Here is a 57,393-nt window from a genome sequence, read left to right as displayed (position 1 = left end):
AGACCAAGCGCTTTGCCGGCGAGCCCACCCCCTTTGTGATGGAGCTGCCCGACTACCACATGCCCGCCATCAAGAGCTGGGCACTCCACGTGTGGGAGCGCGTCTCGGCCTACGTCAAGAAGGCGGGCACGATCATCTTTGCGGCCGCCGTGGGCATCTGGGCGCTTTCCAACTTTGGCCTGGCCGGCTGGGAGGGTGGCGACGGCTCCTTCGGCTTCCTGCAGGCCATGGACGGCGCGCCCGAGACCTACATGGACTACTCGATTCTCGCCGGTGTGGGCGGCACCCTGAGCTTCATCTTCGCTCCGCTTGGCTTTGGCAACTGGCAGGCCACCGCGTCCACCATCTCGGCCCTCATCGCCAAGGAGAACCTGGTCTCCACCTTTGGCGTCCTGTACGGGCTCGGTGACGCTACCGAGAACTCTGTCTCTATGTGGCAGGGCTTCGCCAACATGTTCACCATCGCCGGCACGCTCCACGTTGGTGCCATGTGCGCCTTTGTCGCCTTCAACATGCTCTGCGCGCCGTGCTTCGCCGCCATGGGCACCATCCGCCGCCAGATGGACGACCCCAAGTGGTTCTGGTTCGCCATTGGCTACGAGTGCGGCTTTGGCTGGGTCGTTGGCCTTCTCATCAACCAGCTCTACGAGCTCTTTGTCTTTGGGAATTTTGGGGTCTGGACCGTGGTCGCCTTCGCCCTGCTCGCCCTTATGCTGTTCCAGCTCTTCCGTCCCATGCCCAAGTGGGACGAGAAGGACGAGCGCATCCTCGACAACCTGGCCGAGGAGCCAGTCGCCTAGTCGCGAGGAACCACTCACGTAGGCGACGTTCCGGACGGCCCTTTCCCACCAAACCGTGGGGGAGGGTCGTCGTTCTGTTACCTCTACTCGGCCCCCGCAGCCTTACGAAGACGCTCCTGGCATGCGGGGCACACGCCGGTGAGGATGGTGCTGGTAGAGACGCTGGCGTAGCCGGTGGAGCGCTCAATCTGGCGGCAGAAGTCGTCCTGCTTGGGCATGGGGACGTCAATCACGGTGCCGCACTCCGAGCACACCAGGTGGGCGTGGTGGTCCATGCGGCGGTCAAAGCGCTCACCGCCGGGGGTCTTCACCGAAAGAATTTCTCCGGTGTCAGCGAGCAGGTGCAGGTTGCGATAGACGGTTCCACGACTGATGTGGTCGTCCTGCTCGCGGACACGAAGGTATATCTCGTCGGCGGTGGGGTGGTCGCACAGCTCCTGCACCGCCTCAAGCACCAGCTGCCGCTGGCGCGTGTTTCTTCTCTCCATGACTGCTCCTGCTCTCCGTGTATGACCTGGGCTTCTCGCCCAGCGCTCACTGCGTTACACGTTGATGATACCCAATCAATATTAGGACTATATCCCATTTAGTGCGACTACGCGAGAGCTGCGTGTCGTCGCGCCCGGAGCCCCTACCTTGCCCATCCCACTGGTCTTTAGCGGTTTTTCGAATCGAAGGCATGTTTCCGCAGGTCGCAAAAAACTCAATTCTCAAACACCAGGCCAGAACGGGGGCGATCTCTCAGCGCCGTGCCTTTTGCGAGGCTCGATTACGCACGCATCGAGCTTCATGGGGATTTCCCTGCCCAAAAATTGCGGCTGCCGGCCACTTTTTCGAGAATCGCCGAGTACGAAAACCCTAACTTTTTGCGGAGCCGCAGGTAGGGAAATGGTACCTACGGGGTGATACTAAGTGGAACCTCGGATTTGGGCCGGCAACCGCAAATTTTGGGTAGCGCCTTCCCGCATCCCCCCCCCCCAGCCCCAAGCCCCCACAATCCTCCCCATTCCCGTTGCTAGCGGTATCTAAGAATCGCGCGCCGCATTTCCCCAGTTGGCGGGAAACACGATTCCCAAATACCGATAAATAACGGGAGAGGAGTGGCAACTACCTCCCAAAAAGTCGAAATTCTCGCTTGCAATCCCAGATTCATTGTTGATAATAAGTCTCAGTACCAATAACGGTACAACACAACCAACAAGACAGAAAAGGAGCGTCACATGTCCCTCATCAACAAAGAGATCGGCGATTTTACCGTCCAGGCCTTCCAGAACGGCGAGTTCAAGACCGTTACCAAGGCAGACGTCCTGGGCAAGTGGGCCCTGTTCTTCTTCTATCCCGCCGACTTCACCTTTGTGTGCCCCACCGAGCTCGAGGAGCTGGCAGAGAACTATGACGCCTTCAAGGCCGAGGGTTGCGAGGTCTACTCCGTGTCTTGCGACACCCACTTTGTCCACAAGGCCTGGCATGACGAGTCGGAGCGCATCTCCAAGGTGACCTATCCCATGCTCGCGGACCCCGCCCACGTTCTGGCCGAGGACTTCGAGGTCCTGATCCCCGCCGACGGCCTTGCCGAGCGCGGCGCCTTCATCGTTGACCCCGACGGCAAGATCCAGGTCTACGAGGTCACCGCCGGCGGCATTGGCCGCAACGCCAAGGAGCTCCTGCGCCTGGTGCAGGCCGCGAAGTTTGTGCGCGAGCACGGCGACCAGGTGTGCCCCGCCAAGTGGCAGCCGGGTGCCGAGACCCTCAAGCCCTCGCTTGACCTCGTCGGCCAGCTTTAGGCACACCGCGCGAACAAAGCGCAACCGTAGATTCTGGAGCCCGCCGTACTGGCTCGGCGGGCTCCATCCATGATTCGCCGCGCGCGGCGGGGGAGGTTAGGCACATGAGCGAGAACAATAGCGACAACGTATACGACGCGGTGGTGATTGGCGGCGGCCCGGCCGGGCTCACGGCCGCGCTTTACCTGGCCCGCGCGCGCTACCGTGTGCTGGTGGTCGAGCGCGAGCACTTTGGTGGCCAGATCACCATCACCTCCGAGGTCGTGAACTACCCGGGCGTGCTCACCGCAAGCGGCGAGCAGCTCACGGATACCATGCGCCGTCAAGCGGAGGCCTTTGGCGCCGAGATGCTGCTGGCAAGCGTGGAGTCGCTCGACCTTGCGGCAGACGTCAAGGTGGTGCACACCTCGCGCGGTGACATCCGCTGCCTGGCGGTCCTTCTTGCCACAGGCGCCTCGCCGAGAAGCGCCGGCTTTGCGGGCGAGGAAGACTTCCGCGGCCACGGCGTGGCGTACTGCGCCACCTGCGACGGCGAGTTCTTCACCGGCCGCGAGGTCTTCGTGGTGGGCGGCGGCTTTGCTGCGGCGGAGGAGGCGGTGTTTCTCACTACGTACGCCTCGCACGTGACCATCCTGGTCTACACGGATGACTTCACCTGCGCAAAGGCCACGGCCGACGCGGCCTATGCCAACGAGAAGATCACCGTGCGGACAAACGCGCAGCTTCTTGCCGTGGAGGGCGACTCCGTGGTGCGGGGCGTCCGCTGGCTTGACCGCGCCACGGGCGAGGAGCACGAGTTCTCCTCGGCAGACGGCGGTCCGGTGGGCGTCTTTGTCTTTGTGGGCTACGCGCCGGCAACCTCGCTGGTGGCGGGCGTGGCCGAGCTTGATCCGCAGGGCTACGTGATCACGGACGATCGCCAGATGACGAGCGTCGACGGCCTCTTTGCCGCGGGCGACGTGTGCCAGAAGCGCCTGCGCCAGGTTGCCACCGCCGTGGGGGAGGGCGCGGCCACGGCAACCGAGATGGAGCGTTACCTCAAGGCTGCCCGCGAGCGCACTGGCATCGTGCCCAAGCAACCTGCCAGCAGGACGCGTGACGTGGCCGAGAGGCCCGCGTCTACGGCCGTCGCCGCACCCGCCTCGACGCCCGGCTCTCCCATCGACGACGCGATGGCGGCCCAGCTCCAGGCGGTCTTCTCCCGCATGCAGAACCCGCTGGTGCTGCGCCTGCACGTTGACGGCGGTGACGTCTCGGCCGAGCTGCGCTCCTACATGGACGCGCTGGCCGCGCAGACGGAGCTGCTGCGTGTGGAGGAGGCAGACGCCTCTGCCGATGACCCCGCCGAGCTGCCCTTTGTTGAGGTCGTGCGGGCCGATGGCACGCCTTCGGGCCTTGCCTTCCACGGCGTTCCCGGCGGCCACGAGTTCACGTCCTTTGTACTGGGGCTCTATAACGCCGCTGGTCCCGGCCAGCCCATCGCGGACGCCGACCGTCAGGGCATCGCAGACATTGCGCGCCCAGTGAGTCTGCGCGTGCTCGTGGGGCTCTCGTGCACCATGTGCCCGGACGTGGTGGTGGCGTGCCAGCGCATGGCGGCGGATAACCCGCTGGTCACGGCCAACGTCTACGACGTCAACCGCTTCCCGGCGCTGCGCGAGCGCTACGACGTGATGAGCGTGCCGTGCCTCGTGATTGATGACGGTACAGGCGAGCGCGTGAGCTTTGGCAAGAAGGGACTTTCCGAGATCCTCGCGCTCGTGGGGTAGCAAGCAGCGTGTGGTCTGCGAAGCAGCCGCTGACAACGGCAGGGATGCGGGGCTCTTATCGGCGCGGCTTTTTCCGCCGGAAGAGCCCTGCCTTGCTGTTCTGCCAAGGGTTTTTTCCACAATCTTCAGGTCATGCGGTCTGAAAATCACATAGTAATGTCCCAATAGCTCGAATGTCAAACTTCGAGCATGCCCCGCAGATAAACGCAGCTAAGACATCGAGGCAAAGGACTTCTCATGAGTGCAAAGGCTAATCATCAAGATTGGCGTCGGCCGCTGGAGGCGCTGGCGGTTGCCGTGCTTGCAGTGGCGCTGTCTCTCTCGTACCTGAGGATCGTGGCCAGGGCGGACGACGCCAGCGCGAGTGACACGGTCACGATTGACTACGACTCGAATACGGACATCCACTCTGTTACGGATTCCGACGGGACGAAGATCGTCCTGTACTGCATGAACAGCCAACTCCACTGGCCGCACTCCACGTCATCGACTCCGAATGTCCCAAACTACACGCTTGGCTAACTCACACCCGGCATGTTTCAGTCGCAGGAGAAGTACGAGGAGTGCATGGAGAAGCTTCTCGCCATCCTGTACGCGGGCTATCCCTACAATGGCCTGCACCTGTATGAGGTGACGGACCAGGGCAAGCAGATCACCGAGGCTGAGTTCAACCAGATGCTCGATGCGCCCGAGGTGCTTCGCCAGGACTTCCCCGACTCTCTGGGGGACACTACCTTCGCCTATGCCGACTACACCAGCGCTAACAAGGTGAACCTTGACAAGCTCAAGGCGTTTCTGACAAAGGTCTTTGCACTCTTCCCCAACGGCAAGAGCGCCTCTGGCCTTACCTACCAGGAGATTCTTGCCACCAACTTCTACAACGCAGCATTTGCCATGGTCTACGGTCCGCTGGAAGGCAGCTCTACGCCACTTGCCTACTGGAATTCTCAGTATGCTGACGACACTCTGGTGACGGAGTCGCAAGCTTACAATGCCACCCAAGCCGCTATCTGGGTTCTTCTCCAGGAGTACGGCGTGCCGAGCAACAACCTTACGCGTAAGGCTTCCTACGCCATCCACAACCCCCTCTCGCTCCGCCTGCTTGACGGAGCCAACGCCAACGAGGTGCTGCGCACCGAGCCGCAGGCGAGCGCCCTGGGCTTCTCGGGCGACACCAAGTTTGCCTATGATCCGGCAACCAAGACCTGGCGCACAGGCCTTCTCACCATCACCGAGGGCGAGAAGTACAACGGCCTCTACAAGCTCACGCTTCCCGAGGGCATGACCGCCGTCGACGAGGAAGGCAACGACATTTCTGGTACCACGATTCGTGCCGGCAGGGGCTTCTACCTGGTTTCCAGCACGAAGCCCACCCAGACGGCCACGGTTTCGGCCTCGTCGACCCTCACCTGGCTTAAGGAGACGCGCCAGTACTCTCCCGTTAACTCCACCGAGTTCCAGCACATGATTGGTGCCCTCATCTACACCAAGGACGTCTCGACCAGCGTTACGACCCAGCCTGCGACGGAGGGATCGCTCTCTGTGACCAAGAACGTTGAGGGCGAGGAGAACTCGACCACCGCCTTTAAGTTCACCGTCACCCTGAGTGACACCTCGATCAATGGCACGTACGGGGTTATGGACTTCACCAACGGCGTGGCGACGTTCGAGCTGCACAACGGCGAGGCCACTGTGGCGGAGCACCTTCCGGCAGGCGTCACCTACACGGTTGCCGAGGAGGCAAGCGACGCCTTTACAACAACGTGGGATGACCAGGCAGGCAGAATAGTTGCCGAGAAGACCGTGGCCGCGACCTGCACCAACACGCTTAAGCCAGAGTCGCCGGAGACGAAGGAACCCATTACGCCCAACACCACCGATGAAACAAACGAAGAGACAAAGCCCGCGCCCGACGTCCCCGACTCCAAGCCCGCGCCCGACGTCCCCGACTCCAAGCCCGCGCCCAAGCAGCCCGCGGCTGTGCCGGATACGAGCGACAGCACCAACTACGCTTCGATCGTTGGCTTTGCCGTTGCCGGCGTGGCTGTGCTCTCGATTGCCTTCATCTGGGGCTGCCGTTCTCGCAGACGCCACGGTGACCACCTGCGGTAACGATTAGGCTTATCGGCCGTGCGCTGTCGCACATAGCTTTGATGCCTCGAGGGCTCCGCTTTGGCGGGGCCCTCGTTTACGATGCCGCGAAAGATCGTTCTCGCGTGTCCAATTGGACCTGTGATCGTGTCGCGCGACCAGTTGAGCCTATGGACGCACAAAAATGCTCTAACGAACGGCAAATGCCGAGTGACTGCATAAAATGGCTCTTTCGGACGGCCCCTATCGACACCACAAATTGGCCAACGAATATTTAGTGCATAATATCAACGATTAACAGGATATAGATTCGTAATGTTGCATACTCATGCACTTAAGCGAACACGGTCTCCCTCAGGTACCGTTCGATAGGGCACTTTTGTGCAAGGTCGGCGAGAAATCCGTTCGATAGAGCGTTTTTATGCGGCAGAAGGTAAGTGACCAGGCGAGGAAGAATCAGGATGGCAGCTCAAACGGCTGTCGCGGCTCGCACCAAATGGCAGGGCGTTCCTCCGGACGCTTCCCTACGCGCTAGGCGCAACCATCGCGTTGAAACCGCTTGCTACCAGGTAGATTACCAGCAGCGCAATGGTGAGCCTAGTGTAGAACGCTCGGCGCAGCGAGACGTACGCCACCCACTCGCGCACCAGCGCGTTGAGCGAGAAGTACAGGCGTACGTGCGAGCCAACGCCATCTGCGGGAATGCCCAGCTTGCGGGTGATGAGCAGTGCCCGAAAGACGTGGTAGTTGTCGGTCACAACAAGGATGCGACCAGCGTTGTCTCCGTCCTTCTCGGCAAGCAGCCGAGCGCAATGCTTCAGGTTTTCCTGCGTGTTCGTGGACTTGTCCTCAACTAGAATCGCCTCTGCCGGTACGCCGAGCGATTCGGCGTACGCACGCATGGCGTAGGACTCCGGCTGTGCTTCGTCCGCACCTTGGCCACCGGACATAAGCAGCACGGAACCCGGATTCCTGCGCCACATCTCCATGCCGCGCTCAACGCGGTGGGCCAAAAGCGGGGTTACCGAGCCGTCTGGCATAAGCCCTGAGCCAAGCACAACAATCCGCTGGTAGCGTCGGTGTCGGTGGGGGATTTGCGCTACCAGGCCGCTCACGGTGTAGAGTGTGAACGCCACGCCGGCGATGCCTAGGAGTATCGCCGCAAAGCCAAAGACCAGGTCGAGCACGCGACCGAGCATGGGCACGCTGGTAAGGGCGCTGCGTACCTGCGGCCAGACGATTACGTAGGCAACCATGAGGACGCCTAGCCCAAGCGAGAGCATGTTACGCGGGTTTGCGCCCTCGCGTCGAACGAGCCGTATGCCCGAGGCAACGAGCGTCACCACCAGAGCAACGGGAAACGCAAGGAGTGCCACTGCCATGACTCCAATGACCACAAGGTTAACCTGCTCGGCAATGGGATGGCTCTCGAGTGAGAATGCCTGCAGGAGGATTACCTCGATGTCCATGACGGCCGTGCCCACGGCAACGAGGAACGAAAGCCCGTACCAAAGGCTGCGCTGCTCGTGCGTGTGGAGGTGCCAGAACCAGAGCTGCCCCACAGCGGCAAGACAGGAGGCGACAAGGGTAAAGGCTTCCACGGTGGCTCCTATCCCGCGAGGGAAATAACGTTTATTGCAGTCACCACGATACCCGTTGCAAGCAGCAATGCGTTTGTGAGGCGCGAGTTGGCGTAGCGGCCCATGACGCGCTTCGAGCCCGTGAGGCGGATTTGCGTGAAGATCGTGATTGGCAGCTGCAGCGAGAGCAGCGCTTGCGAGAGCACCAAGCCCTGGAAGGTGTTCTCCACCAGCAGGCACGCCAGCGTGGCAATGCCCATGCACAGCGCCACACCCACGGAGGAGTGGCGGTCATGGATGTCGTACTCCTCGCCAAACATGCCCGCGCTGATGGTGCCTGCCGCCATGCCTGCCGTCACGGAGGAAGAGAGGCCAGCCAGGAGCAGGGCTACGGCAAAGATGATCGTCGCAGCAGAGCCCAGGATAGGGGAGAGCGTCGCCGCCGCGGTCGCGAGGTCGTCCACAACCACGCCGCGCGTGAAGAACGTCGTGGCCGCAAGAATCACCATGGCGGAGTTTATCGCCCAGCCAACGCCCATCGAGAAGAGCGTGTCGAAGAGCTCGTAGCGCAGGCGCTCACGGATGACCTTCTCGCCCTGCTGCTCGTAGTGGACGCTCTGGATCACCTCGGAGTGCAGGAACAGGTTGTGCGGCATGACCACGGCACCTAGCACACTCATCACGATGGCTGCGGAGCCGGCGGGGAAGCTTGGACTGACCCACGAGACCGCTGCCTGCGGCCAGTCAACGTTCACCAGCGCAAGCTCGGCAAGGAAGGCCAGGCCAATGAGCGAGACAAACGCTATGATCCAGCGCTCGATTCGCCTGTACGAGTTGGTTGCCAACATGGCCACGGAGAAGGCGCCCACAATGACGCTGCCCACGCGGACAGGGAGTCCAAAGAGCATCTGGAGCGCGATGGCGCCGCCAAGGACCTCGGCCAGCGCGGTTGCAACGGTCGCGGCGTACGCGGTGGCGAGAATAGCGGTGCCCAGCCAGCGCGGGAAGTGCTTGCGTGTTGCCTCGGCCAGACATTCGCCCGTGGCAATACCCAGGTGGGCGGCGTTGTGCTGCAGCAGGATGAGCATCAGGGTCGAAAGCGTCACCACCCACAGCAGACCATAGCCAAACTGCGAGCCCGCCGCCATGTTCGAGGCCCAGTTGCCTGGGTCGATGAAGCCTACCGTTACTAGCAGGCCTGGGCCAATGTGCTTGAGAATCTCGAGGCCTCCGTGGCCGCCGGTCTTCTCAGCGCCAAATTGCCTGGTCATCTCCTCACGAATGTCCATAATTTCCTCCACGTGCGCCGAGATGCGTCGAAGTGCAAGATGCGATGTTCTTTATTAGTATCATGTATCATTATGCGCCCAAATGCGGCGAGGTAGTCAAGCACTGGGAGTTTTTTTGGGGGGCAGTTATTTCGGGCTGGGGGGATGCGGCGGCTCCGGATGCATCGAAATGCCCTTGGTTACAGGGATTTTGGGATTATTGCGCCAAAGTGGCCTTCGTTACACTGGCTTTTGGAGGGGACATAAGTAGTAGTTCCCATATATTGGCATGTGACTCTAAGTAACCACCACATATTGTATGTATTGGCAGCCTACTACTAGCAGGGTGCGCAAAACCACGTGTAACGAAGGCCAGTTCGGCGCAAAAAATCGAAAAATTGTGTAAGGAACGGGGTTTCGATGCACAAGACGGTCACGTGCAGGGGCCAAACAATGCCCTAACAACATCTGTCGGTGCGACTAACGGTTGCTTCCGCCCGCAATATCTCCGCCGGCTACCCTTGTTCTCGAACAACACGACCCAATTGCCCCCTCCTCGTGCGGGCCCAGCCAAGTGGCGTAGTCCCCGGCTGGGCCCGTTCCCCATTCTCGGTAATATTTGTGCCTGCTCCGTGGCTCAATCGCTTGGAAACGTGTGCTCTTTTCGCCAAGGGATTACCGTGCCCACTCGTGCTGCGTCCGTCAGGTAACATCGCTCGACGTGCGCCGCGCCAGCAAGCGCCGCCCAGGGGAGGGGAGCACCGCCATGACACTGCAGCAGCTTCGCTATGTGGTCGGGGTTGCCACGGCCGGATCGATTACCGCCGCGTCTCAGCGGCTTTTCATCGCCCAACCGTCGCTTTCCAAGGCCATCTCCGAGCTCGAATCCGAGATGGGCATCGCCATCTTCGAGCGCTCCAGCAAGGGCGTCGTGCCCACGGAGGACGGCACGCGGTTCCTCTCGTACGCGCGGCAGGTGGTCGAGCAAGCCGACCTCCTTGAGGCCCAGTACAAGCACGGTACGCCGCCGCGCCGCGTCTTTGGCGTCTCAAGCCAGCACTACGCCTTTGTGGTCAACGCCTTTGCCGAGCTGGTGCGCGAGCACGGCGAGAGCCGCTACGAGTTCAGCCTGCGCGAGGGAACCACCTTTGGCACCATCGAGGACGTGCGCCTGCAGCGCTCCGAGCTGGGAGTCCTCTACCGCAACGACTTCAACCGAGAGGTGCTCACCAGCGCCATTCGCGACGCAGAGCTGCGCTTCGAGCCGCTCTTCGAGGCCCGCGAGCACGTCTTTGTGAGCAGGACAAACCCACTGGCCTCGTGCGACTCCGTGACGCTTGAGGACCTTGCGCCGTACCCGCGCCTCTCCTACGACCAGGGCTCGCGCAACTCGTTCTACTTTGCCGAGGAGCCCCACATCACCGAGCAGGTGGACAAGGCCGTGGTGGTCACGGATCGCGCGACGCTGTTCAATCTGCTCATTGGGCTCGACGGCTACACAATCTCCTCCGGCATCCTGAGTGTGGACTTGAACGGCGAGAACATCGTGGCTGTTCCGCTCAAGGATGGGGGCACGATGGAGCTGGGCTACATCCACCAGCCGCGTCGTCCCCTCTCGCCCATGGCGGAGCGCTACCTCGAGCACCTGAGCACCTACGTTGCGAAGTACATAGCCTCTGGCTATGGCAAGCGATAGCGCATCGATAGTTCCTTTGGGTTCTCGCGTGGGGCACCATGGCTCTTGTCAACGACAAGAGAAAGGCAACCCCATGAGCATCGCATATGACAAGAAGACCCCGCACCGCTTTGACGTAGTTGGCAGCTTCCTGCGGCCCGCCCGCCTAAAGCAGGCGCGCATCGACTGGAAGGCCGGGCGCATCTCGGCCGAGGCGCTTGCCGCCGTCGAGGACGAGTGCATCCGCGACCTGGTGGCAAAGGAGAAGGCCGCTGGCCTGGGCGTGATCACCGACGGCGAGTTTCGCCGCGAGACCTGGCATCTCGACTTTATGTGGGCGTTCGACGGCGTAGCGCACAAGCCCACCGAGACCGGCCTGCCCTTCCACGACGAGGCCGCAAAGATCGACGACACCTACCTCACCGGCAAGATCGCCTACCGCGGTGGCCACCCGTTCATCGAGCACTTCCGCTTTGTCCAGGACCTCGAGGACGAGAAGTGCGTGGCCAAGCTCACCATCCCGGCACCGGCGCAGTTCTTCGAGCAGTTCGCGATGCCCTTCAACCTGAAGGCAACGCGCCGCTACTACAAGACTGACGAGGAGCTGGCGAACGACATCGTTGTCGCGTACCGTGCGTTCATCGCCGACGTCTACGCTGCGGGCTGCCGCAATCTGCAGTTTGACGACTGCTCTTGGGGCATGGTCGTGGACCCGCACGCCGAGCAGTTCTTTGGGGTTGACGCTGCCGGCCTGGAGCGCGTGAAGGAGGAACTGCTCAACGTCAACAACCGCGCGCTGGAGGGCCGCCCCGCCGACCTCACGGTGAACACGCATGTGTGCCGCGGCAACTTCCACTCCACGTGGGCCTGCGAGGGCGGCTACGACGACGTAGCGGACTTCCTTCTGGCGCGCGAGAATGTCGACGCCTTCTTCCTGGAGTTTGACGACGCGCGCTCGGGTGGCTTTGAGCCCCTGGCAAAGGTTCCGGCGGGCAAGAAGGTCGTGCTGGGTCTGGTGACCACCAAGTCTGCAGCGCTGGAGGATCCCGCGGCTGTGGTCGTGCGCATCCACGAGGCCGAGAAGTACGTGCCGCTTGAGAACCTGTGCCTCTCGCCACAGTGCGGGTTTGCGTCGTGCGAGATTGGCAACAAGCTTACCGAGGACGAGCAGTGGGCGAAGGTTCGCCTGGTGCGCGAGGTGGCCGAGCAGGTCTGGGGGTAGGGGAGCGCGCGGGCGCTTGGCGTTGACGGCGGGGGTAGGCGGCGTGGCCTTCGCAGAGAAAAAAAGTCGAGTATTTATCAAATTCCCGATCACAACAAGTTAACCATGTTGTACTCTTCTCTTAGAGTTAAGTAAGGCTAACACCTGCGACACCGACTGCAGCGCAGGAGCACGAGCCGTTGACTCCCGCCGTAGCGCCCGGACCCTCTCCCCGGACCATCGGCACAACAGGCGCCGCCGACGTTCCCCTTTCTTGCGTCGGCGGCGCGTTCTTCTCGGCACAGTGTTCTATTCACAACATTATTTTTCGCTGCATCCGCAATTCTGGTATGGGGGCGGGGCGCTGCGGGTATATACACGTAAGTAAGAGAAAGGTAACTTCTACTTCGTACTTCACTAAGCAATACCTGCGGCAGTCAAACCGCCACAGGCAACCACACGAAAGGTGGCACAACATGAGCGCAATCGAGAAGGTCCACGCACGCGAGGTCCTGGACTCCCGCGGCAACCCCACGGTCGAGGCAGAGGTCACGCTCGCCGACGGCAGCTTTGGCAGGGCGATCGTCCCCTCTGGCGCCTCTACCGGCGAGTTTGAGGCCGTCGAGCTTCGTGACGGCGACGCCGCCCGCTACCAGGGCAAGGGCGTTGAGAAGGCCGTTGCCCACGTGAACAATGAGGCCCGCGAGGCCGTCCTCGGCCTCGACGCCCGCAACCAGCGCGGTGTTGACGCGGCCCTTATCGCCGCCGACGGCACCCCCAACAAGGGCAAGCTGGGCGCCAACGCAATCCTGGGCGTGAGCCTGGCAACCGCCCGCGCAGCCGCTGCCTCCGCGGGGCTCCCGCTTTACGCCTACCTGGGCGGCCCCAACGCGCACACGCTGCCCACGCCCATGATGAACATCCTGAACGGCGGCGTTCACGCCGATAACAACGTGGACTTCCAGGAGTTCATGATCATGCCCGTCGGCGCGCCCAACTTCCACACGGCGCTGCGCTGGTCGGCCGAGGTCTACCACACCCTGAAGGGCGTCCTCAAGGACGCGGGCCTCTCCACCGGCGTAGGCGACGAGGGCGGCTTTGCCCCCGACCTCAAGACCAACGCCGAGCCCTTCGAGTACCTCATGAAGGCCGTCGAGAAGGCCGGCTTCAAGCCGGGCGAGGACTTCGTCTTTGCCATGGACCCCGCCACGAGTGAGCTCTACGACGCCGCAACCGGCACCTACGTCCTCAAGGGCGAGGGCCGCACACTCACCAGCGCGCAGATGGTCGACTACTGGGACAAGCTTGTCTCGTCCTACCCCATCATCTCCATCGAGGACGGCCTGGCCGAGGAGGACTGGGACGGCTGGCGTCAGCTCACGGCGCGCCTTGGCTCGCGCGTGCAGCTGGTTGGCGACGACCTCTTTGTCACCAACACCGCCCGCCTGCGTCGCGGCATCGAGCTGGGCGCGGCAAACGCGCTGCTCGTGAAGGTCAACCAGATTGGCACCCTCACCGAGACCCTCGAGGCCATGCAGACCGCGCAGCGCGCCCGCTACGCCACGATCGTCTCGCACCGTTCGGGCGAGACCGAGGACACCACGATCGCCGACCTGGTTGTTGCCACCAATGCCGGCCAGATTAAGACTGGTGCGCCCGCCCGCTCTGACCGCGTGGCCAAGTACAACCAGCTGCTTCGCATCGAGGAGGAGCTGGGCGACGCCGCCGAGTACGCCGGCCGTTCCGCTTTCTACAACATCGCTCGATGAGACGAAGGGAGTTTCCCTTTGTCTCATCGGCGCGGGGAGGGTGGCCTCTCCGCGCCGATTATTCTAGTCCGTGATGTCGCTGTCGAGTGTGGCGCGCACGGTGTAGGCAGGGAAGGCCTCCTCGGCCTCGCGCACAATCTGGTGGTATTCGCCCTGACGGTCAGGCGCCTCAAACGCGATGATAACGTCGAATTCCAGCAGGTGGCGCGCCTCGTCCACGTGGAAGCCGTGGAACTGCAGCACGTGGTCGTGCGCCGCCACGATGCGGCGCACGCGCTCGCGCATGCTTGCAACGTCCTTGCTGGTGTTTCTCGAGTAGATTCCCACTGCCGCGATGATGACCTGGCCGTCCGTTCGCGCAAAGACGCGCTCGGCCACACGCCGCGAGAGTTCGTCAATCTCCTCTGCTGTGGTTATGTCGGGCGCCTCCACGTGGACTGAGCCAACCCTGCGCTCGGGCCCGTAGCTGCTCAGGAAGAGGTCGTAGACGCCCAGGACGCACTCATCCTCGGCCACGATGCTCTTGACCTTCTCGGCAAGCTCGGGGCTCACGCGCTCGCCCAGTATCTGGCTGAGCGTCTGCCAGAGCATCTCGAGGCCGGCCTTAACGATGAACGCCGAGATAACGGCACCCACCCAGGCCTCAAGCGAGATGCCCCACGCCAGGTAGACCACGGCGGCGCCCAGCGTTGACACCGAGAGCACGGCGTCCGAGAGCGCGTCCTGCCCCGAGGCTACCAGCGAGTCTGCGTTCACGCGCCTGCCAACAGACTGCACATGGCGGCCGAGAAGCACCTTGGCCACGACGCCGGCGGCAACAACCACCAGTGCGGCGGCGGAGTAGTCTGGCGCCTCGGGCGAGACGATCTTCTGCACGGATTCCACTGCCGAGGTGATGCCGGCGTAGAGCACGATGATCGAGATGACCATGGCCGTGAGGTACTCGATGCGCCCGTAGCCCATGGGGTGACGCTTGTCCGGCGCGCGCCCGGCGAGCTTGGTGCCCACGATCGTGATGACCGACGAAAGCGCGTCGGAGAGGTTGTTCACTGCGTCGAGGGTGATGGCGATGGAGTTGGAGACCACGCCCACCACGGCCTTGAATGCGGCGAGCAGCACGTTGGCCACGATGCCGAGGATGCTGGTGCGTACGATGGTCTTCTCGCGCTCGGTGGTGGGGATGGGTGCGGCCGCCTGGTTCTTCTCGGCGTCCCTGTCCTGCTTGTTGCTCACTGGTTGTCGCTTCCTTCTGTCTGTGCGCATGCGTTGCTGCCGGTCGGCTCGCCATTGCGCACGCTGACGAGCACCTTTGCGAGGAGCCGCTTGAGCTCTGCGGCCTCGTCTGCCGAGAGGTGCACGTGGCACGCCATGGCCACCGGCACGGATGCCGCGCGGTCGCGAAGGTCGCGGCCCTTGGGCGTGAGGCGCACCTCAAGCACGCGCGCGTCCGCCACGCTTCTCTCGCGCGTGATGTAGCCGCTCTTCTCGAGCTTCTTCAGGACCGGCGTAAGCGTGCCCGAGTCCAGGTAGAGCCGCTCTCCGAGGTGGCTCACGGTTGCCGCGCCCTCCTCCCAGAGGACCATCATGCAGAGGTACTGCGTGTAGGTGAGGCCGAGAGGTCCAAGGAGCGGCTGGTAGCTGCGGACGACCTCCTTGGAGCAGGCGTAGAGCGGAAAGCACAGCTGGTTGTCTAGGCGCAGGAGCTCGGCTGGGGAGGCCCCCTTCGTTGTGAAGGAGGCCTCCTGCGGTGACGCCTGCGACGATGCCGAGGCATCCACTAGAGTTGCGCCTCGATTGCGCGCTCGACCTCGTCCATGCTGGTGGTGGGCTCGAAGCGCGCCACAAGGTGGCCGTTGCGGTCGATGAGGAACTTGGTGAAGTTCCACATGATGTAGGCCTTCTCGCCGAACTTCTTGTTGTTGGCCTTGGCAAACTTGTCGAGCGCCGCCACCTTGAGGCCGCTGCCAAAGCCCTGGAAGGGGCGCTCGGTGGCAAGCGCGGCAAAGAGCGGGTCTGCGGTGTCGCCGTTCACGTCGAGCTTCTTGAAGCGCGGGAACTCGGTGTTGAACTTGAGCGAGCAGAACTGGTTGATCTGGTCGTCGGACTCGGGCGCCTGGCCGGCAAACTGGTTGCAGGGGAAGTCCAGGATCTCGAGGCCCTGGTCCTTGTGTGCGGCGTAGATGCGCTCGAGGTCCTCATACTGGGGCGTGAAGCCGCAGCCGGTGGCTGTGTTCACAACGAGCAGGACCTTGCCGGCGTAGGTGCTCAGAGGGACGGTGCTGCCGTCCTGTGCGGTGACAGAAAAGTCCAGGTAGTTGGTGGTGTTCTCGGATGCCATGATGGCTCCCTCCTCCGGGCGTTGCGGCCCGGTGTTGTTGGTAACGGCTTCAGTATGGCGCGAACTGGCGGGCTGGCGGCGCTAATCGATTGAGCACAACCAATTGCACACAATTGATTTGTGATGCTTCTTGCGATGGCAGAGGCGATGGGCCTAACCGTTCGGGATCCGCGGCATCTCTGACATGCCGCGCAATCTCGCCGTTTAGAGGCCTCTAACCGTTCGGAAAATTCCTAAATGGCGAAATCCTGCGGCAAGATGTTGCCGCCGAGAGGGACTGCCCGCCGAGAGGGACTGCCCGCCGAGAGGGACTGCCCGCCGAGAGGGGCGTCAGCCCGTTCGTTGTTACCGGCTCGACGCGAGCCGGCGGCGTCCGCCGAGTTGGCAGTCGAGAACCTCGACGCGCCGGTAACAAGCCCCCGGCGGCGCAGCTCCGTTGTTACCGGCTCGTCACAGGTTCGTCGCATCTGCCCAGTTGGCAGCCGAGATGCACGACGAGCCGGGAACAGCGGGATGCCCAGAAAACCAAAAAAAGAGGGGTCCCGGCATAGCCGAGACCCCATACCTCGCAGCAAGCAAGCCCGCGCTACGCCCTCGGGTCCGCCACCTGCACCAGCTCGGTGCCCTCGGTGTCGTAGTCGTCCATGGTAACGCTACGAATTGCGGGGTCCTCGTAGGTGTTGAAGTAGTACGTGCGCGTGGCCGCGGAGTAGCCGCCTGTGTACACGGTGCGCTCAAACTCGCCGTTGGTCATGCGGGCCGCGCCGTCGATCATGGCAACGCCCTCAAGCTCGTGGAACATGCGGCTCACGTTTGCCTTCTCGCCCGACTGCACCGGATAGTGCGAGTTGAGATACGCAACGCGCACAAAGCGCGAGGTAGAGTAGTAGTCACCGGGAATCCCGCGCATGCCTGCGCCGGAGCCATAGGGGAGAAGCTCGGCCTTGTCCCACACCACGTTCTGCGGCAGCTCGTTGGAGACGTTCATGTAGTTGCGCAGGTTCTCGCGGTGCCAGGCAAAGCCAGGCTGGTTGGCCAGGACGTCCACATCGTCGTGATAGACCTCCATGCCCTGGGCCGTCTGCTCGACCACAATGCTCCTCGTGGCGTCGCCAATGATCCAGTGCAGCAGCGACACGGGGTACTTATCGTTGATGGGCTTGCCAACAATTACCAGGTCATCAAGGGCGCGCTCGACCTCGTCGACAGTCGTGAAGTTGGCTACAACCCACAGTGGGAACTCGTAGGCGGCAACGTTGGTCTTGCCCTCAACCGGGGCGTCAGCGTACTGCGCATAGCCCGGGAAGTTGAGGCCGGCCACGCCCAGCCCAGAGGCGTTGGCGCAGTCAAAGTAGAGCGGCATTCCCTCCTCGACAACGCCCATGCCAATCACGGGCTCGCGCATGCCCGTAACGGCGCCAAACGGGGAGTTGGGCTTGAAGCCGCGCGGCGTCACCACGACGCGCTCGCCGTACCCGCAGCTCCAGTCGAGGTTTCGCGCGAGGTACATCTGACCCTTGTCGTCTGTGAACCTGATTGCCGTGCACATGACAATGCCTCCTGGTTCCTAGGAACGAGCCCGGCCTGCATGGACCAGCGCCGAGACCGCCCAAACGAGTGCCTGCTAGACCATGTCTACCCGCTCCCCACCAGTAATTCTCAGGTCAGCCGAGAAGAACTCGCGTAACGCACGAATGGTCCACGTGGTGTCGCGCGTGCCCGCCGTCTCGTAGCTGGAGTGCATTGCCAGCTGCGGCAGCCCAATGTCCACGGCGTGAACGCTCACTTGCGTGTTCGAGAGGTTGCCAAGCGTGGACCCACCGGCCATATCCGAGCGGTTGGCAAAGGTCTGGTGCGGCACGTCGGCCTTCTCGCACAGTGACACAAAGACGGCCCGGCTAAAGGCGTCGGTCGTGTACTTCTGGTTGGCGGCCTCCTTCACCACCGGCCCGCCGTTGAGGCGGCAGCGGTTCTTGGCATCGTAGAGCTCGGGGTGGTTGGGGTGCAATGCGTGGGCGTTGTCGCAGCTCACAAGGAAGGAGCGCGAGAGGGCGCGCAGGTAGTCCTCCTCGCCCATGCCCAGCGCCGCGTTGGCGCGCACCAGCGTGTCGTGGAGCAGCGTGGACATGGCCCCCTGCTTGGTGTTGGAGCCAACCTCCTCGTTGTCGAAGCACGCGAAGACGGTGACGCAGCGGCGGTTCTTCTCGGCGACAAATGCCTCCAGCGACGCGAAGGCGCACTGTAGGTCGTCGAGCTTGGGGGACGAGACAAACTCGTCTGCCATGCCCCAGACGCACGGGCGCTCGCGGCTCACGAGGAAGAGGTCGCGCGCCAGGACGTCCTCGGGCTTGGCACCCACGCCTTCGGCGACCATGCGGTCAAAGTCCTCTTTGCGCAGGCGGCCGGCCGAGAAGAGCGGGCAGAGGTCCACGGCACGGTTGAACTCTTTGCCCTTGTTCGCGGTGCGGTCCAGGTGGATGGCTACGCTGGGAATGAGCACCAGGTCGCGGTCGGGCGCAAAGAGGCGGCTCTCTATGCCTGTGGCCGTGCGCACCAGGACGCGACCGGCGAGCGACAGCGGCCGGTCGAGCCAGGTGTAGTCGATCATGCCACCGTAGCCCTCCACGTTAAGGCGCAGGTAGGTCTCGGGTCCGTCGAGTACAGGAACGGACTTCACCTTGTAGGTGGGGGAGTCCGCGTGAGCTGCCGTCATCTGGAAGTGGTAGGTGCTGGGGTCAAGGGCGTCCTCGCCCACGCGAAAGGCGATGACGCTAGAGCCGTTGCGAGTGGTGTAGTACGAGCCGCCGGGCACAACGTCCCAAGCGTCGCTCTCGGGCAGGTAGGTGAAGCCTGCCTGGTCAAGCCGAGCGCCAATGGTCGCCGCCGTGTGGAACATGCTGGGGCAGCGGTGAATAAAGTCGATAAGGCGCTCCGAGGTCTCAAGGTCCTCGACCGTGGCGCTCTCTGTGGTTGGATCCTTCTCGTCTGGCATACGCGTCCTCTCTGTTGGTTGCAGCCAGACGAGCGTAGCACGCAGGCGCGCGTGACGCCGGGGACGCGTTTTTCGCAGCGGTTGCGTACGAAGGCCCAGTTCCGGCGCCGTTTTCTCGCCGGAGGGCCCCTCTCGTACGGAATCCCGTCGGGAACCCCTGCTCCGGCGCCGTTTTTTCGCCGGAGGGCGAATCCTTAACAGGCGGGAACCAACGGACGAGAACCGCCTTGCATTCTCGGCGTCTCTCGTCTAGGCTGGCATCCGTTGCATCAAAGACGGGGTCGGCCTTTGGCAAGCCGCCCGAGAGACGGGAGAGGACCTTGCGCAAGTAGACGCTGCCCCATCGGGCGAGAAGTACGTGCCCACGTGCCGGCACGCTGCGCCGGTCCTGCGTCTGCGAGGTCTTCATGCAACTCAACCTTTCGAACATCCACTACAGCTATGCCGGGAGCTCGCGCGAAGTGCTTCACGGCGTTACCTTAAGCCTGCCCACTGGCTGGACCGGCGTGGTTGGCGACAACGGCTGCGGCAAGTCCACGCTTGCTCGTATCGCCACGGGTGCGTTGCAGCCTACGGCGGGTAGTGTTGGGCCTTCCGGCCTTGTCGCTGCTTACTGCGAGCAGGACAGCGCGCTTGCTCCTGCGAGGCTTCTCGACTTTGCTGCTGCGTGGGACCGTAATGCCGCGCGACTGCGCGATGCGCTGGGTATTGGCGACGACTGGGCATGGCGCTTTGACGAGCTCTCCTCGGGGCAGCAGAAGCGCCTTCAGGTGGCGGTGGCACTCTGGAGCCGCCCGGACGTCCTGGTGATGGATGAGCCAACGAATCACCTTGATGCGCGCACGCGTCAGGCGGTCCTGCTCGCACTGCGTTCCTTCTCTGGCGTAGGAATTCTCATCTCGCATGACCGAGACCTTCTCGACGCGCTGGTGGAGAGATGTGTCTCCTTTGAGGGTGGAGAGGTGGTCGTGCGGCCTGGCAATTACTCGCATACCTTTGAGCAGCGGCAGCGCGAGAGTGCGGCAGCCGCAGATGCTCAGGCGCGTGCGCGGCGAGAGGAGCGTCGTTTGATGGCCGAGCGCCAGCGACGAGTGGAGGCTGCCTCGCGTGCGGACGGCCTGCGGAGCAGGCGCGGCCTTGACCTTCACGACCATGACGCACGCGAGAAGATCGGGCGCGCGATCGTTTCGGGCAAGGACGGGCGCGCCACGCATCTTGCTACAACCCTTGATGCACGTATTAAGGGCGAGCGCGACCGTGTGCAGGCGTCATACGTCGAGCGGCGCTATGACGGCAACGTTCCCGCGTTTGGTGAGCGGTCGAGAAGGTCGGTCATTGCGCGGTTGCCGGAGGGGACGGTGCGGTATGGCGGGGTTCCAGATGCGCCGGGTGTTGCTGTGCCGGAGCTGTTCCTTGGTTCGGCGGACCATGTTGGCGTTGTTGGTCCCAATGGATCAGGTAAGTCGACGCTGGTCAGGGCACTTGTCGCAGCGGTTCCCAAGGATGTTCCCATGCTGTACGTGCCTCAGGAGATTGGTGTTGATGTGGCAAGACGTGCCCGCGCTCGGCTCAAGGACCTTGCCGCCGATGAGAAGGGGCAGGTACTCTCCGTTGTGGCGCAGCTCAATTCTCGGCCTGATGCGCTGCTTGAGGAGGGCGAGCTAAGCCCTGGTGAGTTGCGTAAACTCGTGCTGGCGGAGGCGGTTCTCACAAAGCCGCAGCTCTTGGTGATGGACGAGCCAACAAATCACCTCGACCTGCACTCGATTGAGGCGCTGGAGCGTCTTCTCTCTGAGTTCCCCGGCGCGGTGGTTCTGGTTTCGCACGACGCGCGGGTGGTGCGGTCGAGCTGCGGGAGAATCTGGGAGCTGCTGCCGGCGAGTGGTGACGACTTTGTCAGCGGTGCAGTTGTGGTGGAGCGTTGAGCGTGGGTTGGGGCGCCCTACATGGGGACGCTTGAGCATATTGCCAAGTTAAAGAAGCGGCCGCCCGACACGCGGAGTGCCGGGCGGCCTGCTTGCGCGGCTTTCTCGCGACTTACGCGATGAACTCGAGGAAGGCGTCTGCCTGGGCGGCAAGGGTGGCCTCGTCCTCGGGGGAGAGGGTCAGCGTGCCGGACATCCAGGACTCGCCGAAGAGGGCGATGCCGGTCTCCTTCTCGGTCATGACCTGCGCGCCCACAAAGGCGAGAAGCGCGTCGAGAGCGGCACGCATCTCGGCGGTGGCGGTGCGGCCGCCCGCGCCGGAGACGGTTGCGCGCATGCCGCCGGAGACGGCGGTGTCGCGACCCTTGCCGGGAAGCGGCCTGCTCAGCCAGTCGACCAGGTTCTTCACGTGGCCGGGGAACGAGGCGTTGTACTGCGGGCTTACGAACCACACGCCGTCAGCCTGACGAACGGCCTCACGTACGGCCGCGACCTCTGCGCGCTCGGGATCCTCGAGGTCCTGGTTCATGAGGGGCAGCGCCGAGTAGTCGAGTCTGCTCACGTTGGCGCGGCCCTCAAGCAGTGCCTCGATGCGCTGGGCCAGCTGCTCGTTGAAGCCGTTCTTGCGGAGGGTTCCCACTACGATAAGGACGTTCTTCTCTGCCATTGCTCTCTCCTGTTCGGTCGGGTGTATCGACTTGGTAGTAACTCTGTACTAGAATCAGTGTACCCAACATATGTGAGTTGATGAATAACGTTTTTTCTCAATACTTGGTATTAGTTGAGATACCATTCGCTACCAGCAGGAAGGGAAGGCATCGCATGCGAAGCACACCCAAGGACTTTGGCACCTGCCCGTTTGTGACCGCGCAGTGGCTGCTTCAGGGCAAGTGGTCGATCGTGATTCTCCACCACCTCAGCGAGGGCAAGCTGCGCTTTGGCGAACTTGAGCGCCGCATGCCCGAGCTCACGCACTCAACGCTCTCCTCGCAGCTCAAACGCCTGGAGACGGAGGGACTGGTGCGCCGCGAGGTCTTTCCGGAGGTGCCGCCGCGCGTGGAGTACTCGCTCACGCAGGTGGGGGAGGACTTCATTCCGGTGCTTACGAGCATTGAGACGTGGGGCGAGAGCTACATCGAGCACCTGCGTAAGGGTGATGTCGAGCTGCGATAGGCGGGCGCTGGTGGGCGTCGCGGGCGCGGGTGACGGCGCGTGGCGGCTGTGGCGGTCGATGCGGCGGTAGCCGAGGCGGCACTAGTCCTTGGCGCCGAGAAGCCCGCTCACCACGCTCACGATGAGCGCCACAAAGAGCGTGGCCCAGAATCCCGTGACCACCACGCCTACGCCAAATACGTTTGCGGCAAGGTTGGACGCCAGCGACACCATCAACGCGTCTATCACAAACGAGAAAAGCCCCAGCGTGAGGACTGTCACGGGAATCGAGAGGACCTGGATGATGGGCTTCACAATCGCGTTGATCACGCAGAGCATGAGCGCAAAGGCCAGGTACGCCGCCCACTGCGGCTGGCCGATCACGTGCGCCGAGGGGACAAGGGCAACCGCGACGAATGATGCAATGGCTGTCGCAAGTACGGAATATAGCGTTCTCATGGTTGCTCCTCGCGTTCCGGGGGCTGGTGTCAGTGGCTTCATGATACCCGAGCCCCCCGCGGAATTCGTTTACCAGGTAACGGAATCCCATTACCAGGTAAACGAATCCCACCGATACACATTCGGGGCACGAACGTGTATCGACCTGAGCGGGATACAGTTTCGGGTCCGAATGTGTATCGGTGCCCAGCGCAAGAATCCCACAGCACGCGCCGCGAGGGCCGCACGGGCCAGCGACCCTCGCTGCAACCGGAAGAACCGTGAACACACCGAGAAGTTCAATTTCTCGCAGCACGCCGTGATGCGCAGTGCTACTCTTTCCATAAATTGAACTTCTCGTTCTAGAAATTGAACTTTTGGGGTCCAAAGCATCGGCGGCCGAGAAGAGAAATTGAACTTCTCGCACCACGCCTAGCGGGCACTCGGAAGGGAGGGGTCGTGGAAGACCAGGCACACATGGACTTCTCGGCGCGTCTTGGCCAGGCCATGGACGAGCGCGGCCTGCGTCAGGCAGACCTCATTCGCATGGCTGCAGCCGATGGCGTCAAGCTGGGAAAGTCGCAGCTCAGCCAGTACCTAAGCGGCAAGACTGAGCCGAGAAAGGCAACGCTCGCCTTTCTCGCCACCACACTCGGCGTGAGCGCCGAGTGGCTCTCGGGCGAGACCGATAACGCCGCCGCGCCACCAGAAATGAGACAAAGGGACAGTCCCTTTGTCTCATCCACCCCCACCAAGAAGAAGGAATCCACCATGCCTCGTCGCCAGTTCAAGAAGTCATCCAAGCTCGATAACGTCCTCTACGACATCCGCGGGCCCGTGCTGGACGAGGCGTACCGCATGGAGGACCAGGGCATCCACGTGCTCAAGTTGAACATTGGCAACCCCGCGCCGTTTGGCTTCCGCACGCCGGACGAGGTCGTGAAGGACATGCAGGACCAGCTCACGGAGTGCGAGGGCTACTCCAACAGCCGCGGCCTCTTCTCCGCGCGCAAGGCCATCATGCAGTACGACCAGCTCAAGGGCATCCCCAACGTGGACGTGGAGGACATCTACACCGGCAACGGCGCCTCGGAGCTCATCCAGCTTGCAATGAACGCCTTCATGGACGAGGGCGACGAGATTCTCGTCCCCAGCCCGGACTACCCGCTGTGGACCGCGTGCGTCACGCTGGCCGGCGGCACCGCCGTGCACTACATCTGCGACGAGAAGGCCAACTGGTACCCTGACATCGACGACATCCGCAGCAAGGTCACGCCGCGCACCAAGGGCATCGTCGTGATCAACCCCAACAACCCCACGGGCGCCCTGTACCCGCGGGAGGTTCTGGAGCAGATCGTGGACGTGGCGCGCGAGAACCAGCTGGTCATCTTTGCGGACGAGATCTACGACCGCCTGGTGATGGACGGCAAGCAGCACGTCTCCATCGCGAGCCTTGCGCCGGACCTGTTCTGCATCACGTTCAACGGCCTCTCCAAGAGCCACATGGTGGCGGGCTACCGCATTGGCTGGATGAGCCTCTCGGGCAACAAGCGCATCGCAAAGGACCTCATCGACGGCATCAACATGCTGTCCAACATGCGCCTGTGCTCCAACGTGCCGGCGCAGTCCATCGTGCAGACGTGCCTGGGCGGCATCCAGCGCAGCCAGGGGCTTCTCGTTCCCGGCGGGCGCATCTACGAGCAGCGCGAGTACGTCTACGAGCGACTTTCCAACATGGACGGCGTCACGGTGACCAAGCCCGAGGCCGCGTTCTACATCTTCCCGAGGCTCGACCCGGACAAGTTCCACATCACCGACGACGACCAGTTTGCGCTCGATCTGCTCAAGGACGAGCACGTCCTGATTACCGCGGGCAAGGGCTTCAACTGGGAGAAGCCCGGCTACTTCCGTATTGTCTACCTGCCGCGTAAGCACACGCTGCACGAGGCGATGGACAAGCTCGAGGACTTCCTGAGCTACTACCAGCAGTAAGGGAGGTTACGCGAGTGATGCGCCCTCGGCGTCGCTTTCCGAGAAGGGCGTGGGCATATCGCGGAGACAGGTCAGTTATAGGCTAGAAGGCTTTCCTGCGTGCCTGCTTGAGCCAGTTCTTCTTGAACTTCCCCACGCTGCCGAAGAACTTGTTATACGTTTCGCCGTCTTCCTTGGTGGCGTATTTCAGTGCAGCGAGCTCAATCGTGCACAGGTAGTCGGCGGCCTGCTCCAGCCGGTATTCGGTCATGGTTGTCTTGGTGCGTCGTACGGCGTCCTTGAAGAGCTCGTCGCCGACGGCGCCGTAGAGGGCATGGCTCACGATTGGCTGACCGTCGTCGTAATAGACTTTCACGCCGTCAAACCCTTGGAAAGTGGTTCAGAGTGGAACGGGATATTCGGCAGGTCAGCGCGCGAAAGCGACTCCTCGTAGCGGCGAACTTTCTCGCGGATATCATTGGCTTGGTCGTGGAGTACGAGTGTCACGAGGTAGTAGCGGGAGACACCTGCCATGTCACCGCTTTCGTCAACGAATATGGAAAGCTCCCTGTCCAACCGCCGGCTCCCGTTGTAAAACCGTCTTTATAGACAAATAAAGCCGGGGGATAGGCCCCCGGCACTTGGAGGCAGCGGGAAACCCGCCACCGATATGTATCTTATACCACTGAATTCACGCAGTTAATACCCCCCGGATTGACTGCGTCCGCATCTCATCCCTTAACGGCGAAGTCCAATCGCTTCGAGATTCGCGATGAGGAGGTTGGGGTTCTCGCCCTGGGAGTTGGCCACCGACGTGAGGCTTACAAGCGCAAGGAATATCCAACGTCCCTCACGTCGCGCATAATGGTGCTAACTAACCAAGCGCGAGGGTGCGGCGTGGGGTGCGGAGCCGGCCGCGCATACGTGCGCGTGAACGCGCGGCGCCGGGCGGCGCAAGGACAAACGTGGGGAGGCCATGCTCGTGGGCGACTATGACTACCAGGAGACAATCGACAGGCTGCGCGCCTTTCGCGACCAGCGGGAGTGGCGCCAGTTCCACAACCCCAAGGACCTCGCCATCTCGATAAGCCTCGAGTCGGCGGAGCTGCTCGAGGCGTTCCAGTGGTCCGGGGCAGACACCTCGGCGGACGGGCACCTGGACAAGATTTCGGAGGAGCTGGCGGACGTCCTCATCTACTGCCTGTTCATGGCGGACTCCTGCGGGCTTGACCCGCTCCAGATTGTGAACGAGAAGATCGACGCCAACGCCAAGAAGTATCCCGTCGAGCTCAGCCGCGGCAACTCCAAGAAGTACACGGAGCTATGAGACAAAGGGACTGTCCCTTTGTCTCATTCCGCAAGGTAGGGGAGAGGTTCATGTCAGTTAGGCAGCCGGTTGTCATAGACGTGCCGTTCCGCGCGGACGACATCCAGATCGAGCAGTGCATCGACCAGGTGCAGTGCGAGGTGGACGGCAGCGAGCTTACGGCCGACGAGCGGCGGCTCCTCAAGACCTACCCTACTGTCTACATCATTCGCGGCAAGGAGCGCAAGCGCGCCCGTGGCGGCTACGAGTACGACGACTTCGTGGTCTACGTGGGCGAGACAAACTCCATCGTGCGGCGAACCAAGGAGCACTACACCGACGACGTCACGTATCGCTCGGAGCGGGGCAAGAAGGCGTGGCGGCGCCTCAACCAGCCTGGCAGCCACATACTGGTGATCGCCCAGAACCACTTCAACAAGTCGCTCACGCTCGACCTCGAGAACAACTTCCTGAGCTACCTTCTGGCTTCGGGCGCGAGCCATGTGACCCTGGTAAACGGCCGCGGCAACCCGCAGGAGGACTACTACACCAAGCCCGAGCTACCGATAATCACCTCGCAGGCGTGGCGCAAGCTCAACCGCTACGAGCCGGAGCTTTTTCCGGCCGAGTCCGTCATCCGGGACTCCGCCATCTTCAAGGCGTCGCCGTTTCGCGCGCTGGGAAAGGACCAGATTGCCGCGGAGGACGCGATTCTCGGCCGCCTGCGCGACCTCATGAACGGATGGGCTGCCGCGCCGCAGCCGCCAGATTCCAGCGCGCCCGTCGAGAACGGCGAGCTCATTGTTGTCGAAGGCATGGCAGGAACCGGCAAGACGGTCCTTCTCAGCCACCTGTTCTTGCGAATCATGAACGAGCTTGTGGTCCCGGTGGCCGGCGACGGCAGTGGCGGCAAGATCACCGAGCGTCCCGTGAACGCGTGCCTTCTGATAAACCATGAAGAGCAGCTCACCGTGTACAACGCCATTATGAAGCGCCTTGGCCTCCAGAACAAGGATGGCGTGGTGGTGGACAAGCCCACGCGGTTCATCAACAAGCACAGCGAGTCCGGGCACGGGAATGGCCTCGCGCGTCAGGACTACCCCTGCGACCCGGTCGACGTCGCCCTTGTCGACGAGGCGCACCTCCTGCTCACCCAGGGCAACCAGGGCTACTCCGGTAGCAGGAACATGCTCGTGGACATCATGCGTCGAGCTCGGGTGGTCATCGCGGTCTACGACCTGGGACAGGTGCTGAGAAAGTCGCAGGAACTTGACGCCTCGATGCGGGACGCGCTCTTTCCCGAGAAGCGCTTCTCAGATGGCAAGGTTCGCTGTGCGAGAAGGGCCGCCAACGTCGCGGGATTCCCCTTCCACGTGGAGAACCTGCTCCTTCGCCAGCAGTACCGGATTGATGCCTGCGACGAGGTCGTGCGGTGGATCGACGACTTTGCAAACGGTCGTGGCGTGGGGCCCATCCCGCAGGACCCGGCGCGAGAGGGGCACACACCCTACCAGATCAAGGTCTTTGACTCGCCGTACGACCTGAAGATGGCAATCGAGGAACGCGCTTTTGCCTTTGATGCCTCGTCGGGCGAGATTGTGGACGATACCTCGCACGGGCTCTCGCGCGTGCTGGCAACGTATGACTGGCCCTACTCCGGCCAGTCCAAGCCGGAGTCGGGCGTGTGGGAGGTCCGCATCTACCGCGAGCAGGGCGGCTGGGTCTCCTACGGTGCGAGTGGCGCGCGCGGCGGGCGCGGCTCGCGTCACGCGCAGGCAGCTGCCAGCATCGCGGAAGTGCCCCGCACGCAGTACTTCCACATGCCGTGGAACTATCAGACTTCTGCCACCGGGGACGAGGCAGCCCGGGAACACGACAAGGCATGGGCCGAGCAGCCCCACACGCTGGGGGAATGTGGCTCGATCTATACCATCCAGGGGTTCGACCTCAACTACGCGGGCGTGATCATTGGGCCCTCAGTCTGCTGGCGAGAAGGACGGCTGGCGTTCGACCCGTCAAAGAGCTGCAACTCGCAGGCGATCAACGGCAGCGAGGACCCGGAGGCGAACCTTCGGCACGAGCTCAACGTGCTGCTCAAGCGAGGTGTGCACGGGCTCTACTTGTTTGCGGTTGACGGTGCGCTCGAGCATCGCCTGCTGGAGATGCAGGAGGCCGGCGCGTCGGAATGAGACAAAGGGACAGTCCCTTTGTCTCATTGGTGGCTGCGGCAGCTACCTGTCCCAGCCGTCGTCCCAGCTGTCCCGTGGGGAGTCGTCCCAGTTCTCGTTGTTGGCATAGAGGTCGCCCTCGTTGCCGTGCCCCTGGGACGAGCCTCCCTTGGAGAACCCGCGTGTGAGAAGTGGGTTTGGCCTGGTGTCCACAAACTCGTCGGGGTCGTACGCGGCGCGCTTGCGGCGCTTCTTCCTGCCAAAGATGAGTCCCATGACGAGCCTCCCGTAACGAGCGAGACAAAGAGAGCGAGACAAAGGGACAGTCCCTTTGTCTCATTGCCTTGCTGAAAGAGTATCACGCGACAAGGGGAATTACCCTGCGCCCTGCTCGTCTACTGTGCGAGTTTGGCAAGCGTGTCGCCAGCAATACGATAGACCGTCCAGTCCTTCATGGGCTCGGCGCCAAGCGAGAGGTAAAAGTCGATGCTGGGCTTGTTCCAGTCGAGGCACCACCACTCGAGCCACATGCATCCGCGCTCGACTTCAATGCGCGCAAGCTGCCGCAGGAGGCCCTTGCCATAGCCGCGCCCACGATACTCCGGCGTAACGTAGAGGTCCTCCAGGTAGATGCCGGCGCGCCCGAGGAAGGTCGAGAAGTTGTGGAAGAAGAGCACAAAGCCCCGCCTCACTGCCGTTCTCGCACATAAAGAACGCCTCGGCCTTGCCCCTCTCGAAGACCCATGCGTGCAGGAGGTCCTCGGTGGCAATGACCTGGTCGAGCATCTTCTCGTAATCCGCTAGCTCTCGAATGAAGCGCAGGATAAGGGTACAGTCGTCCTCTTGAGCAAAGCGGTACGTGACTTCAGGCACGCGAGTGGCCTCCTGGGGTTTCAGCAGAGATGCTGTGCGCTCATGTTAGGCCTTTCGAAAGTACGCGTGGCATTCGCGCTTCCGCTCTTCGGGAAGTTACGTCCGGAATGGGACTTCTGTAGAACTCCGTTTTTACTCTTTGGGCTGAGACGGGGACGCGGGTGCGTTCTTAACAGCCCACGAAAAACGCCAACAGGGAAAACGCGACCCAACAATATCTGCGCGCTTACCAGAGGCTCCTAAACGTCCTTAGAGACGAGAAAATAACCTACATATGTCGACTTCTGCACGTAGTTTGGAAGAATCTCGTTGCGCGGAGGCGTTGGGCGGGCCCAATCTGGCTCCAGCCTACCCCACCGACGCCGAAATCGTGCGATGGCAACCTCCGCAAAGGCCGCGCAACTGTCACTCCTACGGGAAACACGCCCTAAAGCCGCGCGCTGCGTCGAGAGGGTACAGCTCCTGCATTTCGAGATACATCGCCTCGCCCACGAGCTCCAGGCCGTTCGACTCTGCCAACTCGCAGGCGCTGGTTGTTGGCGGGTTGCGCTTCCTGCCCAGGCGGGCGGCCCGGTCGTAGCAGACCGACCGGCGCTGCGGGGACTCGGGCGAGAAGTCCGCAACGTAGAGACGCCCCTAGTAGAGGAGGACGTCCGGCTCGCCGCCTGTCTCCTCGAGGAAGGCGAGCGCACTCAGCCGTGCGTCGTCAAGTTGGCGCGCGATATCTTCCCAGGTAACGCCGGGGTGTCTCTCGGGGTGACTTTTAAAGCGGGCCTTAAGGGCGTCTACGGGTCTCCTGTGTCGGGCTTGGTCAGGCGGAGCTGCGGCATCAGCCAAAGAGAGACCCATTGTGCCTCACGATGACGCGGCAGATCATGATGATGGCTGCGAACAACGCGATTACCAGGACAAGCGCGATGGCGTCCGCCGTGGGGCTCGGCAGCAAGAGCGAGAACCCTAAGAGGACCACGCACGCTCCGGTTGCGGCCAGCCAGTGCCCGCTTTCGCGAGCAAGCGCGGGGCGGCGATCGGCGGGGACGTTCACGTAGTGGTAGCTGTGCAGAAAGCACACGCTGCCGGTGCGCATCTGCCAGATTGCAAGCGCCAGGATAAGCCCGCCGACAAAAACGCAGACAACGCAGCCGAGAACCACGTTTCCGCCCATGCTAACCCCTGTCCGCCAGGATGCCGATAATACCCTGAAACGACGCAAGTATACCAAGGGGCGAGAAACGATGTGCCTATGGGCGCAGGAGATGCAGCGTTGCCCCTGCTCGTTGGCTGCGAAAAGTTCTTGAAGAGTTGCGTGGGGGTGCGACAGCAGCCCTTCTCGATGCTGACGCCTTGGACCGTGCACCCGCCTACTGGTTCGAGAACCGTGACCGGGTGGGGGCAGACAATGCAGCCCTCAGCATGAGGGCTGCATTGAGGTCCATGCTTTGCGCTGGCTAGTGGCAGCAGCCGCCGTTGCCGCAGCTACCCTCGTGGTCGTGCGCGTGGCAACTGGCGCTGGCGGTCTGCTGGAGAGATCCCGCTAGGAAGGCTTCTACCACGTCATCGGCCGGTCCCTGTGTTCCGCCGTACACGGTTACACCCGCCTGCTGCAGGGCCGCCAGCGCGCCGCCGCCGAGTCCGCCGCAGATGAGCACGTCAACAGCGTTTGCGGCGAGAAGCCCGGCGAGCGCCCCGTGGCTTACGCCGTTTGTCCCAACCACCTCGGACGAGACGACCTTTCCGCCTTCGACGTCGTACAGCTTGAAGCTCTCCGTCCGCCCGAAGTGCGGAAAGACATTGCCGTTCTCGTAGGTCACTGCGATTCTCATCATGCTCTCTTTCTCCTTGGACGGCCACAGTTTCCCGTGTGCGGCCGCAGGGGCAAACGTGACGCTTCCGCCCCCAATTGTGATGCCCTTCCCGTTTACCAGCGCGTCCGCAATGGCGTGCCGCGCCCGCGCGTACACTGCCGCCACCGTTGCCCTGGCCACGCCCATGCGTTCCGCCGTCTGCCGCTGGTCTAGGCCCTCAAAGTCGATGAGACGGATTGTCTCAAGCTCGTCGAGGGTGAGACGGACGTCCCTCTCGTCTGACGTGCCGACTCCGTTGGGGGAGAACGAGACGTACTCGGGTACTATCCCCACGTTGCGCGGTTTTTCTCGGCGTCCTGCCAAGTTCCAGCCCCTCCTTGGATTACGACCGTGCTGGTAAGCCCCTCAAACGATAGCATTTCTGTCATATGACAGAAATGAGAATTCGTTTCTGGTGCAATCCGCCACACATTCGGACGCGAAGCTGTATCCAGCGCAGGTCGCCACGCGTTTTGGCCACGAATGAGTAGCGGCCTTCTCGCCATGCCCCGGAACGGAATCCCACTACCGGGTAACGGAATCCCGTTGCCCGGTAAAAAAATCCCGCGGGGCGCTATACTAGGGCACGCAAAGGGGAGCTGGGATATCGGCCCGGCTGAGAGGCGGCACCAATGCCGCGACCCATAGAACCTGTCCGGGTAATGCCGGCGTAGGGACCAGAGCGCACAGTTCGGGCACCTACGGAAGACGTGGGTGCCTTTTTGGCACCCGGAAGGGAGGGTGCATGGACTGCTCCGTCGCGATACAGTTCCTGCCCATGGACGCCCAGACCGACGAGGAGGTCTGCCGCGTGGTTGACGCGGTGATCGCCTACATCGACTCGACGGGCGTCGACTACTTTGTTGGCCCGTTCGAGACCGCCATCGAGGCCGACTACGACACCTGCATGGAGATCGTCAAGAACTGCCAGCTCGTGGGTGCCAAGGCGGGCTGCAAGAAGATGGCCACCTACGTGAAGATCGACTACCGCCCCAACGGCGACGTGATGACCACCGAGCACAAGGTGGGCAAGTACCACCCCACCGACACCGAGTTTGCTCAGAAGGCCGAGGAGGTCGCGTAGCCGGTGTCATGCCAGCAAGACACGCCGAGAAACGCCGCCGCCCCGCGCGCCGGTGCGTCCCGTGCGCGCCGCGTGCTCACGCCGCTCCTCACGGTGGCGGGGCTTCTCGTGGTGTGGGAGCTCGTCGTTGACCTGGGAATCATTCCCAACTTCCTGCTCCCCACGCCCGTCCAGGTGGTGCAGGCCCTCGTGAGCGACTTCTCGCTCATTGTGAGCCATGCGGCAACCACGCTGGTCGAGACGGCCATCGGCCTTCTCATAGGAGTTGCCCTCGGCTTTGCCATCGCGGTGCTCATGGACCGCTTCGAGGGCTTCTACCTGGCCCTCCAGCCGCTCGTGACCATCTCGCAGACCATCCCCACCATCGCCATCGCGCCGCTTCTGGTGCTGTGGTTTGGCTACGGCCTAGCTCCCAAGGTGATCCTCATCGTGATCACCACGTTCTTCCCCATCACGGTCTCGCTGATCTCGGGCTTCCGCTCGGTTGACCCCGACGTCATCGACCTCATGCGCACCATGAACGCCTCGCGCTGGCAGATCTTTCGCTACGCCAAGCTGCCCGCCGCGGCCGACCAGTTCTTCAGCGGCCTGCGCATCAGCGCGACCTACGCCATCGTGGGCGCCGTGATCGCCGAGTGGCTCGGCGGCAACTCCGGCCTGGGCGTCTACATGACGCGCGTGCGCAAGTCCTTCTCGTACGACCGCATGTTCGCGGTCATCATTGTCATCTCTGCGCTGTCGCTTGGTCTCATGAAGCTCGTTGACCTGCTGCAGCGCGTCTGCATGCCCTGGAAGAGGGCAGAAGGGAACAAACGATAATGGCTTCCAACTCCGTGCTTTCCGGCGGCGTCTCTCGCCGCTCCTTCCTGCGTGGCTCCGTTGCGGCCTCCGCCGCCCTTGCGCTTGCCGGCTGCGGCCAGGCGTCCCAGTCCGGCTCGTCCGATGCCGCAGCGTCGAGCGACTCGTCCAGCGCGAGCAGCTCCAGCTCCAGCGACCTCGCGAAGATCTCCTTCGTGCTTGACTACACGCCCAACACCAACCACACGGGCATCTACGTGGCGCAGGCCAAGGGCTACTTTGCCGACGAGGGCCTGGACGTGGAGATTGTCCAGCCGCCCGAGGACGGCGCGGATGCCCTTATCGGCGCGGGCGGCGCCCAGATGGGCGTCTCGTACCAGGACGTTATGGCCAACAGCTTCTCGTCCGACCAGCCCATGCCCTACACGGCCGTTGCCGCCATCATCCAGCACAACACCTCCGGCATCATGAGCCGTGCGGCCGACGGCATCACGCGTCCCAAGCTCATGGAGGACCACACCTACGCCACGTGGGACCAGCCCGTCGAGCAGGCCACCATCAAGGACGTGGTCGAGGCCGACGGCGGCGACTACTCCAAGATCAGCCTGGTGCCCTACAACGTGGACGACGAGGTCTCGGGCCTCAAGGCCAACATGTTCGACACCGTGTGGGTCTACGAGGGCTGGGCGGTCCAGAACGCCAAGGTCCAGAACTACGACGTGAACTACTTCTCGTTCATCTCGATCGACGACGTCTTTGACTACTACACGCCGGTCATCGCCGCCAACGACGACTTTGCCAAGGAGAACCCCGACCAGGTCAAGTCCTTCCTGCGCGCCGTCAAGAAGGGCTACGAGTTCTGCGTCGAGAACCCCAGCGACGCCGCCGACATCCTCTGCGACGCCGTGCCCGAGCTTGACTCGGACCTCGTGCACGCAAGCCAGGACTACCTCAAGGACCAGTACATCGCCGACGCCTCGGCCTGGGGCGTCATCGACGGCAGCCGCTGGGCCAAGTTCTACCAGTGGCTGAACGACCAGGGCCTGGTCCAGAACCAGCTCGACGTGAACAAGGGCTACGACCTCTCGTACCTGGAGGCGTAGCGTTGGGCGCAGGCGTTATAGCTGCCGAGAGGGGCGCGGCCTCGGGCGCCGACGCCGGCGCCGGCGACGTGCCGGCGCTCGAGGCGCGCTCGCTCACGCTCTCGTGGGACGGGCAGACCACGGTCGTGGACCGAATCTCGCTCACCGTGGCCTCGGGCGAGGTCGTGTGCCTGGTGGGCCGTTCCGGCTGCGGCAAGACCACCATCCTGCACGCGCTCTCGGGCCTCACGCGGCCGCTCTCCGGCCAGGTGCTGCTCCACGGCGAGGACATTACCGGCACGCCTGGCCACGTGAGCTACATGCTGCAGAAGGACCTTCTGCTGCCCAGCCGACGCATCATCGACAACGTGTGCCTGCCCATGCTTCTGACGGGCGTACCGCGCGCCGAGGCGCGTGCCAAGGCCGAGCCGCTCTTCGAGCGCTTTGGCCTCGCGGGCACGGAGGAGAAGTGGCCGGCCGAGCTCTCGGGCGGCATGCGCCAGCGCGCGGCCTTCATGCGCACCTACCTCATGGGGGCAGACGTCACGCTGCTAGACGAACCTTTCTCTGCGCTTGACGCCATCACGCGCGTGGAGGTGCGGCGCTGGTTCTGTGATATGGCCCGCGAGCTAGGGCTCTCCGCCCTGGTGATTACGCACGACGTGGACGAGGCGGTCTCGATGGCGAGTCGCGTCTACGTGCTGGCAGGGCGTCCCTCCGAGGGCGAGCCAAGCCACGTTGCCGGAGAGGTGCGCGTGGACCACGACGCGGCGGGCGAGGGAGACTTTGCCCTCACGCCGGAGTTTCTCTCCGCAAAGCGAGAGGTGCTTGAGCTCCTGGGGTAGGGGAGCGCCAAGAGTAGCGAAGCGGCGCACGTGGCCTGGTGTGGTCGCGTGCGCCGCTTGTGCTTTTGTTGCCCGACGCGCAGTTGCGCGGCGGTCTGTGCGGGTACCCCTAGTTGCCGCTGGTGCCGCTCGTGGTGGTACCAGAGCCAGTGGAGCCGCTCGAGCTGCCCGTTCCCTTTGTGGCAGACGTGGAGCCGTTGCCCTTGGTGGAGTCGGTGCTGCTCGAAGAGTTGGACGAATCGCTGTTGCTCGAGGAGTTCGAGCCGCTGTTGGTGCTGGAGTTGGACCCCGTCGAGTTGGTCGTGGAGCTCGAGCCGGAGTTGTTGCTGGAGCTCGAGCCGTCCCCGGTGCTCGAGTTGCTGCTCGAGCTGTTGTTTCCGGAGTTAGAGGACGTGCCGGAGTTGCTCGTGGTCGAGTCTGTGGTGCTGCCCGTCGTGTCGGAGTTTGAGCTCGTGTCAGTGGTCTGGGCGGAGTCAGACTCGGCGGACTTCTCGGACTTGTCCGTCTCCTCGGGCTTCTCGGCCTCGGTCTGCTCCTTTGTGGTCTGTGCCTGCTCGGTGGCGGTTGTCTCCTGCGTGCGGCCGGGCGTGGTGCCAATGCCCTTGCCCTGAGTGAGCGCGTTGACGAGAAGCGCCGAGATGAGAACGGCCGCGATTCCTGCCACAACGGACACCACAACGAGGCGTCGCTTGGTGTCGCGGCGCTGGCTCTCGTGCACGGCGCGGCGCAGGCTGGCCGGAGCGATGCGCGTGCCAGAGGGCGCAAACTTGACCTCGGTGTCATCGGCCAAAGATGCCGTGGCTGGCCTGGTTTTGCCTGCCGCGAGGTTCTGGGTTGCTGTTGCGCCTGCCGGGGCCTCGGCGCCCGCGGGCTGGTCCGCGTCAACGGGGTGGGGCATGAGCGAGGTCTCGCCTGCGGCGGAGGCGGCAGGCTTCTCGGCCGTGGGCGCCTCGCCGGCATCCGTGCCCACGGCGCCCTTGATTGCCTCGGCGGACTTGGAGAAGAGGTTGTTGAGCACCGAGGACGCCACGGTTGCCGCGGCGGCGCCCACGATGGCTCCAATGAGCGAGCCGGCAACGCCTATCTGCGAAGAGAGCGAGAACGACACGCCTGCGGCAAGTGCGCTAGCGAGGATCTGCGCAAACGAGAGGTCGCCAAACACCCCTCCAGCACGCTCGTCCTTCTCGTCCTTCTTGTCCCGCTGGTCATCCGCACCATTGGCGTACATCTTGGATTCCTGCGCCAAGGCCCATCCCTCCTTCGGTCGCGTCTCCCGCGCGGCCCTACTGTTTTGGGATACCCGAGTATAGGCTGCGACCAACGCGTTGCGCCCATCCTCACGAATAAGAGACAAGCCTTCCCCTAACCCACAGGGCCGTGGCGCCGCCCGGACTGCCAACGTTTTGTAATGCCTGCAGGAATCGCGTTCTTGCAGCGCTTCTAGGGTGTGAAGGTTCTCACATCGGGTATGATTGTTGAAGTATCACATCGTTCATCTTCCAACAGATGGAGGTCACACCATGCTCGTCAATGCAACCGCAATGCTTCAGAGCGCCGAGAAGGGCCACTATGGTATTGGTGCCTTCAACACCAACAACCTCGAGTGGGCCTCTTCCATTCTGGATGCCGGCGAGGAGCTTCAGTCGCCGCTCATCATCCAGTGCACCAGCGGCGCCGCCAAGTGGCAGACTTCCTTCAAGCTTGTCGCCGACATGGTGAAGGACCTCGTCGAGGCCAAGAACATCACCGTGCCCGTTGCCCTTCACCTCGATCACGGTTCCTACGAGGCCGCCCTTGAGTGCATCGACGCCGGCTTCACCTCCGTCATGTACGACGGCTCGCACGAGAAGGACTTCGAGACCAACCTTGCCCACACCGCCGAGATCGTGAAGCTTGCCCACAACAAGGGCATCTCCGTCGAGGCTGAGGTCGGCGGCATTGGTGGCACCGAGGACGGCGTGACCGCCAAGGGCGAGCTTGCCGACCCCGAGCAGTGCAAGGCCATCGCCGACCTGGGCGTTGACTTCCTAGCCTGCGGCATTGGCAACATCCACGGCATCTATCCCGCCAACTGGGAGGGCCTGTCTTTCGACCGCCTGCAGGAGATCAAGGCCAAGACGGGCGACCTGCCGCTCGTCCTTCACGGCGGCACCGGCATCCCCGTTGACCAGGTGAAGAAGGCCATCTCGCTGGGCATCTCCAAGATCAACGTCAACACCGACCTCCAGCTTGTCTTTGCGGCCGCTACCCGCAAGTACATCGAGGAGGGCCTCGACAAGCAGGGCAAGGGCTACGATCCCCGCAAGCTCCTCAAGCCCGGTCGCGAGGCCATCAAGGCCCGCACCGAGGAGCTCATCAAGGAGTTTGGCTCCGACGGCAAGGGCTGGAACTAACGGTTCCGTGGGTTCCGCGCCGCGAGTTCTTCTCGCCGCATAGTGTTGCTGAGGCCCGCCCGGCGCGTCCGGACGGGCCTTTTGCGTGGTGGTGGGGGGTGCCGGGCGAGCCGAGCAAACCTGCGGCTTAATAGCAGTGCCCTCTGCGGCCGCAAGGCCACTACCTGCGGTTCTTCTCGGCAGCGACTCTTGCGGGGTGCTATTTACCCGCGGGTTTGGTTGGGAGCTTTGCCCGCGGGATCGACGGTGGGCATCGACGGTGGGCATCGACGGTGGGCATCGACGGTGGGCATCGACGCTGGGCATCGACGCTGGGCATCGACGTCGCAGGGACGCCGCGAGATTTCGCCGTTTAGGAAAATTCCGAACGTTTAGGGCGGCCTAACCGTTCGGAATGCGCGGCATCGCTGCCAATGCCGCGGGATTTCACCATTTAAGAGGGCTTAACCGTTCGGAAAATTCCTAACCGGCGAGAGGGCGCGGCATTGCCGAGAAGGCCGCCGCAGCATAGGCCGAGAAGGGCGCCAGACGCGCGCAGTGAGACAAAGGGAAACTCCCTTTGTCTCACTCGTCGCGGTTGAGGCGGGCGGCGTCCTCGTTCACGTCGGTGGGCTCGAGAAGATCCGCCAGGGTCTTGCTGTCAAGGTATGCCGAGGTCACGCGGCCAAGGTCGCGCCACACGCCCACGGTGGTGCAAGTGTCCATTTGCGAGCAGAACGTGTCGTTGGTGCACTGCAGGCAGGCCACGGGCGCAAGCGACCCCTCGGCCGCACGCAAGAGTTCGCCCAGTGTGTACTCCTCGGGCTTGCGCGTGAGGCGGTAGCCGCCGCCCTTCCCGCGCTGGCTCTCCACGTAGCCCGCCTTGTGCATAAGAGAGATGACCTGCTCAAGGTACTTGCGCGAGATGTTCTGCCGCTTCGAGACGTCGCCCAGGGACACCCACCCGTCGTGGGATGCGAGGTCGGCCATCGCGCGCAGGGCGTACATGCCCTTTGTCGAGAACATCCCGGCCATGGCTAGGCCCCCTTCTCGTCCTTGGCAGCGGTCGCGCCAGCTGCGCCGGCAGCGGCCGCGCCGTCACCCTCGCGCGCCTCGAGCATCTCCTTGAGGGTGCGCCACGCAAGCTCGGCGCACTTCACGCGCGCCGGCATGTGCGAGATGTCCTTGAGCATCTCGGCGTCCTCAAGCGGCTCGAGCTCGGCCTCGTCGGTGACCTCGCCGCGCACCATGCGCTCGAAGAGGTCGCACAGCTTGATGGCCTCCTCAGGGGTCCTGCCAACCATGAGGTCGCTCATGATGTCCGCGGACGCCTGACTAATGGCGCAGCCGTGCCCGGTGAACGCGGCCTCGTCGATGGTGCCGTCGTCCGCCAGGCGCACGGAGAACTTCAGCTCGTCGCCACAGGAGGGGTTCACGCCCTCGTGCGTGCAGGTGGGGTTTTCCATCTGGTACTTGTAGTCGGGATGGGCCACGTGGTCCATGAACTCGGCGTTGTAGAGGCTAGTCACGTCCATGGAAGACCTCCCAGACCTTCCCCAGGCCGTCGACAAGGGCGTCGACGTCGGACTTGTCGTTGTAGAAGGCGATGCTCGCGCGGCACGTTGCGCCGTTCTCCACGCCCAGGTAGGTGAGAAGCGGCTGCGCGCAGTGGTGGCCGGCGCGGATGCACACGTTGCTCATGTCGAGGATCGACGCCACGTCGTGCGGGTGGATGCCGCGCACGTTGAAGGCCACGGATCCCATGTGGCGCTCGCCCTCGGCGGGTCCAATCACGTCCACGTAGGGGAGGGCGCCCAGCGAATCCGTGAGGTAGCGGGCAAGCAGGCGCTCCCTGGCCTCAAGGGCGTCGAAGCCCTTCTCGCCAAGGTAGTCCAGGCAGGCGCCAAAGGCGTACGCACCGGCGGCGTCCTGCGTGCCGGCCTCGAACTTCTGCGGCACGGGCGCCCAGACGGCGTCGGTCTCGGTCACGGAGTCGATCATCTCGCCGCCGGTGAGGAAGGGCGGCATGGCGTCGAGCACCTCTGGCTTGCCCCACAGCACGCCAATGCCCATGGGGCCGCCCATCTTGTGCGCCGAGAAGGCGAGGAGGTCGCAGCCAAGCTCGCGCACGTCCACGCGCACGTGCGGCACGGACTGCGCGCCGTCGACCACCATATAGGCGCCCATCTCGTGCGCGCGCCTGGCGATCATGGTGATGTCGTTCTCAACGCCCAGGACGTTGGAGACCTGCGTCACCGAGACGATCTTGGCGCGTGGGCCAACCTTTGCGGCGACCTCCTCGGGCGTGATGCGGAAGTTCTCGTCCATGCGCAGGTAAACCAGGTTGGCGCCGGTCTCGCGGCAGATTTCTTGCCACGGGATGAGGTTGGAGTGGTGCTCCATGATGGAGATGACCACCTCGTCGCCGGGCTTGAGCACGGAGCGTCCCAGCGTGCGGGCCACGAGGTTCAGGGACTCGCTGGCGTTTCTCGTGAAGACCACCTGGTTGCCGCAGGGCTTGCCGGCCTCGTCCACGGCGCCCAGGAAGGCAGCGACCTTGTCGCGCGTCTGTGCGATGGCCTCGGTGGCCTCGACCGAGAGGCGATAGAGGCCACGCAGCGGGTTGGCGTTCATGGTCTCGTAGAAGCGGCGCTGCGCGTCGAGGACCGCGGCCGGGCGTTGGGCGGTGGCTGCGCTGTCGAGAAAGGCCAGGTTGGGGTTTCCTACAAGCAGTGGGAAGTCCGCCTTATAGGGGTTCTGCTCGATGGATGCGAGCTCGTCTTGTGTCAGCATGGGTGGCTTCACGCCTCCTCGCCCTCTGCGAGCTGCGCGCTCGCGTCGAAGTCGTGCGCTACCTGGGCGCCCAGCACGCGCTCGGCCTGACGCACGGCGACGTCGTGGGCGTGTGCCTCGGGCGCGTTGATGATGGCGTCCTCGAAGAGGGCGCGCACGAAGAGGGCCTCGGCGTCCTTGCGGGAGAGGCCGCGGTCGGCCAGGTAGTCCATCTGCTCGGGGCCAACGGTGCCGATGGTGGCGCCGTGGTTGCCCTGGACGTCGTCCTCGTCGCAGAGGATCACGGGTACGGTCTTGTTGACCACGTCGTCACCAAAGACCAGCACGTTCTCGGCCTCGTCGCCCTTGGAGCCGCGGGCTCCGTGGACAAGGTCGATGGTGGCGCGCAGGGCCTTCTCGGCGGCGTCGTCCAGGATGCCGTTCTCGCGCACGTGGGCGATGGTGTTCTTGCCGCGCTGGCGCACCACGTGGTTCACGTCCAGGCGATCCTTGCCGTCCGCGAAGTAGCGCAGCCCAATGTTGGCGCGGGCACGGTCGCCGGAGAGCGAGACCGCCGTGCCAAAGGCCACGGTGCCGCCGCCCAGCGCGTACTGGCGAACCTCAATGCGGGCGTCGTCGTCCGCGTCCACGCCCACGCTCTCGAGGTGCTGCTGAGAGGAACCAACGCCCACGACCTCGGTGATTGTGACATGTGCGCCCTCCTCGGCAACCACGCGCAGGAGCGAGGCCGAGGTGGTCGAGCCAGCGTTTCTGCCGCCCGCGGCAACCACGATGGAGACCGTGGCACCCGCGCGCACCATGACGCCGGTGTCTGCGACCTCGCCCTTGTCGGTGTCGACGGCCACCACGATGGGCTCCTCGCGCACGGTGTGCGCGGGGACCTCCACGTAGCGGGCGTCGGCGGCCTGCGAGGTCACCCAACTGGTGACCTTCTCGCCCATGCCGCACTCGATGTGCGAGAAGAGCTGGGGGAGCGCAAAGTACACATCGCCCTTGCGCGAGATTTTGGGCACCGTGAGCGTGATGTCATTGGCGCGCAGGCGGTTCCAGGTCTGCGCGGGGGGCTCGTTCACGCGGTCGAGCACGACGGTGGCGTTCTCGTCTGCCATTAGCCGATCGCCCCTTCCATCTCGAGCTTGATGAGGTTGTTCATCTCGACGGCGTACTCCATGGGGAGTTCCTTCGAGACCGGGTTGGCAAAGCCGTTCACCACGAGCGTGCGGGCTTCCTGCTCGGAGCAGCCGCGGCTCATGAGGTAGAGGATCGTGTCGTCCGAGATGCGCCCGATGGTTGCCTCGTGGCCAACCGATGCGGAGGGGTTGCGCACGTCCATCGCGGGGATGGTGTCGGAGCGGCTGATGTTGTCGAGCATGAGCGACTGGCAGCTCACGGTGCAGCGCGCGTTGTCCGCGTGGCGGCCCACGACGACCGAGCTCCTGAAGGTGTTGATGCCACCGTCCTTTGAGATGGACTTGGTGCTCACCGAGGCTGTGGTGTCGCGGCCGTTGAGGATGACTTTGCAGCCGGTGTCGAGGTCCTGCGTGGCGCCAGAGAAGGTGATGCCCGTGAACTCGCAGCTCGAGCGGTCGCCAGCGAGGATCGTGGTGGGGTAGAGGTAGGAGACGTGGCTGCCAAAGCTGCCCGAGACCCACTCCATCTTGGCGTCGGCGCCCACGGTCGCGTGCTTGGTGTTGAGGTTGTACATGTTCTTGGACCAGTTCTCGATCGTGGAGTAGCGCAGGCGTGCGCCGTCCTTCACGAAGAGCTCCACGGCGCCGGCGTGGAGGTTGGCCTCGTAGTACTTGGGTGCCGAGCAGCCCTCGATGAAGTGCAGGTTGGCGCCGGGCTCCACGATGATGAGCGTGTGCTCGAACTGACCTGCACCTTGGGCGTTGAGGCGGAAGTAGCTCTGCAGCGGGTAGTCGAGACTGACACCCGCGGGCACGTAGACAAAGGAGCCGCCCGACCACACGGCGTAGTGGAGCGCCGCAAACTTGTGGTCGGTCATGGGGATGAGGGTGCCGAAGTACTCGTGCACCACGGGCTCCCAGGTGGGGTCGTGGAGCGCATCCTCGATCGTGGTATAGACCACGCCCTGCTTGGCGACCTCCTCGCGCATGTTGTGGTAGACGATCTCGGAGTCGTACTGGGCGCCCACGCCGGCGAGGCTCTCGCGCTCCGCCTCGGGGATGCCCAGGCGCTCGAAGGTGTCCTTGATGTCTGCCGGCACGTCGTCCCAGCTCGAGGCCTGCTTGGTCTTGGGCGAGACGTACGTGGAGATGTGGTCGAGGTCAAGGCCTGCGATCGAGGGGCCCCAGTTGGTGGCCATGGGGCGGCGGTGGTACTCGTCGAGCGCCTTCAGGCGCAGGTCGAGCATCCACTGGGGCTCGTCCTTCTTGGCCGAGATTGCGCGCACGATGTCCGGCGTGAGGCCGTCGGCGTAGCGCTCGTATCCCTCCTCGGACTTGGTGAAGTCGTAGAGGGAGCGGTCGACGTCTGCGACCTGCGTCCTCTCCTTTGTCACCTTGCATCACCCTCGCCCGCGGCCTGGCTCCCGAAGCGCTCGAAGCCGTTCTTGTCGATGTCGTCGATGAGGCTTGCGGGGCCCTCGGCAACCAGGTGGCCCTTGACCATCACGTGCGTGCGGTCAACGGTGAGGCGCTCGAGGATGCGCGTGTTGTGCGTGATCATGATGAGGGCGCCGCCCACGGTCTCGCGGTAGCGCTGGATGCCGTGCGAGACGGTGGCCAGGGCGTCGACGTCGAGGCCGGAGTCCGTCTCGTCGAGAATTGCCAGCTTGGGCTGGAGAAGCAGCAGCTGGAGCATCTCGATCTTCTTCTTCTCGCCGCCCGAGAAGCCTACGTTGAGCTCGCGCATGAGGAAGCTCTGGTCGAGGTTGAGCTCGTCGGCGATGGCGCCCACGCGGCGACGGAACTCGCGCGCGGTGCACTTGAGCTCGGGGCGCATCTGCGAGATGGAGCGCAGGAAGCTGTAGAGGGGCACGCCGGGGACCTCGACGGGGGCCTGGTAGGACAGGAAGATTCCGGCGAGCGAACGCTTGTCGGGCGAGAGCTCGGTGATGTCCTGGCCGTCGAAGGTGATGGTGCCTGAGGTGACCTTGTAGGTGGGGTCGCCCATGATCACGTGGCCGAGCGTCGACTTGCCGGCGCCGTTGGGGCCCATGAGGACGTGGGTCTCGCCTGCGCCAACCTTGAGGTCGACGCCGTGGAGGATGGGCTTGTCCTCCGTGCCTGCGGAGATGCCGCTCACGTCGAGAAGCGTGTCTGCCATGCTGTTCTTCTCCTAGCTCGAATGCGCCTGCGGCTTGCTGGCTGCCGACGCAGGTTTCCTCTCCCCGCACGGGGTCGGCGAGCCGGCGCGCGTGCGTTCCTTCCTAGTCGCGTTTGGCGGTTGGGCACTCGTGGGGTGCCTGGGGCTGCCTGCGGGGGACAAATTGGTCTGCCCGCGAAGGTGCCTTGGGTTGCTCGCGAGAGTGCCTTGGGCCACCTGTGGAGGGTGCCCCACGCGACCTAACCCGAGGGTACCCCTTACGACCTAATTCATACTAGTTTGTAGGAAATAGATGGCAAGGGTGAGGGGCGGGTTTCTCGGTGGTTTCACAAATTCCTACGGCTAAGGGGGCATTTTGTTGGGGTCGGCGGCGCGGGCGCGCGACTGGCGGCGCTTCTCGGCGGCGTTGCCAGCCCTTTCTTCAATGCCGCGCCATCTCGCCGTTTAGGGATTTTCCGAACGGTTAGGCGCCCCTAACCGGCGAGGATGCGCGGTATTGCTGGGGTGCCGCGGATTCCGAACGGTTAAGCGCCTCTAAACGTTCGGATTTTCCCTAACCGGCGAAATGGCGCGGCATCTTGGCGACACTGTTGCCGCGGGCGCCGCGAGACGTGTGCCGAGAAGCGCCACACGCATTGCGCTAGGGTAGTCATCCGGGAGAGGCGAGCGACGCCGCACCGCTGCTGTCGCCCGACCATCAAATGCCACGAGGGGAGAGGTGCCACCATATGGGACGCAAGGCGACAAGCGACGTGGTCGAGAGGTTCGTTCGCTACTGCGAGGTTCCCTCGCAGTCGGACCCACGCACCGCGACCACGGTTCCCTCGACCCCCGCCCAGTTCGACATGGCGCGCGTCGTCGCGTCTGACCTGCGCGCCCTTGGTGCCCAAGACGTCAAACTCGACGAGCACGCCTACGTCACGGCCCACTGGCCGGCAAGTGCGGGCGCCGAGAAGAACCCCACGCTCGCGTTCTGCTGTCACCTCGACACCGCCTGGCAGACCTACGGCAGTTCCGTGCACCCGCAGGTCAAGCTCTACAAGGGTGGTCGCATGGTCCTCGGCCGCGGTCGCGACGGCGCCGAAGTCGCCCTCGATCCCGCTGCAAACTCGGAGCTCAAGGACCTCGTTGGCGAGAACCTCGTGACTACGGATGGCACATCGCTTCTCGGCGGAGACGACAAGGCCGCCATTGCTATGGTGGTCTCGCTACTCGCTCGTCTGCGCGAGGACCCCGAGCTCCCGCACCCCGCGCTCGCGCTGGCGTTTGTCCCGGACGAGGAGATCGGCCACGGCGCGGCGCTGCTCGACCTTGACGCGCTAGGTGCCGCCTACGGCTACACCATCGACGCTGGCTCCCTGGGCGAGTTCTGCTACGAGACGTTCAACGCTGCCGAGGCGACCATCCGCGCCAACGGGCGCTCGGTCCACACTGGCACCGCGAAGGACGTGATGGTCAACGCCTCCGAGGCGCTGTTCCGCGTGCACCAGCTCGTTCCGCCTCAGGACCGCCCGGAGTTCACGCAGGACCGCGAGGGCTTCTTCTACCTGGAGCGCATCGAAAGCGACTGCGAGGACGCCCGCGCGGACTACATCATCCGCGACCACGACCGCGCGCGCTTCGAGGCGAGAAAGGATCTGTTGCGCTCCGCTGTGGCCCAGGTGAACGCCGAGTACGCCCTGCGGCCCTCCACACGGGATGACCAGCCCGTCCTCTCCATCGACATTCATGACCAGTACCGCAACATGGCCGAGGTCATCACGCGCCCGGAGAACGCGCTCCTCATTGAGTCAGCGCGTCGGGCGTACGAGGCGTGCGGCGTCACCATGCGCACCGTCCCCATGCGCGGCGGCACCGACGGCGCGCAGCTCTCGTTTCGCGGCCTGCCATGCGCGAACCTCTCGGCCTGCTATCACAACGCGCACGGTGTGACCGAGTTTGTGCCGGTGCGCGAGCTCGAGACCATGGTCGACGTGCTTCAGGCACTCGTGGGCATCTACGCGGAGGGCTAATATCCCAAGGCTCGCCCTTGCTGGGCGGCTCGCATGAGCGTAACATCGTACTAACGTTGGCTAACCAAGGAGACATTCATGACTGGGATTGCAGGAGGGCTGCTCGCTAAGTAGCGACGCATCGTCCGCCCCATGATGGGGCAACGTCCCTCTCGCCGCCAAATCCTTGGAGATAACCATGCCTTCCTTCCTGAGCTCCTTGCGGCACCCCCTCTCTACGCCCACGCGCCGTCTCGTCCTTGCAAACTTCCTGCTCGTCGTGTGCTTCACCGCCACGTACTTCGTGGGCCTCATCGGCTGCGCCACCTACCAGCTCGGCGCCGGTGCCTTTGAGGTCTCTGCCCTCGTCGTGCTCGTCAACGTCACGCTCGTGGTGGGCGGTGCCCTCGCGGGCGTGGTCACCGACCGCATCGGTCCGCGCCGCACGCTCGTGGCCTCGCTCGCGGGCTTCGCGCTTATTGGCGTCTTTGCCCTGCTCATGCCGCTGAACTACCCCATGCTGGCCGTCGCCTCTGCGCTCGAGGGCCTCGCGGACGGCTTCTGCGGCACCACGGTGAGCGCCTACCCGCGCTTTCTTACCAACCGCCCGCGAGAGCTCAAACGCCTGAACAGCCTCTGCGGGACTTCCGTCTCGGTCGCCGTCATCGTGGGGCCGCTCGTCGGCGGGGCCGTCACGGCGCTCTCGACCAACCAGGTCTGCTTTGCCACGATTCCCGTGGCGTTGCTTCTCGCCGCAGTCCTGGTATGGGCGACGCCGGAGGCGCTGGATGCCATGGGCGAGCAGCACAGGGATAACCAGCAGGGCGAGAAGGCCGCCGCTAGCGGGGGCTTCTGGCACCAGCTTGCCGAGGGCTTTCGCGTGACCTTCTCGCACGGAACGCTGCGGACGCTCTTTCTCATCTACTTCCTGGGCTTCTTCGCCTATGGCGCCTTCGACTCGCTGGAGTCGCTCTTCTACCGCGACGTGCTGCGCGTTGGCGGCGACTGGATGGGCTGGCTCTCTGCCTGCGCCGGCGTTGGCGCCACGGCGGGTTCGCTCCTCGTGGTGCGGGTCCCGACGAAGCGCCTCACGCTTGGTACGCTCTCCGCGTTGCTCCTCGTGACCGGCCTGGGCTCGATGATCTACGTGGGCACGGCAAACGTCGGAGTTGCCATTTTGGGGCAGCTCGTGACCGGGCTGGGCTTTGGCGCCATGCGTCCCGTGAAGGACACCATCCTCCAGCGAAGCTGCGACATCTCCTACGTTGGCCGCGTGACCGCGGTCATGAACGCGGGCACCAACAGTGCGGGCACCCTGCCGCTGCTCGTGGCGCCGCTGGTGGCAAACGTGCTCGGCGTGCAAGGAACGCTCTTCGCGGCATCGGCGATAGTCGCTGCCCTAGCGCTGGCGTTTCTCCTGATTGCGCACAACGGCGAGAAAAACGCAGCGCGTGAAACCGTCGCAGGGAGCCTCTCCTCCAATGATTGCTAACACCATTAGCAAATGGAGGGAACGTGGAGGGTCCCACAATGTAGCTCATGGCATTAGCTACTAACGCCATGCTAGGTAGCATTCCAATTCGTTAACGGCATTAGACAAATTGACGAGAGGGGCTGCCTTGGCAAACGAGAGCGAGACGGACTGGGATGAGCTGGCCCAGCGGCTCATGACCTCGATACACGCCCTGCGAGCAGGTCACGGGACGCACTCCAAGGACATGGAGATGCGCGGCGAGATTAACGCCCTGCACGCGCTCCACCACCACCCGGAGGGCATGACTCCAACGGCCCTGGCGCGTGCGTGCCAGGTGTCGACGGCGCGCATCACAAAGACGCTCGACCAGCTCGAGGGCCGCGGGCTGGTGGAGCGCCGGGCGAGCGCACGTGACCGGCGTAGCGTGAACGTGATGCTCACCGAGAAGGGCACGACCGAGGTCTCCCGGCGCATCGAAGAGATTAACAGCTACGTTGGCGGCATCCTGAGCGAGCTGGGCGAGGATGACGCAAAGGAGCTCGTGCGCATCTCGGGGCGCCTTGCGCAGGTGGTCGCAGCCCGAGTCAAGGCGGCAGGGTGCTCGCGGGCCGGCTGTCCCTTGGAGGGAGATGGTGCAGATGAGGCTCGCTAGGCTTCTGCGCTCGCATGCTGGCGAAGTCGTTGCGGTGTTCGCGTTCCTTGTCGTCCAGGCAGTCTGCGAGCTTTCGCTGCCGCGTTACATGTCCGACATCGTGAACGTTGGCGTGGTCGGCGCCGAGACGGGCAACTCCGCCTACCTTGGTCACATGGCACTCGTGATGTTTGGCTTCTGCGCGGGTTCGCTCGTGGCGGCCGTGCTCACGGGCCTCATCGCGTCGCGGGTGGCCGCCGCGGTGGCGCGCGACCTTCGCCGCAAGGTGTTTGCAAAGGTGATGTCCTTCTCGCCCGCCGAGGTCAATCGTTTCTCGCAGTCGTCGCTCATCACGCGCTGCACCAACGACGTGCAGCAAATCCAGAACATGATCGTGATGATGCTGCGGATGGTCATGCTGGCCCCCGTCATGGGCGTGGTCGCCGTGGTGCAGGTCATGACCATGGGCGGCGGGCTCGCGTGGATCGTGGGCGCAGCGCTTCTCGCCGTGCTTGGCGTCATTGCGGTGCTCTTTGTGTTCACCATGCCGCGATTCAAGGCCATGCAGACACTCGTGGACCGCGTGAACCTCATAGCGCGCGAGATTCTCGACGGCATCATGACCATCCGCGCCTTTGGGCGACAGGACCACGAGCTGGCGCGCTTTGACGGGGCGTCAGGCGACCTGCGTGACGCGCAGCTCTTCGTGAACCGCGCCATGATGCTCATGATGCCACTCATGATGCTCGTGATGAACGTGACCACCGTTGCCATCGTGTGGTTTGGCGCGCATGAAGTGGCGGCCGGTGCCATGCAGGCGGGCGACATGATGGCCTTCATCAGCTACGCCATGATGATCGTGATGAGCTTCCTCATCGTCTCGATGGTGGCGGTCATCCTTCCGCGCGCCGAGGTCTCGATCGGTCGCATCCAGGAGGTTCTGGACGTCGAGCCGGCTGTCCGCGAGGCCGAGCACTCCACGACGCCTGCCGCCGACGCGCCTCGCGGCCGTCTCGTCTTTAACCACGTGAGCTTTCGCTATCCCGATGCCGAGCGCGACGTGGTGAGCGACGTGAGCTTCTCGACCGCCCCAGGCAAGATGACGGCGATCGTGGGATCTACCGGATCGGGCAAGTCCACGCTCGTGCAGCTGGCCCCGCGCCTCTATGACCCCACGGCCGGCACCATTACGCTCGACGGGGTGGACACGCGAAAGATGTCCCTCGCGGACCTGCGCTCGCGCGTGGGCTACGTACCGCAGCAGGGCTTCCTCTTCTCGGGCACCATTGCCTCGAACGTTGCCTTTGGCACAGATGACGCTGACGAGAAGGACCTGCGCCACGCCATCGACGTGGCCCAGGCCACGGAGCTCGTGACCCAGAAGGAAGACGGCCTTGAGACTGCCATCGCCCAGGGCGGCACGAACGTCTCGGGCGGACAGCGCCAGCGCCTGGCAATAGCCCGCGCGCTTGCCACGCACCCCGAGGTTCTCGTGTTGGACGACTCCTTCTCGGCACTCGACTACGCCACCGACGCCCGTCTGCGCAAGGCGCTCGCCCGCGAGCAGTCCGATACCGCCGTGCTGGTGGTTGCCCAGCGCGTCGCGAGCGTGATGAACGCCGACCAGATCATCGTGCTCGATGACGGCCGCGTGGTTGGCCAGGGCACGCACGAGGAGCTCTTGCGCAGCTGCCCCGAATATCTGGAGATCGCGAAAAGCCAGCTTAGCGCCAAGGAGCTTGGCCTTGGAGAGGGGGAGTAGGAATGGCGGAGATAACGCAGCAGCCCCGAAGGGCACCGCGCCCGCACGGCCCCGGCAACCGCATGGCGCCGGGCGAGAAGGCCAAGGACTTCAAGGGCACCATTCGCAAGCTCCTGCAGTACATGGGGCCCTACCGCGTGGGGCTCGTGGCGGCGGTTATTCTCGCCATGGCATCGGTGGTCTTCTCGGTCGTGGGACCAAAGGTCCTGGGCAACGCCACCACCGAGGCCATCCGTGGTGCGCAGGCCCTTGCGGCGGGCACGGGTGGCATCGACTTTGGTCTCATTGGCAAGATTCTGGTGACGCTTCTTGTCATATACCTTGCCAGCGCGGCCGCCTCTGGCATCCAGAGCTGGATCATGACGGGCATCACGCAGAAGGTCGTGTACCGCATGCGTGGGGAGATTGCCGGCAAGATCTCTAAGGTGCCACTCTCGTACTTCGACGGCGGAGCTGTCTCGAAGGGCGACGTGCTCTCGCGCATGACCAATGACGTTGACACCCTGAGCCAGTCGCTCAACCAGGGGCTCATTCAGCTGGTCACATCGCTCACCCAGATTGTGGGCGTTGCGGTGATGATGGTCACGATCTCGGTCACGCTGGCGGGCGTCACCTTCATAACGCTGCCCGTCTCGGCCGTTATCCTTGGCGTGGTGATCCGCAAGTCGCAGAAGTACTTCAAGCTCCAGCAGGAGCAGCTTGGTGCGGTCAACGGTCGCGTCGAGGAAGACTTCTCGGGCCAGGTGGTGATCCAGGCGTTCAACTGCGGCGAGCGCGCCGTGGAGAACTTTGGCGAGGAGAATGACCGCCTCTTTGAGAGCGCCTGGAAGAGCCAGTTCCTCTCGGGACTCATGCAGCCGCTCATGGCCGTCGTGGGCAACCTGGGCTACGCGGGCGTTGTCGTTGTGGGCGCATGGCTTGCCGTTGAGGGAGCCATCCAGCCCGGCGACATCCAGGCGTTCACCCAGTACGTCAAGAACTTCACGCAGCCCATCACGCAGCTTGCCACGGTGTCAAACGTGCTGCAGCAGATGGCAGCCTGCGCCGAGCGCGTGTTCGAGTTCCTCGACGCGCCGGAGGAGGAAGAGACGGCCGCGCTTGACCCCGCCACGGGCGAGCCCGTCGAGGTCATCGGCAACGCTGCCGGCGCGGTGGACTTCGACCATGTCTCGTTTGGCTACCTGCTCGGGCAGCAGATCATCCACGACTTCTCGGCGGACGTGGAGCCTGGCCGCACGGTTGCCATCGTGGGGCCAACTGGCGCCGGCAAGACGACGCTCATGAAGCTGCTGCTGAGGTTCTACGACGTCAACGCGGGGGCGCTCTCTGTGGACGGGCACGACGTGCGCAACGTCTCGCGCGCCGACCTGCGACAGAACTTCTCGATGGTCCTGCAGGACGCATGGCTGTTCAAGGGGGCCATCCGTGAGAACATCCGCTTTGGGCGGCTTGACGCCACCGACGAGGAGGTGGAGGCCGCCGCGCGCTATGCGCACTGCGAGCACTTCATCAAGACGCTGCCGGGTGGGTACGACTTCGAGCTGGACGAGGGTGCCACCAACGTGAGCCAGGGCCAGCGCCAGCTGCTCACCATAGCCCGCGCGGTTCTTGCCGACAGGCCCATCCTCATCCTGGACGAGGCCACGTCGAACGTGGACACGCGTACCGAGTGGCGCATCCAGCGCGCGATGGACAAGCTCATGGCGGGTCGCACGAGCTTCGTGATTGCCCACCGGCTCTCGACCATCAAGAACGCCGACACCATCCTGGTGCTGCGCGACGGCGATGTGGTGGAGAAGGGCACGCACGAGGAGCTTCTCGCCGCGGGCGGCTTCTACGCGCAGCTGTACCAGTCGCAGTTCGAGGAGGTCGCGTAGGGGCACCCGAGCAGGTCAGTCGCATGGGCTGGCTAGTCGTCGAGCTCTTCCCGAACGAAAGCCCTGAATTCGGGAAGAGCGAAGCGCACCACTCCACGAGTGACCTGCTCAATGACTCCTTCCGCGAGCAGTCTGCTTCGGTACTTTGATGCGTAACGGCTTTCCACTCCCATGCGCTTTGCAATATCTGATATGCGACTCTCATTTTCGTCATCGAGCATTGCCTCAACGAATTGCAGGTCGATCTGGGAGAGCTCCCGGAACGTTGGCGCTAGGATATGCGTGCGAAAGTCATCCTGTGCATCTCGAATCCCGCGGTGTGCCTCCCTTGCAGATATGACGTCGTCTGGACTTGTTGCCTGCCAGCATCTGAACCCTACGAGCTGAAGCATATAGGGAAAGCCACCGATTGCACGGACGCACGCCTCGAGCGCGTCGTCCGTGACTTCTTTTCCGCCAATGGCGGCCGTCTCCCTGAAGGCCTCCCGCACGTCGGCGTCGGGAATAGTTCCCAGGGTATGCTGCTGTGCTCTTCTCAGGAAAGAAACGCTCTTATCGTTGAGAAGGGCACTGATGTTATGGGGAAGTCCTGCCATCACCAGCGCAACTCGGCGCTCCTCGCGCACGAAGAGCTGATAGATAGCGGCGAGCGTAATCATCTCGTCGAGCGTGGCAACAACTTCATCGACTGTGATCAGGAGACCGTATCCTGCGCCTTCAATCATGCTCACGAGCTTGCCCATGCGGGTACGCCAGTTCTCAGAAGGGGCAGGTGCGGCTTCCCGGCTAGCGCTCACGGGACCTACGCCAATACTCGTTAGACGAGGCGGTTTTGCCTTTCCCTTTTCTAGGATGTCTGCGCTGGCTAGAAGTGTCTGCTCGTATATGTCCTCGAGCATGCCGGGCATGGCAACGGCATGGACTGCGATCCACCCTTGGTCAGAGGCCTCTTTTCCAAGATACGTGAGAAGTGCGGTCTTTCCAGATCCACGCGGACCAACAAGAATGCTGGAGAGATTGGGATTGCCCTGGACAAAGGCATCAAACAATTCTCTTCTAATTGACTGACGCCCCGCCATCACCAAGGGGACACTGCCAAATTCGGGAGTGAAGGGGTTGATTGGTGACATCCCGCGCGCCTTTCGCCTTGTTCGCCTTTGTAGGCAAGGTGCATAGTCTGGCGAAAAACAAGGGGCGGGGAGAGGGACATGAATCCCTCTCCCCGCGGGAGGAAGGTGGGTCGTGTGAGACGCTGCCGTGGGCGCTCTGCGCTAGCGGCGGCGACGGCTGAGCGGGCGACGGTTGTGCTCGCCACCGTCGCCAATGATGACGATGAGGCTCAGCACGCACACGATGGCGATAAAGGCGATGTGCTCGAGGACGTTCATGGTGGCTCCTTCCGACGCGACTCTTGGTCGTTGCCTTTCGTTGACTCCATACTCCCGCGTGGCTGCGTGCGGTGCCATCGACCCGGCTTACGGCTGTCTTACGGTCTTGTAAGCCAGGTCTTCTCGGCATCTGCTCCCGCTCTGCCCACGCTCGCCCACGCCCCCGTGTTGCACCTTGGTAATGTGACGCCGCCGCATTCCGTCCCGTCCCGTAGAATGGACGTCGTGAAACTGCTCCAGACGGGAGGACCCATGGCACTCAGCAGGGAAGACGTAGCAGGCATTGCAGACTACGCGCGCATCGCCCTCACGGATGACGAGCTCGACGAGATGACCACCTACATGAACGAGGCGGTCGACCTTCTCGAGCCCATCCGCCAGTACGACCTCGACGGGGTCGACCCCACCTTCCACCCCATCGGCGACCTCTCCAACGTGATGGGCGAGGACATCATCGACGATTCTGTCCGCGCGCTGCCCATTGACGTGGCGCTCAAGAACGCGGGCTCTACGCGCGACCGCTACTTCCGCGTGCCCTCGATCCTGGGCACCGACGAAGACGAGGGAGGCATCGCCTAATGGCCAACATCGACCAGCTCTCCGCCGCGCGCATCGCTGCCGGCGTGGCCGCGGGGGAGTTCAGCGCAACCGAGGTGGCCAAGGCCTCCCTCGACGCCATCGAAGCACGTGACGAGAAGGTCCAGGCATTCCTGCAGGTCTCGTCTGACCTTGCCCTTGCCGCTGCCACCGAGACGGACCGCCGCCGCGCTGCGGGCGAGAAGCTCGGCCCCCTGGCAGGCGTGCCCGTAGCCTTCAAGGACAACATGCACCTGGTTGGCACGCGCACGACCTGCGCCTCAAAGATGCTCGAGAACTACGAGTCAACCTTCACCGCAACGTGCGTGCAGCGCATGCTCGACGCGGGCGCCACGCCCATGGGCAAGGCCAACATGGACGAGTTTGCGTTTGGCTCGTCCACCGAGTCCTCTGCCTTCCACCGCACGAACAACCCCTGGGACACCGAGCGCGTGCCCGGCGGCTCTTCGGGCGGCTCGGCTGCTGCCGTCGCCGCCGGCGAGGTCACCATCTCGCTGGGCTCCGACACGGGTGGCTCCATCCGCCAGCCCGCGAGCCTTTGCGGCGTGGTGGGCATGAAGCCCACGTATGGCGCCGTGAGCCGCTACGGCGTGGTTGCCTTTGGCTCCTCGCTCGACCAGGTTGGCCCCTTTGGCCGTAGCGTGGAGGACGTGGCGCTTGCCATGAACGCCCTCACCGCTGCCGGCCGCGATCCGTACGACTCAACGAGCCAGCCCTGCGCCGTCGACTTCCTCGAGCACCTGGAAGACCCCGTCGAGGGCATGCGCGTGGGCGTGGTGCCTGCGCTCATGGAGGCCGCCGGCCTCACGGCGGAGGTTCGCACGGCCGTGGAGGGTGCGGCGAAGGCCCTCGAGAACGCCGGCGCCGAGCTTGTCGAGGTCGACCTCCCCAACATCAAGTCCGCAATCGCCGCGTACTACGTGATCGCACCGTGCGAGGCCTTCTCCAACCTCGCTCGCTTTGACGGCGTGCGCTACGGCTACCAGGAGGAGGGCTGCCTCACGCTTGCCGAGCAAACGTCCAAGAGCCGCGCGCACGGCTTTGGCGAGGAGGCCAAGCGTCGCCAGATGCTGGGGGCCTACCTGCTCTCCAGCGGCGTCTACGACAAGTACTACTACCCGGCGCAGCAAGTGCGCACCCTCATCACCCGGGACTACAAGCGCGCATACGAGCAGTGCGACGTCATTCTCATGCCTGCCTCGCCGCGCACGGCGTTCAAGTTTGGCGAGATGAGCGACCCCACGCAGATGTACGCCTCGGACATGTTCACCATCTCGAACAACATCGCCGGCAACGGCGGCATCTCGGTGCCGCTGGGCCTGGGGGCAGAGTCCCACCTGCCCGTCTCGGTCCAGCTGCAGGGGCCGGCCTTCTCGGACCGCAGGCTCCTGCGCTTTGCCCGCGCCGTCGAGAAGTCCTTCTCGGCGCACGGTGCCGTTGCGCCCGAGTTTGCCGGGAAGGGGGGTGAGCTTTCGTGAAGAAGCTCGCCGAGGTCCTGAAGGACTGGGAGGCCGTCATTGGCCTTGAGGTCCACACCGAGCTCACCACGCTCGAGACCAAGATGTTCTGCAACTGCAAGAACACGCACGACGACCCGCCCAACACCAACGTCTGCCCCGTGTGTCTGGGCATGCCGGGCGCGCTGCCGGTGCCCAACCGCGCGGCCATCCAGTCCATCGTGATGGCGGGCCTGGCCACAAACTGCCAGATCATGCGCCACTCGATGTTCTACCGTAAGCACTACTTCTATCCCGACATGGCCAAGAACTTCCAGACCACGCAGGGGCCGGTGGCGTTCTGCATGCATGGGCACCTTGACCTGGAGGTTTCCGGCGAGGGCGCAGCCGAGCGTCCGGCCTGGGAAGACGTGGCGGGCGACGGTGAGACGCCCATCTCGCGCGAGAAGGACGGCTCATACGTGGCGCCCATCCGCATCCTGCGCATCCACATGGAGGAGGACGCCGCCAAGATGGTGCACGTGGGCGGCGAGGAGGGCCGCATCACCGCTGCCACCGAGAGCCTCATCGACTACAACCGCTGCGGTACGCCGCTGATTGAGCTGGTCACGGAGCCCGATTTGCGCACGCCCGAGGAGGCCCGCCTCTTCATGGAGAAGCTGCAGCAGACGTTCAAGACGCTCGGCATCTCCGACTGCTCGCTGGAGAACGGCTCCATGCGCTGCGACGGCAACATCAGCCTGCGTCGGCGCGGCGAGACGCGCCTGGGCACCAAGACCGAGATGAAGAACATCAACTCGTTCAAGAGCCTGCACGACGCGCTTGAGTACGAGATCTGCCGCCAGGCCGAGGTGCTCGAGGAGGGTGGCATCATCTACCAGGAGACGCGTCACTGGGAGCCCAGCCGTCGTCGCACCGTGGTGATGCGCGTGAAGGAGACGGCGGACGACTACCGCCTGTTCCCCGACCCGGACCTGGCCCCCTTCGACCTCACCGACGACTTCATCGAGGAGGCGCGCGAGAAGATCCCGGAGCTGCCGGACGCCAAGCGCGACCGCTATATGCGCGACTACGGCCTGAAGCGCGCCGACGCCGCCCAGCTTGCGGGCGACCCTGCGGTTGCGGCCTTCTTCGAGGGGGCACTCGACGGCGCGCCGTCAAAGACGGTTGCGACTATCGCCAACGTGATGGTGAACTTGGCGCCGAGCTTTGACGCGCTTACACCCGCGCAGGTGAGGGGCATCTCTGGGCTTCTCGCCGAGGACGCCATCACGTTTGCGCAGGCGCGTGAGGTACTCGAGGCCGTCAACGGCACCGACAAGGACCCGGAGCGCGTGGTGGACGAGCGCGGCATGCGCCAGGTGACGGACACGGCGGCGCTGGAGCCCATCGTGGACGAGGTTCTCGCACGCTGTACCAATCAGGTCCAGCAGTACCACGACGGCAACAAGAAGGTCGTGGGCTACCTGGTGGGGCAGTGCATGAAGGCGTCGAAGGGCTCGGGTAACCCCAAGCTCTTCAACAAGTTGCTCACGGCGCGACTCGAGGCGTAGGGCGACGACGGCACCCAGTGCTGTTGTGAATGCGTGGCCCCTCTGGCGTCGGCTTGGCGCCGGAGGGGTCGTTTTGGCAGCAGGTGCGTACGCAGTCGCCGCTGTGGCGCCGTTTTGGCGTCACAAGGCTCGTTCCCGCAACCGGTTGGGGCAAAAGCGCACACGAAAACGATACGGGCTTCTCGCCAGGCGCGTTTTCCCAGGAAGCTGGTAGTAACCGGTCGTTTTGGTGTGCGCTTTTGCTGGCTGGGGTTCCCGCAGCACCTCCGCACAAAGATGCCGCTCCGGCGCCAAATTCTCGCCGGAGCGGCACTTCTTGCAGAGAGGACCGTCGCCTTCTCGCGCGTGGACCTCGCGCTACTCCTCGCTCTGCGCCAGCGGAGAATCACCTTCGGCGCGCATGCGCTCGATTCTTCTCAGCAGGCTGTCCTTGTGCGGATAGGAGTGCGACTGGGCAATGTCGTTGCTCTCGTCCGGATAGAAGCGGAAGAAGTAGTTGCCCGAGAGGGTCTGGAAGATGCGGTACTTAGGTGCCGCCATCGGCTGCCAGTCAAGCGAGGTGGTGTCCTCGACCGCTGCGTCCTTCGCGGTCTTGCGAATGCGATTGATGCCGTCAAGGCAATCGTCCTTGGACGGGAAGACCATGGACGTGGCGACGATGTGGCCGTTGCTTGCACACAGGTTGAAGAGGTACTTTCCTTCGTTCTCGTTGAGTACGTACTGCCCCATACTAATCACCCCAAACGCTTGAAGCGGATACACCTTGGGCCCGTAAGCCGACGTTAGGGTATTGATTCCACTCTAACGGGGCAGTCAAGCGACCGAGATGGCGAGCGGTCGTTTTTGGGACGGAATCGGCAGGGGGTGTGTCACCACGGCCGGCGAGGGCCCCAGCACGTCGTTTCGTTTCCATCGGGTTTCGCATTGGCCGCCCGCTACGGCGCGAGACTTCCTCAGCTGTATAAATATCCCAGCTCAACACTAGGAATTAACCGAAGCCACGTCGTGGCCAAGTCCCCAAAGGGAGGCGCAGGAGTTGGAGAACCTCGCACATCCGAGCACGCTCGCTACCCGCGCCTGTTGCACTCTCGCTGGCTGTCGCCGTTAGACACTCCTTTTGCCCAGCCCGGCAATGAGGCTGGTGCTGCCTTTCATCCCAAATCACATCAAGTACGCGAGAGGGCCCCTGCCTCATTGGGACCTGGCCCTACTCGTCCATGTCTGTGCACGTAGCGTCGGGTGTGCCCTCCGGACAACCCGGATAGGAGAGGAACCATGTCTGCAGAGAACCACCAGTCCAACGAGAACCCCGCATCCCTCGGCGGCACGACGCCTTCGCGCTCCGCCACGCTGCACCTCTCGACCCGACTCATCCACGCCGGTACCACCACGGACCCAGCTGCATTCAGTCAAGTAAAAGTCGACAGTTCGCTCTGTCGATTTCCCACACTTCG

51 protein-coding genes, 1 pseudogene and 1 riboswitch (1 of these 53 only partly in view) are annotated in these 57,393 nt (G+C 63.6%); of the genes and pseudogenes, 26 read left to right on the top strand and 26 right to left on the bottom strand.

Annotated features, from left to right (window positions below):
- On the top strand, positions 1–800 hold the 3' end of the coding sequence (gene feoB / locus NVS32_RS09110; RefSeq protein ID WP_258499529.1) for a ferrous iron transporter B. The gene continues 1,864 nt to the left of window position 1, outside the view; 800 of the gene's 2,664 nt are visible here — the last part of the coding sequence; the start codon falls outside the window, past its left edge; it ends in the stop codon at positions 798–800.
- 83 nt (positions 801–883) lie between these two features.
- On the opposite strand, the gene NVS32_RS09105 is transcribed toward feoB, so the two are convergent.
- The gene (locus tag NVS32_RS09105; protein ID WP_059053756.1) at positions 884–1,288 is read right to left on the bottom strand and encodes a Fur family transcriptional regulator; all 405 of its coding nucleotides are present in this window, start codon (positions 1,286–1,288) and stop codon (positions 884–886) included.
- Positions 1,289–2,020: 732 nt separating this feature from the next.
- On the opposite strand from NVS32_RS09105, the gene ahpC reads away from it, so the two are divergent.
- From ahpC to NVS32_RS09085, 4 genes are all read left to right on the top strand, one after another.
- Positions 2,021–2,584 carry an alkyl hydroperoxide reductase subunit C gene (gene ahpC / locus NVS32_RS09100; RefSeq protein WP_072354086.1) on the top strand — a complete coding sequence of 188 codons (564 nt, stop codon included), beginning with the start codon at positions 2,021–2,023 and terminating at the stop codon, positions 2,582–2,584.
- Between the two features lie 104 nt (positions 2,585–2,688).
- A complete protein-coding gene (locus NVS32_RS09095; protein WP_258499528.1) occupies positions 2,689–4,353 on the top strand; it encodes an FAD-dependent oxidoreductase in 1,665 nt (554 codons plus the stop codon).
- A 237-nt stretch (positions 4,354–4,590) separates the two neighbouring features.
- The gene (locus NVS32_RS09090; RefSeq protein WP_258499527.1) at positions 4,591–4,875 is read left to right on the top strand and encodes a hypothetical protein; all 285 of its coding nucleotides are present in this window, start codon (positions 4,591–4,593) and stop codon (positions 4,873–4,875) included.
- Positions 4,876–4,920: 45 nt separating this feature from the next.
- Positions 4,921–6,465 (top strand): DUF7601 domain-containing protein, encoded by a 1,545-nt coding sequence (locus tag NVS32_RS09085; RefSeq protein WP_258499526.1) that lies wholly within the window; start codon positions 4,921–4,923, stop codon positions 6,463–6,465.
- A 503-nt stretch (positions 6,466–6,968) separates the two neighbouring features.
- Here the strand turns inward: NVS32_RS09085 and NVS32_RS11080 are convergent.
- Both NVS32_RS11080 and NVS32_RS09075 read right to left on the bottom strand, forming a co-directional pair.
- Entirely contained in the window at positions 6,969–8,045 is a 1,077-nt protein-coding gene (locus NVS32_RS11080) for a YdcF family protein (RefSeq protein WP_258499525.1), read from the bottom strand.
- Positions 8,046–8,053: 8 nt separating this feature from the next.
- Positions 8,054–9,313, bottom strand: coding sequence for an Nramp family divalent metal transporter (locus tag NVS32_RS09075; RefSeq protein WP_258499524.1), 1,260 nt, complete (start codon positions 9,311–9,313; stop codon positions 8,054–8,056).
- Between the two features lie 745 nt (positions 9,314–10,058).
- On the opposite strand from NVS32_RS09075, the gene NVS32_RS09070 reads away from it, so the two are divergent.
- The 3 genes from NVS32_RS09070 (at position 10,059) to eno (ending at position 13,937) form a co-directional block, all read left to right on the top strand.
- Positions 10,059–10,988 carry a LysR family transcriptional regulator gene (locus NVS32_RS09070; RefSeq protein ID WP_258499523.1) on the top strand — a complete coding sequence of 310 codons (930 nt, stop codon included), beginning with the start codon at positions 10,059–10,061 and terminating at the stop codon, positions 10,986–10,988.
- A gap of 73 nt (positions 10,989–11,061) precedes the next feature.
- Positions 11,062–12,189, top strand: a complete 1,128-nt coding sequence (locus tag NVS32_RS09065; RefSeq protein WP_258499522.1) for a 5-methyltetrahydropteroyltriglutamate--homocysteine S-methyltransferase — start codon at positions 11,062–11,064, stop codon at positions 12,187–12,189.
- Positions 12,190–12,644: 455 nt separating this feature from the next.
- A complete protein-coding gene (gene eno / locus NVS32_RS09060; RefSeq protein WP_258499521.1) occupies positions 12,645–13,937 on the top strand; it encodes a phosphopyruvate hydratase in 1,293 nt (430 codons plus the stop codon).
- Positions 13,938–14,000: 63 nt separating this feature from the next.
- On the opposite strand, the gene NVS32_RS09055 is transcribed toward eno, so the two are convergent.
- The 5 genes from NVS32_RS09055 to NVS32_RS09035 form a co-directional block, all read right to left on the bottom strand.
- Positions 14,001–15,170, bottom strand: coding sequence for a cation diffusion facilitator family transporter (locus tag NVS32_RS09055; RefSeq protein ID WP_258499520.1), 1,170 nt, complete (start codon positions 15,168–15,170; stop codon positions 14,001–14,003).
- Complete coding sequence (locus NVS32_RS09050; protein WP_258499519.1) at positions 15,167–15,715, bottom strand: MarR family winged helix-turn-helix transcriptional regulator; 549 nt, start codon at positions 15,713–15,715, stop codon at positions 15,167–15,169. Before NVS32_RS09050 ends, NVS32_RS09055 begins: the two co-directional genes overlap by 4 nt.
- The gene (locus NVS32_RS09045; protein ID WP_258499518.1) at positions 15,715–16,275 is read right to left on the bottom strand and encodes a glutathione peroxidase; all 561 of its coding nucleotides are present in this window, start codon (positions 16,273–16,275) and stop codon (positions 15,715–15,717) included. The genes NVS32_RS09050 and NVS32_RS09045 overlap by 1 nt, the downstream gene beginning before the upstream one ends.
- A gap of 586 nt (positions 16,276–16,861) precedes the next feature.
- Complete coding sequence (gene bsh / locus NVS32_RS09040) at positions 16,862–17,824, bottom strand: choloylglycine hydrolase (protein ID WP_258499517.1); 963 nt, start codon at positions 17,822–17,824, stop codon at positions 16,862–16,864.
- A 75-nt stretch (positions 17,825–17,899) separates the two neighbouring features.
- Positions 17,900–19,267 (bottom strand): M18 family aminopeptidase, encoded by a 1,368-nt coding sequence (locus NVS32_RS09035; RefSeq protein WP_258499516.1) that lies wholly within the window; start codon positions 19,265–19,267, stop codon positions 17,900–17,902.
- Positions 19,268–19,674: 407 nt separating this feature from the next.
- Between NVS32_RS09035 and NVS32_RS09030 the strand changes: the two genes are divergently transcribed.
- Entirely contained in the window at positions 19,675–21,192 is a 1,518-nt protein-coding gene (locus tag NVS32_RS09030; protein ID WP_258499515.1) for an ATP-binding cassette domain-containing protein, read from the top strand.
- Positions 21,193–21,304: 112 nt separating this feature from the next.
- Here the strand turns inward: NVS32_RS09030 and NVS32_RS09025 are convergent, their stop codons facing one another.
- Complete coding sequence (locus tag NVS32_RS09025) at positions 21,305–21,859, bottom strand: NADPH-dependent FMN reductase (RefSeq protein ID WP_118343413.1); 555 nt, start codon at positions 21,857–21,859, stop codon at positions 21,305–21,307.
- Between the two features lie 155 nt (positions 21,860–22,014).
- Between NVS32_RS09025 and NVS32_RS09020 the strand changes: the two genes are divergently transcribed.
- Positions 22,015–22,365 carry a winged helix-turn-helix transcriptional regulator gene (locus NVS32_RS09020; protein WP_258499512.1) on the top strand — a complete coding sequence of 117 codons (351 nt, stop codon included), beginning with the start codon at positions 22,015–22,017 and terminating at the stop codon, positions 22,363–22,365.
- 81 nt (positions 22,366–22,446) lie between these two features.
- On the opposite strand, the gene NVS32_RS09015 is transcribed toward NVS32_RS09020, so the two are convergent.
- Positions 22,447–22,803 carry a phage holin family protein gene (locus NVS32_RS09015; protein ID WP_258499511.1) on the bottom strand — a complete coding sequence of 119 codons (357 nt, stop codon included), beginning with the start codon at positions 22,801–22,803 and terminating at the stop codon, positions 22,447–22,449.
- A 486-nt stretch (positions 22,804–23,289) separates the two neighbouring features.
- Here NVS32_RS09015 and NVS32_RS09010 point away from each other — a divergent pair, with 486 nt between their 5' ends.
- Entirely contained in the window at positions 23,290–24,774 is a 1,485-nt protein-coding gene (locus tag NVS32_RS09010) for an aminotransferase class I/II-fold pyridoxal phosphate-dependent enzyme (RefSeq protein WP_258499608.1), read from the top strand.
- 82 nt (positions 24,775–24,856) lie between these two features.
- Here NVS32_RS09010 and NVS32_RS09005 read toward each other — a convergent pair whose 3' ends face one another.
- Both NVS32_RS09005 and NVS32_RS09000 read right to left on the bottom strand, forming a co-directional pair.
- Positions 24,857–25,129, bottom strand: coding sequence for a hypothetical protein (locus NVS32_RS09005; RefSeq protein ID WP_032110991.1), 273 nt, complete (start codon positions 25,127–25,129; stop codon positions 24,857–24,859).
- On the bottom strand, positions 25,126–25,329 hold the full coding sequence (locus NVS32_RS09000; protein ID WP_258499510.1) for a hypothetical protein: 204 nt from the start codon (positions 25,327–25,329) through the stop codon (positions 25,126–25,128). The genes NVS32_RS09005 and NVS32_RS09000 overlap by 4 nt, the downstream gene beginning before the upstream one ends.
- Positions 25,330–25,735: 406 nt before the next feature.
- On the opposite strand from NVS32_RS09000, the gene NVS32_RS08995 reads away from it, so the two are divergent.
- A complete protein-coding gene (locus tag NVS32_RS08995) occupies positions 25,736–26,080 on the top strand; it encodes a nucleotide pyrophosphohydrolase (RefSeq protein ID WP_233542421.1) in 345 nt (114 codons plus the stop codon).
- A gap of 50 nt (positions 26,081–26,130) precedes the next feature.
- On the top strand, positions 26,131–28,248 hold the full coding sequence (locus NVS32_RS08990; protein ID WP_258499509.1) for a DUF2075 domain-containing protein: 2,118 nt from the start codon (positions 26,131–26,133) through the stop codon (positions 28,246–28,248).
- Positions 28,249–28,290: 42 nt separating this feature from the next.
- On the opposite strand, the gene NVS32_RS08985 is transcribed toward NVS32_RS08990, so the two are convergent.
- From NVS32_RS08985 to NVS32_RS08970, 5 genes and pseudogenes are all read right to left on the bottom strand, one after another.
- Complete coding sequence (locus tag NVS32_RS08985) at positions 28,291–28,503, bottom strand: PDZ domain-containing protein (RefSeq protein ID WP_258499508.1); 213 nt, start codon at positions 28,501–28,503, stop codon at positions 28,291–28,293.
- A 119-nt stretch (positions 28,504–28,622) separates the two neighbouring features.
- Positions 28,623–28,919 carry a GNAT family N-acetyltransferase gene (locus NVS32_RS08980; RefSeq protein WP_258499507.1) on the bottom strand — a complete coding sequence of 99 codons (297 nt, stop codon included), beginning with the start codon at positions 28,917–28,919 and terminating at the stop codon, positions 28,623–28,625.
- A 592-nt stretch (positions 28,920–29,511) separates the two neighbouring features.
- Positions 29,512–29,949: pseudogene (locus NVS32_RS11075) on the bottom strand (DUF4256 domain-containing protein).
- Positions 29,930–30,265 carry a hypothetical protein gene (locus NVS32_RS08975; protein WP_032110986.1) on the bottom strand — a complete coding sequence of 112 codons (336 nt, stop codon included), beginning with the start codon at positions 30,263–30,265 and terminating at the stop codon, positions 29,930–29,932. Before NVS32_RS08975 ends, NVS32_RS11075 begins: the two are co-directional and overlap by 20 nt.
- A gap of 283 nt (positions 30,266–30,548) precedes the next feature.
- Positions 30,549–31,268: a DUF134 domain-containing protein gene (locus tag NVS32_RS08970; protein WP_032110985.1), complete on the bottom strand. Its 720-nt coding sequence runs from the start codon at positions 31,266–31,268 to the stop codon at positions 30,549–30,551.
- 258 nt (positions 31,269–31,526) lie between these two features.
- A riboswitch (TPP riboswitch) is annotated at positions 31,527–31,639 on the top strand.
- Positions 31,640–31,689: 50 nt separating this feature from the next.
- On the opposite strand from NVS32_RS08970, the gene NVS32_RS08965 reads away from it, so the two are divergent.
- Genes NVS32_RS08965 through NVS32_RS08950 form a run of 4 tightly spaced genes read left to right on the top strand, consistent with a single transcriptional unit; the run spans position 31,690 to position 34,753 of the window.
- Complete coding sequence (locus tag NVS32_RS08965; protein WP_032110984.1) at positions 31,690–32,028, top strand: thiamine-binding protein; 339 nt, start codon at positions 31,690–31,692, stop codon at positions 32,026–32,028.
- Between the two features lie 3 nt (positions 32,029–32,031).
- The gene (locus tag NVS32_RS08960; RefSeq protein WP_081920093.1) at positions 32,032–32,847 is read left to right on the top strand and encodes an ABC transporter permease; all 816 of its coding nucleotides are present in this window, start codon (positions 32,032–32,034) and stop codon (positions 32,845–32,847) included.
- Positions 32,847–33,929, top strand: a complete 1,083-nt coding sequence (locus tag NVS32_RS08955; protein WP_258499505.1) for an ABC transporter substrate-binding protein — start codon at positions 32,847–32,849, stop codon at positions 33,927–33,929. Before NVS32_RS08960 ends, NVS32_RS08955 begins: the two co-directional genes overlap by 1 nt.
- Positions 33,930–33,931: 2 nt before the next feature.
- On the top strand, positions 33,932–34,753 hold the full coding sequence (locus NVS32_RS08950; protein ID WP_258499504.1) for an ABC transporter ATP-binding protein: 822 nt from the start codon (positions 33,932–33,934) through the stop codon (positions 34,751–34,753).
- Positions 34,754–34,862: 109 nt separating this feature from the next.
- Here the strand turns inward: NVS32_RS08950 and NVS32_RS08945 are convergent, their stop codons facing one another.
- Positions 34,863–35,999, bottom strand: a complete 1,137-nt coding sequence (locus tag NVS32_RS08945; protein ID WP_258499503.1) for a hypothetical protein — start codon at positions 35,997–35,999, stop codon at positions 34,863–34,865.
- 274 nt (positions 36,000–36,273) lie between these two features.
- On the opposite strand from NVS32_RS08945, the gene fba reads away from it, so the two are divergent.
- Positions 36,274–37,146, top strand: a complete 873-nt coding sequence (fba, locus tag NVS32_RS08940) for a class II fructose-1,6-bisphosphate aldolase (RefSeq protein WP_032110982.1) — start codon at positions 36,274–36,276, stop codon at positions 37,144–37,146.
- A 564-nt stretch (positions 37,147–37,710) separates the two neighbouring features.
- On the opposite strand, the gene NVS32_RS08935 is transcribed toward fba, so the two are convergent.
- From NVS32_RS08935 to sufC, 6 genes are read right to left on the bottom strand one after another with little or no spacing between them, the layout of a single operon-like run.
- Positions 37,711–38,160, bottom strand: coding sequence for an RrF2 family transcriptional regulator (locus NVS32_RS08935; protein WP_032110981.1), 450 nt, complete (start codon positions 38,158–38,160; stop codon positions 37,711–37,713).
- Between the two features lie 2 nt (positions 38,161–38,162).
- Positions 38,163–38,660: a Fe-S cluster assembly sulfur transfer protein SufU gene (gene sufU / locus NVS32_RS08930; protein WP_032111351.1), complete on the bottom strand. Its 498-nt coding sequence runs from the start codon at positions 38,658–38,660 to the stop codon at positions 38,163–38,165.
- Complete coding sequence (locus NVS32_RS08925; protein ID WP_258499502.1) at positions 38,647–39,918, bottom strand: aminotransferase class V-fold PLP-dependent enzyme; 1,272 nt, start codon at positions 39,916–39,918, stop codon at positions 38,647–38,649. Before NVS32_RS08925 ends, sufU begins: the two co-directional genes overlap by 14 nt.
- A gap of 8 nt (positions 39,919–39,926) precedes the next feature.
- Positions 39,927–41,027: a SufB/SufD family protein gene (locus tag NVS32_RS08920; protein WP_258499501.1), complete on the bottom strand. Its 1,101-nt coding sequence runs from the start codon at positions 41,025–41,027 to the stop codon at positions 39,927–39,929.
- Complete coding sequence (sufB, locus tag NVS32_RS08915) at positions 41,027–42,442, bottom strand: Fe-S cluster assembly protein SufB (protein WP_258499500.1); 1,416 nt, start codon at positions 42,440–42,442, stop codon at positions 41,027–41,029. Before sufB ends, NVS32_RS08920 begins: the two co-directional genes overlap by 1 nt.
- Complete coding sequence (gene sufC / locus NVS32_RS08910) at positions 42,439–43,209, bottom strand: Fe-S cluster assembly ATPase SufC (RefSeq protein ID WP_258499499.1); 771 nt, start codon at positions 43,207–43,209, stop codon at positions 42,439–42,441. Before sufC ends, sufB begins: the two co-directional genes overlap by 4 nt.
- A gap of 728 nt (positions 43,210–43,937) precedes the next feature.
- Here sufC and pepT point away from each other — a divergent pair.
- From pepT to NVS32_RS08885, 5 genes are all read left to right on the top strand, one after another.
- Positions 43,938–45,221, top strand: coding sequence for a peptidase T (gene pepT / locus NVS32_RS08905; protein WP_258499498.1), 1,284 nt, complete (start codon positions 43,938–43,940; stop codon positions 45,219–45,221).
- 178 nt (positions 45,222–45,399) lie between these two features.
- On the top strand, positions 45,400–46,692 hold the full coding sequence (locus NVS32_RS08900) for an MFS transporter (protein WP_258499497.1): 1,293 nt from the start codon (positions 45,400–45,402) through the stop codon (positions 46,690–46,692).
- 127 nt (positions 46,693–46,819) lie between these two features.
- Complete coding sequence (locus tag NVS32_RS08895; RefSeq protein WP_258499495.1) at positions 46,820–47,326, top strand: MarR family winged helix-turn-helix transcriptional regulator; 507 nt, start codon at positions 46,820–46,822, stop codon at positions 47,324–47,326.
- A complete protein-coding gene (locus tag NVS32_RS08890) occupies positions 47,313–49,067 on the top strand; it encodes an ABC transporter ATP-binding protein (protein ID WP_258499494.1) in 1,755 nt (584 codons plus the stop codon). The genes NVS32_RS08895 and NVS32_RS08890 overlap by 14 nt, the downstream gene beginning before the upstream one ends.
- Positions 49,068–49,069: 2 nt before the next feature.
- Complete coding sequence (locus NVS32_RS08885; RefSeq protein ID WP_368407220.1) at positions 49,070–50,944, top strand: ABC transporter ATP-binding protein; 1,875 nt, start codon at positions 49,070–49,072, stop codon at positions 50,942–50,944.
- A 32-nt stretch (positions 50,945–50,976) separates the two neighbouring features.
- On the opposite strand, the gene NVS32_RS08880 is transcribed toward NVS32_RS08885, so the two are convergent.
- On the bottom strand, positions 50,977–52,074 hold the full coding sequence (locus NVS32_RS08880) for a DUF8462 domain-containing protein (RefSeq protein WP_258499493.1): 1,098 nt from the start codon (positions 52,072–52,074) through the stop codon (positions 50,977–50,979).
- Positions 52,075–52,584: 510 nt separating this feature from the next.
- On the opposite strand from NVS32_RS08880, the gene gatC reads away from it, so the two are divergent.
- From gatC to gatB, 3 genes are read left to right on the top strand one after another with little or no spacing between them, the layout of a single operon-like run.
- A complete protein-coding gene (gene gatC / locus NVS32_RS08875; RefSeq protein ID WP_258499492.1) occupies positions 52,585–52,911 on the top strand; it encodes an Asp-tRNA(Asn)/Glu-tRNA(Gln) amidotransferase subunit GatC in 327 nt (108 codons plus the stop codon).
- Entirely contained in the window at positions 52,911–54,407 is a 1,497-nt protein-coding gene (gene gatA / locus NVS32_RS08870) for an Asp-tRNA(Asn)/Glu-tRNA(Gln) amidotransferase subunit GatA (RefSeq protein WP_258499491.1), read from the top strand. Before gatC ends, gatA begins: the two co-directional genes overlap by 1 nt.
- Complete coding sequence (gene gatB / locus NVS32_RS08865; protein ID WP_258499490.1) at positions 54,404–55,939, top strand: Asp-tRNA(Asn)/Glu-tRNA(Gln) amidotransferase subunit GatB; 1,536 nt, start codon at positions 54,404–54,406, stop codon at positions 55,937–55,939. Before gatA ends, gatB begins: the two co-directional genes overlap by 4 nt.
- 357 nt (positions 55,940–56,296) lie before the next feature.
- On the opposite strand, the gene NVS32_RS08860 is transcribed toward gatB, so the two are convergent.
- On the bottom strand, positions 56,297–56,668 hold the full coding sequence (locus NVS32_RS08860) for a YegP family protein (protein WP_258499489.1): 372 nt from the start codon (positions 56,666–56,668) through the stop codon (positions 56,297–56,299).
- Positions 56,669–57,393: the final 725 nt, after the last annotated feature.

Origin of the sequence: Tractidigestivibacter montrealensis, assembly GCF_024741235.1 — a bacterium.
In the GTDB taxonomy this organism is placed as follows: Bacteria; Actinomycetota; Coriobacteriia; order Coriobacteriales; family Atopobiaceae; genus Tractidigestivibacter; species Tractidigestivibacter montrealensis.
This window is presented reverse-complemented; position numbering and strand designations above follow the sequence as displayed.

Bases quoted from the DNA above. Each gene is read 5' to 3' on its own strand.
- NVS32_RS09065 (WP_258499522.1), top strand. From the start codon at position 11,062: ATGAGCATCGCATATGACAAGAAGACCCCGCACCGCTTTGACGTAGTT.
- NVS32_RS08925 (WP_258499502.1), bottom strand. From the start codon at position 39,918: ATGCTGACACAAGACGAGCTCGCATCCATCGAGCAGAACCCCTATAAG.
- NVS32_RS08900 (WP_258499497.1), top strand. From the start codon at position 45,400: ATGCCTTCCTTCCTGAGCTCCTTGCGGCACCCCCTCTCTACGCCCACG.
- NVS32_RS08880 (WP_258499493.1), bottom strand. From the start codon at position 52,074: ATGTCACCAATCAACCCCTTCACTCCCGAATTTGGCAGTGTCCCCTTG.
- gatA (WP_258499491.1), top strand. From the start codon at position 52,911: ATGGCCAACATCGACCAGCTCTCCGCCGCGCGCATCGCTGCCGGCGTG.
- NVS32_RS08985 (WP_258499508.1), bottom strand. From the start codon at position 28,503: ATGGGACTCATCTTTGGCAGGAAGAAGCGCCGCAAGCGCGCCGCGTAC.
- gatC (WP_258499492.1), top strand. From the start codon at position 52,585: ATGGCACTCAGCAGGGAAGACGTAGCAGGCATTGCAGACTACGCGCGC.
- NVS32_RS09105 (WP_059053756.1), bottom strand. From the start codon at position 1,288: ATGGAGAGAAGAAACACGCGCCAGCGGCAGCTGGTGCTTGAGGCGGTG.
- ahpC (WP_072354086.1), top strand. From the start codon at position 2,021: ATGTCCCTCATCAACAAAGAGATCGGCGATTTTACCGTCCAGGCCTTC.
- sufC (WP_258499499.1), bottom strand. From the start codon at position 43,209: ATGGCAGACACGCTTCTCGACGTGAGCGGCATCTCCGCAGGCACGGAG.
- NVS32_RS09015 (WP_258499511.1), bottom strand. From the start codon at position 22,803: ATGAGAACGCTATATTCCGTACTTGCGACAGCCATTGCATCATTCGTC.
- NVS32_RS09025 (WP_118343413.1), bottom strand. From the start codon at position 21,859: ATGGCAGAGAAGAACGTCCTTATCGTAGTGGGAACCCTCCGCAAGAAC.
- NVS32_RS09095 (WP_258499528.1), top strand. From the start codon at position 2,689: ATGAGCGAGAACAATAGCGACAACGTATACGACGCGGTGGTGATTGGC.
- NVS32_RS09030 (WP_258499515.1), top strand. From the start codon at position 19,675: ATGCAACTCAACCTTTCGAACATCCACTACAGCTATGCCGGGAGCTCG.
- NVS32_RS09070 (WP_258499523.1), top strand. From the start codon at position 10,059: ATGACACTGCAGCAGCTTCGCTATGTGGTCGGGGTTGCCACGGCCGGA.
- NVS32_RS08860 (WP_258499489.1), bottom strand. From the start codon at position 56,668: ATGGGGCAGTACGTACTCAACGAGAACGAAGGAAAGTACCTCTTCAAC.
- eno (WP_258499521.1), top strand. From the start codon at position 12,645: ATGAGCGCAATCGAGAAGGTCCACGCACGCGAGGTCCTGGACTCCCGC.
- NVS32_RS09045 (WP_258499518.1), bottom strand. From the start codon at position 16,275: ATGGCATCCGAGAACACCACCAACTACCTGGACTTTTCTGTCACCGCA.
- NVS32_RS08885 (WP_368407220.1), top strand. From the start codon at position 49,070: ATGGCGGAGATAACGCAGCAGCCCCGAAGGGCACCGCGCCCGCACGGC.
- NVS32_RS09010 (WP_258499608.1), top strand. From the start codon at position 23,290: ATGGACGAGCGCGGCCTGCGTCAGGCAGACCTCATTCGCATGGCTGCA.
- NVS32_RS08965 (WP_032110984.1), top strand. From the start codon at position 31,690: ATGGACTGCTCCGTCGCGATACAGTTCCTGCCCATGGACGCCCAGACC.
- bsh (WP_258499517.1), bottom strand. From the start codon at position 17,824: ATGTGCACGGCAATCAGGTTCACAGACGACAAGGGTCAGATGTACCTC.
- NVS32_RS09090 (WP_258499527.1), top strand. From the start codon at position 4,591: ATGAGTGCAAAGGCTAATCATCAAGATTGGCGTCGGCCGCTGGAGGCG.
- pepT (WP_258499498.1), top strand. From the start codon at position 43,938: ATGGGACGCAAGGCGACAAGCGACGTGGTCGAGAGGTTCGTTCGCTAC.
- fba (WP_032110982.1), top strand. From the start codon at position 36,274: ATGCTCGTCAATGCAACCGCAATGCTTCAGAGCGCCGAGAAGGGCCAC.
- NVS32_RS08955 (WP_258499505.1), top strand. From the start codon at position 32,847: ATGGCTTCCAACTCCGTGCTTTCCGGCGGCGTCTCTCGCCGCTCCTTC.
- NVS32_RS08975 (WP_032110986.1), bottom strand. From the start codon at position 30,265: ATGGGCGGAAACGTGGTTCTCGGCTGCGTTGTCTGCGTTTTTGTCGGC.
- sufU (WP_032111351.1), bottom strand. From the start codon at position 38,660: ATGGACGTGACTAGCCTCTACAACGCCGAGTTCATGGACCACGTGGCC.
- NVS32_RS08890 (WP_258499494.1), top strand. From the start codon at position 47,313: ATGAGGCTCGCTAGGCTTCTGCGCTCGCATGCTGGCGAAGTCGTTGCG.
- NVS32_RS09075 (WP_258499524.1), bottom strand. From the start codon at position 9,313: ATGGACATTCGTGAGGAGATGACCAGGCAATTTGGCGCTGAGAAGACC.
- NVS32_RS09085 (WP_258499526.1), top strand. From the start codon at position 4,921: ATGGAGAAGCTTCTCGCCATCCTGTACGCGGGCTATCCCTACAATGGC.
- NVS32_RS08920 (WP_258499501.1), bottom strand. From the start codon at position 41,027: ATGGCAGACGAGAACGCCACCGTCGTGCTCGACCGCGTGAACGAGCCC.
- NVS32_RS09035 (WP_258499516.1), bottom strand. From the start codon at position 19,267: ATGCCAGACGAGAAGGATCCAACCACAGAGAGCGCCACGGTCGAGGAC.
- NVS32_RS08935 (WP_032110981.1), bottom strand. From the start codon at position 38,160: ATGGCCGGGATGTTCTCGACAAAGGGCATGTACGCCCTGCGCGCGATG.
- NVS32_RS08990 (WP_258499509.1), top strand. From the start codon at position 26,131: ATGTCAGTTAGGCAGCCGGTTGTCATAGACGTGCCGTTCCGCGCGGAC.
- NVS32_RS09020 (WP_258499512.1), top strand. From the start codon at position 22,015: ATGCGAAGCACACCCAAGGACTTTGGCACCTGCCCGTTTGTGACCGCG.